Annotated in this window: 44 protein-coding genes and 2 pseudogenes; 23 read left to right on the forward strand and 23 right to left on the reverse strand. The window is 41.1% G+C overall.

Features of this window, described 5'->3' with window-relative positions; genetic code table 11:
* Nucleotides 1-120 precede the first annotated feature (120 nt).
* Complete coding sequence (locus IM507_RS08825) at nucleotides 121-429, reverse strand: DUF4164 family protein (RefSeq protein WP_002760170.1); 309 nt, start codon at nucleotides 427-429, stop codon at nucleotides 121-123.
* Between the two features lie 113 nt (nucleotides 430-542).
* Complete coding sequence (locus IM507_RS08830) at nucleotides 543-818, reverse strand: hypothetical protein (protein WP_002737292.1); 276 nt, start codon at nucleotides 816-818, stop codon at nucleotides 543-545.
* A gap of 346 nt (nucleotides 819-1,164) precedes the next feature.
* On the opposite strand from IM507_RS08830, the gene alr reads away from it, so the two are divergent.
* Both alr and IM507_RS08840 read left to right on the forward strand, forming a co-directional pair.
* A complete protein-coding gene (alr, locus tag IM507_RS08835; protein WP_002736974.1) occupies nucleotides 1,165-2,361 on the forward strand; it encodes an alanine racemase in 1,197 nt (398 codons plus the stop codon).
* A 209-nt stretch (nucleotides 2,362-2,570) separates the two neighbouring features.
* The gene (locus IM507_RS08840; protein ID WP_002736320.1) at nucleotides 2,571-3,875 is read left to right on the forward strand and encodes a cytochrome P450; all 1,305 of its coding nucleotides are present in this window, start codon (nucleotides 2,571-2,573) and stop codon (nucleotides 3,873-3,875) included.
* 122 nt (nucleotides 3,876-3,997) lie between these two features.
* Here IM507_RS08840 and IM507_RS08845 read toward each other — a convergent pair whose 3' ends face one another.
* The gene (locus IM507_RS08845; protein ID WP_024969577.1) at nucleotides 3,998-5,989 is read right to left on the reverse strand and encodes an ABC1 kinase family protein; all 1,992 of its coding nucleotides are present in this window, start codon (nucleotides 5,987-5,989) and stop codon (nucleotides 3,998-4,000) included.
* A gap of 505 nt (nucleotides 5,990-6,494) precedes the next feature.
* Here IM507_RS08845 and IM507_RS08850 point away from each other — a divergent pair.
* Nucleotides 6,495-7,369 (forward strand): annotated as a pseudogene (locus IM507_RS08850) (ISAs1 family transposase); the annotation flags it as partial.
* A 282-nt stretch (nucleotides 7,370-7,651) separates the two neighbouring features.
* Here the strand turns inward: IM507_RS08850 and arsC are convergent.
* The 4 genes from arsC to IM507_RS08870 all read right to left on the reverse strand — a co-directional run bounded on the left by arsC (nucleotide 7,652) and on the right by IM507_RS08870 (nucleotide 10,340).
* Nucleotides 7,652-8,050 (reverse strand): arsenate reductase, glutathione/glutaredoxin type, encoded by a 399-nt coding sequence (gene arsC / locus IM507_RS08855; RefSeq protein ID WP_069475695.1) that lies wholly within the window; start codon nucleotides 8,048-8,050, stop codon nucleotides 7,652-7,654.
* A 23-nt stretch (nucleotides 8,051-8,073) separates the two neighbouring features.
* Nucleotides 8,074-8,721, reverse strand: coding sequence for an arsenical resistance protein ArsH (arsH, locus tag IM507_RS08860; protein WP_069475694.1), 648 nt, complete (start codon nucleotides 8,719-8,721; stop codon nucleotides 8,074-8,076).
* 9 nt (nucleotides 8,722-8,730) lie between these two features.
* Nucleotides 8,731-9,876 (reverse strand): ACR3 family arsenite efflux transporter, encoded by a 1,146-nt coding sequence (gene arsB / locus IM507_RS08865; RefSeq protein WP_002797643.1) that lies wholly within the window; start codon nucleotides 9,874-9,876, stop codon nucleotides 8,731-8,733.
* Nucleotides 9,877-10,001: 125 nt separating this feature from the next.
* Complete coding sequence (locus tag IM507_RS08870) at nucleotides 10,002-10,340, reverse strand: ArsR/SmtB family transcription factor (RefSeq protein WP_123230560.1); 339 nt, start codon at nucleotides 10,338-10,340, stop codon at nucleotides 10,002-10,004.
* 194 nt (nucleotides 10,341-10,534) lie between these two features.
* On the opposite strand from IM507_RS08870, the gene psb30 reads away from it, so the two are divergent.
* The 4 genes from psb30 to IM507_RS08890 all read left to right on the forward strand — a co-directional run bounded on the left by psb30 (nucleotide 10,535) and on the right by IM507_RS08890 (nucleotide 16,920).
* The gene (gene psb30, locus IM507_RS08875; protein WP_002736367.1) at nucleotides 10,535-10,654 is read left to right on the forward strand and encodes a photosystem II reaction center protein Ycf12/Psb30; all 120 of its coding nucleotides are present in this window, start codon (nucleotides 10,535-10,537) and stop codon (nucleotides 10,652-10,654) included.
* Nucleotides 10,655-10,884: 230 nt separating this feature from the next.
* Entirely contained in the window at nucleotides 10,885-13,212 is a 2,328-nt protein-coding gene (locus tag IM507_RS08880) for an NACHT domain-containing protein (protein WP_287729948.1), read from the forward strand.
* A 13-nt stretch (nucleotides 13,213-13,225) separates the two neighbouring features.
* Nucleotides 13,226-14,818, forward strand: coding sequence for a hypothetical protein (locus IM507_RS08885; RefSeq protein WP_287636909.1), 1,593 nt, complete (start codon nucleotides 13,226-13,228; stop codon nucleotides 14,816-14,818).
* A gap of 545 nt (nucleotides 14,819-15,363) precedes the next feature.
* A complete protein-coding gene (locus tag IM507_RS08890) occupies nucleotides 15,364-16,920 on the forward strand; it encodes a M16 family metallopeptidase (protein WP_287636910.1) in 1,557 nt (518 codons plus the stop codon).
* Between the two features lie 270 nt (nucleotides 16,921-17,190).
* Here IM507_RS08890 and IM507_RS08895 read toward each other — a convergent pair whose 3' ends face one another.
* Nucleotides 17,191-17,592, reverse strand: a complete 402-nt coding sequence (locus tag IM507_RS08895) for a sll0565 family protein (protein WP_002735395.1) — start codon at nucleotides 17,590-17,592, stop codon at nucleotides 17,191-17,193.
* 72 nt (nucleotides 17,593-17,664) lie between these two features.
* Here IM507_RS08895 and IM507_RS08900 point away from each other — a divergent pair, with 72 nt between their 5' ends.
* A complete protein-coding gene (locus IM507_RS08900) occupies nucleotides 17,665-17,946 on the forward strand; it encodes a DUF6439 family protein (protein WP_002735085.1) in 282 nt (93 codons plus the stop codon).
* On the opposite strand, the gene IM507_RS08905 is transcribed toward IM507_RS08900, so the two are convergent.
* The 4 genes from IM507_RS08905 to menA form a co-directional block, all read right to left on the reverse strand.
* Nucleotides 17,943-18,344 carry an ATP-binding protein gene (locus IM507_RS08905; protein WP_002735716.1) on the reverse strand — a complete coding sequence of 134 codons (402 nt, stop codon included), beginning with the start codon at nucleotides 18,342-18,344 and terminating at the stop codon, nucleotides 17,943-17,945. The two genes, IM507_RS08900 and IM507_RS08905, sit on opposite strands and share 4 nt — an antisense overlap.
* 344 nt (nucleotides 18,345-18,688) lie before the next feature.
* Nucleotides 18,689-20,053, reverse strand: a complete 1,365-nt coding sequence (gene rlmD / locus IM507_RS08910) for a 23S rRNA (uracil(1939)-C(5))-methyltransferase RlmD (RefSeq protein ID WP_123230556.1) — start codon at nucleotides 20,051-20,053, stop codon at nucleotides 18,689-18,691.
* An 82-nt stretch (nucleotides 20,054-20,135) separates the two neighbouring features.
* Nucleotides 20,136-21,830: a helicase HerA domain-containing protein gene (locus IM507_RS08915; RefSeq protein WP_002737662.1), complete on the reverse strand. Its 1,695-nt coding sequence runs from the start codon at nucleotides 21,828-21,830 to the stop codon at nucleotides 20,136-20,138.
* A gap of 179 nt (nucleotides 21,831-22,009) precedes the next feature.
* Nucleotides 22,010-22,918 carry a 2-carboxy-1,4-naphthoquinone phytyltransferase gene (gene menA / locus IM507_RS08920; protein ID WP_002736788.1) on the reverse strand — a complete coding sequence of 303 codons (909 nt, stop codon included), beginning with the start codon at nucleotides 22,916-22,918 and terminating at the stop codon, nucleotides 22,010-22,012.
* A 229-nt stretch (nucleotides 22,919-23,147) separates the two neighbouring features.
* Here menA and IM507_RS08925 point away from each other — a divergent pair, with 229 nt between their 5' ends.
* Nucleotides 23,148-23,441, forward strand: a complete 294-nt coding sequence (locus IM507_RS08925) for a hypothetical protein (protein WP_002760270.1) — start codon at nucleotides 23,148-23,150, stop codon at nucleotides 23,439-23,441.
* Here IM507_RS08925 and hrcA read toward each other — a convergent pair.
* Nucleotides 23,428-24,504, reverse strand: coding sequence for a heat-inducible transcriptional repressor HrcA (hrcA, locus tag IM507_RS08930; RefSeq protein WP_002738212.1), 1,077 nt, complete (start codon nucleotides 24,502-24,504; stop codon nucleotides 23,428-23,430). The genes IM507_RS08925 and hrcA overlap by 14 nt on opposite strands.
* Nucleotides 24,505-24,661: 157 nt before the next feature.
* Entirely contained in the window at nucleotides 24,662-25,000 is a 339-nt protein-coding gene (locus IM507_RS08935; protein ID WP_002738038.1) for a rhodanese-like domain-containing protein, read from the reverse strand.
* A 347-nt stretch (nucleotides 25,001-25,347) separates the two neighbouring features.
* Between IM507_RS08935 and sbcC the strand changes: the two genes are divergently transcribed.
* The 3 genes from sbcC (at nucleotide 25,348) to recJ (ending at nucleotide 31,211) form a co-directional block, all read left to right on the forward strand.
* A complete protein-coding gene (sbcC, locus tag IM507_RS08940; RefSeq protein WP_002737456.1) occupies nucleotides 25,348-28,371 on the forward strand; it encodes an exonuclease subunit SbcC in 3,024 nt (1,007 codons plus the stop codon).
* 19 nt (nucleotides 28,372-28,390) lie between these two features.
* On the forward strand, nucleotides 28,391-28,645 hold the full coding sequence (locus IM507_RS08945; protein WP_002737297.1) for a MoaD/ThiS family protein: 255 nt from the start codon (nucleotides 28,391-28,393) through the stop codon (nucleotides 28,643-28,645).
* A gap of 283 nt (nucleotides 28,646-28,928) precedes the next feature.
* The gene (gene recJ, locus IM507_RS08950) at nucleotides 28,929-31,211 is read left to right on the forward strand and encodes a single-stranded-DNA-specific exonuclease RecJ (RefSeq protein ID WP_190537700.1); all 2,283 of its coding nucleotides are present in this window, start codon (nucleotides 28,929-28,931) and stop codon (nucleotides 31,209-31,211) included.
* Between the two features lie 44 nt (nucleotides 31,212-31,255).
* Here recJ and IM507_RS08955 read toward each other — a convergent pair whose 3' ends face one another.
* Complete coding sequence (locus IM507_RS08955; RefSeq protein WP_002736180.1) at nucleotides 31,256-32,203, reverse strand: fused MFS/spermidine synthase; 948 nt, start codon at nucleotides 32,201-32,203, stop codon at nucleotides 31,256-31,258.
* Nucleotides 32,204-32,553: 350 nt separating this feature from the next.
* Between IM507_RS08955 and accA the strand changes: the two genes are divergently transcribed.
* The 3 genes from accA to IM507_RS08970 all read left to right on the forward strand — a co-directional run bounded on the left by accA (nucleotide 32,554) and on the right by IM507_RS08970 (nucleotide 34,340).
* Complete coding sequence (accA, locus tag IM507_RS08960) at nucleotides 32,554-33,543, forward strand: acetyl-CoA carboxylase carboxyl transferase subunit alpha (protein ID WP_002737858.1); 990 nt, start codon at nucleotides 32,554-32,556, stop codon at nucleotides 33,541-33,543.
* A gap of 130 nt (nucleotides 33,544-33,673) precedes the next feature.
* A complete protein-coding gene (locus tag IM507_RS08965) occupies nucleotides 33,674-33,964 on the forward strand; it encodes a nucleotidyltransferase family protein (RefSeq protein ID WP_002736589.1) in 291 nt (96 codons plus the stop codon).
* Nucleotides 33,954-34,340: a HepT-like ribonuclease domain-containing protein gene (locus IM507_RS08970; protein WP_002735935.1), complete on the forward strand. Its 387-nt coding sequence runs from the start codon at nucleotides 33,954-33,956 to the stop codon at nucleotides 34,338-34,340. Before IM507_RS08965 ends, IM507_RS08970 begins: the two co-directional genes overlap by 11 nt.
* A gap of 179 nt (nucleotides 34,341-34,519) precedes the next feature.
* On the opposite strand, the gene IM507_RS08975 is transcribed toward IM507_RS08970, so the two are convergent.
* From IM507_RS08975 to rplU, 3 genes are all read right to left on the reverse strand, one after another.
* Nucleotides 34,520-35,452, reverse strand: a complete 933-nt coding sequence (locus IM507_RS08975; RefSeq protein ID WP_002735649.1) for a phytanoyl-CoA dioxygenase family protein — start codon at nucleotides 35,450-35,452, stop codon at nucleotides 34,520-34,522.
* Between the two features lie 147 nt (nucleotides 35,453-35,599).
* Nucleotides 35,600-35,869, reverse strand: coding sequence for a 50S ribosomal protein L27 (rpmA, locus tag IM507_RS08980; RefSeq protein WP_002738127.1), 270 nt, complete (start codon nucleotides 35,867-35,869; stop codon nucleotides 35,600-35,602).
* 34 nt (nucleotides 35,870-35,903) lie between these two features.
* Nucleotides 35,904-36,293 (reverse strand): 50S ribosomal protein L21, encoded by a 390-nt coding sequence (gene rplU / locus IM507_RS08985; protein WP_002750362.1) that lies wholly within the window; start codon nucleotides 36,291-36,293, stop codon nucleotides 35,904-35,906.
* 195 nt (nucleotides 36,294-36,488) lie between these two features.
* Here rplU and murQ point away from each other — a divergent pair, with 195 nt between their 5' ends.
* The 3 genes from murQ to IM507_RS09000 all read left to right on the forward strand — a co-directional run bounded on the left by murQ (nucleotide 36,489) and on the right by IM507_RS09000 (nucleotide 40,610).
* On the forward strand, nucleotides 36,489-37,409 hold the full coding sequence (gene murQ / locus IM507_RS08990; RefSeq protein ID WP_002736540.1) for an N-acetylmuramic acid 6-phosphate etherase: 921 nt from the start codon (nucleotides 36,489-36,491) through the stop codon (nucleotides 37,407-37,409).
* A gap of 27 nt (nucleotides 37,410-37,436) precedes the next feature.
* Nucleotides 37,437-38,927 carry a site-2 protease family protein gene (locus IM507_RS08995; protein WP_002735685.1) on the forward strand — a complete coding sequence of 497 codons (1,491 nt, stop codon included), beginning with the start codon at nucleotides 37,437-37,439 and terminating at the stop codon, nucleotides 38,925-38,927.
* Between the two features lie 324 nt (nucleotides 38,928-39,251).
* Nucleotides 39,252-40,610 carry a protein kinase domain-containing protein gene (locus tag IM507_RS09000; RefSeq protein WP_287636911.1) on the forward strand — a complete coding sequence of 453 codons (1,359 nt, stop codon included), beginning with the start codon at nucleotides 39,252-39,254 and terminating at the stop codon, nucleotides 40,608-40,610.
* 183 nt (nucleotides 40,611-40,793) lie between these two features.
* On the opposite strand, the gene IM507_RS09005 is transcribed toward IM507_RS09000, so the two are convergent.
* The 4 genes from IM507_RS09005 to IM507_RS09020 form a co-directional block, all read right to left on the reverse strand.
* Entirely contained in the window at nucleotides 40,794-41,045 is a 252-nt protein-coding gene (locus IM507_RS09005; RefSeq protein WP_002736627.1) for a ParE family toxin-like protein, read from the reverse strand.
* Entirely contained in the window at nucleotides 41,046-41,246 is a 201-nt protein-coding gene (locus tag IM507_RS09010) for a hypothetical protein (protein ID WP_002736204.1), read from the reverse strand. It abuts the gene before it with no gap.
* 308 nt (nucleotides 41,247-41,554) lie between these two features.
* Entirely contained in the window at nucleotides 41,555-41,809 is a 255-nt protein-coding gene (locus IM507_RS09015) for a ParE family toxin-like protein (RefSeq protein ID WP_069475686.1), read from the reverse strand.
* Entirely contained in the window at nucleotides 41,809-42,006 is a 198-nt protein-coding gene (locus tag IM507_RS09020; protein WP_002736352.1) for a hypothetical protein, read from the reverse strand. Before IM507_RS09020 ends, IM507_RS09015 begins: the two co-directional genes overlap by 1 nt.
* Before the next feature lie 347 nt (nucleotides 42,007-42,353).
* Here IM507_RS09020 and IM507_RS09025 point away from each other — a divergent pair, with 347 nt between their 5' ends.
* From IM507_RS09025 to xth, 5 genes are all read left to right on the forward strand, one after another.
* Entirely contained in the window at nucleotides 42,354-42,932 is a 579-nt protein-coding gene (locus IM507_RS09025; RefSeq protein ID WP_123230554.1) for a lipase family alpha/beta hydrolase, read from the forward strand.
* A gap of 94 nt (nucleotides 42,933-43,026) precedes the next feature.
* A complete protein-coding gene (locus IM507_RS09030; protein WP_103112024.1) occupies nucleotides 43,027-43,386 on the forward strand; it encodes a ssr2422 family thylakoid membrane protein in 360 nt (119 codons plus the stop codon).
* A gap of 69 nt (nucleotides 43,387-43,455) precedes the next feature.
* Entirely contained in the window at nucleotides 43,456-43,914 is a 459-nt protein-coding gene (rplI, locus tag IM507_RS09035; protein WP_002737358.1) for a 50S ribosomal protein L9, read from the forward strand.
* A gap of 99 nt (nucleotides 43,915-44,013) precedes the next feature.
* Nucleotides 44,014-44,598, forward strand: coding sequence for a chromophore lyase CpcT/CpeT (locus tag IM507_RS09040; RefSeq protein WP_002737599.1), 585 nt, complete (start codon nucleotides 44,014-44,016; stop codon nucleotides 44,596-44,598).
* Nucleotides 44,599-44,620: 22 nt separating this feature from the next.
* Nucleotides 44,621-45,409 (forward strand): exodeoxyribonuclease III, encoded by a 789-nt coding sequence (gene xth, locus IM507_RS09045; RefSeq protein WP_002735626.1) that lies wholly within the window; start codon nucleotides 44,621-44,623, stop codon nucleotides 45,407-45,409.
* A gap of 18 nt (nucleotides 45,410-45,427) precedes the next feature.
* On the opposite strand, the pseudogene IM507_RS23485 reads toward xth, so the two are convergent.
* A pseudogene (locus tag IM507_RS23485) lies at nucleotides 45,428-45,640 on the reverse strand (transposase); the annotation flags it as partial.
* Nucleotides 45,641-45,955 lie beyond the last annotated feature (315 nt).

Raw genomic sequence — 45,955 nt, forward strand, 5'->3', positions numbered from 1 at the left:
TTAGACATTGGGTCAACTCCTATACTGCATCTGGTTGGATATAATTTTATCTTAGTCTAGGCTTTAAGAAAATTTTCTTTCAGGAGCGATTAACTGTAGTCTTGTTGAGAATTAGAGAACTCAGATATTACTGGAAAAAAATACTTTCCAAGCAGCCGTAATAATGGCACTTCCCAAAAGGATAATCAATGTCCAGACCTGATTTTTTTGGGTTCCCTCTACCGATATTAGCCGATTGTCGATGCCTTCGATTTTCTCGTCTAACACTTTAATATCCCCTTTGAGATCAGTTACTCCTATTTCTAGTTTGGTTAACCGATCTTCTACCTTGTCAAATCTTTCGTTAACCCGCTTCTCAAGCGAGTCAATCTTCCCCTCAATCCTTGTGAGGACAGCTTCTAGGGAATAAGTAACAGTTTCGTTAGACATTTGGTAAACTCCTATACTGCATCCGGTTGGATATAATTTTATCTTAAGTCTAGGCTTTAAGAAAATTTTCTTTCAGGAGCGGTTAACTGTAGTCTTGTTGAGAATTAGAGAACTCAGATATTACTGGAAAAAAATACTTTCCAAGCGGCAGTAATAATGGCACTTCCCAAAAGGATAATCAATGTCCAGACCTGATTTTTTTGGGTTCCCTCTACCGATATTAGCCGATTGTCCATGCCTTCGATTTTCTCGTCTAACACTTTAATATCTCCTTTGAGATCGGTTAATCCTATTTCTACTTTTGTCAAGCGCTCATCAATCTTATCGATCTTCCCCTCAATCCTTGTGAGGACAGCTTCTAGGGAATAAGTAACAGTTTCGTTAGACATTGGCTAAACTCCTGTACTGCATCTGGTTGGATATAATAATTTTATCTTAGTCTAGGCTTTTTGGCATTCCTTAGCCTATAGTTAACTTCACTTCTGTCCAACCACTGAGATAGTGTTAGGTGAAAACTTCGCTACTTTCTTGTCACTGATTACCCGTTACTGTTCATTCTCTAGGAAAAAACCCTAACTGCCAATTTTTTCGGGAACTTCCTAAGATCCCATTCATCTTAAAGCCTAGATTCCGCCTGGAAAAAGGAGGAAATCCAGAGGAGTTTCCGGCTTTTTTCCTAGCCCTCTCGGTTTTCTTTTGGTATAAATTGGGTTATGCGTGCAAAGGAGTGAGCGAGTGACGTTTAGCATCGAACCAAAAATTATCAATCCGCCCAAAAACCGTCATGATTATCAATTGTCGGAAGTAATTCGCTATCGTGCTTGGGTAGAGATTGATCGATCTGCCCTACAACAAAACGTGCGAAAAGTCAAGGCCTTATTAGCCCCAAAAACGGAATTAATGGCGGTAATTAAAGCCGATGCTTACGGACACGGGGCAGTTAAGGTGGCTAACAGCGTTTTAGAAGCTGGAGCGCAGTCTTTAGCCATCGCGACTATCGGGGAAGGTATCGAACTACGGGAAGCGGGAATCGTTGCCCCAATTATGATTTTAGGGGCAGTGAACACCCCGGAAGAAGTGGCAGCCTTAGCCCATTGGCAATTGCAACCCACCCTGGTGCAAATCGAACAGGTGCAAATTTTTGCCAGCGTGATGAGACGCTTAGAGCAGCGGCTGCCGGTCCATATCAAACTAGATACGGGGATGTCTCGCTTAGGTACACAATGGCACAACGGCACCAAATTCGTCGAACAGGTTTTAGAGGCTCCTAACCTGAAAATTGCCAGTATATACTCCCATTTTGCCACAGCTGACGATCCCAATCCCGAGATCATGCAGTTACAACGGCAAAGATTCCAACAAGCGATCGCCGAGTTAAGATCAAAAGGTTATCATCCCCCCTGTCTGCATTTAGCCAACTCTGCCGCTACCCTAAGCGATCGATCTCTGCACTACGATCGAGTTAGAGTCGGATTAGCTCTCTACGGTCTTTATCCCGCCGATCATCTCACCGATAAAGTCCCTTTGCAACCCGTCCTGCAAGTAAAAGCGCGCATTGCCCAAGTCAAAACCATTGCCGCCGGTTCGGGAGTGAGTTATGGTCATCAGTACATAGCGGCAAAAGACACCCGTATTGCTGTGGTCGGTATCGGTTACGCCGATGGAATTCCCCGCAATCTCTCCAATCGTTTAAAAGTATCCCTGAGAGGACGTTTAGTACCCCAAATCGGCGCGATAACCATGGATCAGTTAATGATTGACGTGAGCGAGATTCCAGAGGTAAAAACAGGGGAAATCGTCACACTTATCGGTAAAGATGGCCCACAGTGCATCACCGCCGACGATTGGGCGCGGGATTTAGGTACGATATCCTGGGAGATTCTCTGCGGTTTTAAGCATCGTTTGCCGCGAATTACTATTAGCAATGGGTGATTATGGCGGTGATCTTAAAAAATGTCAATTGGCGGCAATTCTTACTGTTGACTGGTGAGATGTGTAATTAATTTTGCCTAGGTACTTACCGTTGTTAAGTGCGATCGCTAATTGTCCAGCTATATAAGGGGATGAATTCGCCGGTGCTTTAGGTTAGAATAAACAGGGTTAATCGACGGCAACTGATTAGTTTTACCCTAGAGGCAGCGATGACTACAAGCAACGATTTACCCCTACCCCCCGGCAGTTTCGGATTACCCCTATTAGGAGAAACAATCGCTTTTTTAACCGATGGGGATTTTGCCAGCAAACGTCATAATAAATATGGTCAACTTTTCCGTACTCATATTTTTGGCAGTCCCACGATAATTTTATCCGGTGCCGAAGCTAACCGGTTTCTCCTCAGCAACGAGAATAAATACTTTGCGGCAACTTGGCCTAAAAGTACCAAAACTCTCCTAGGTAGCGCATCTTTAGCAGTGCATACGGGAGATGTTCACGCTTCCCGTCGTCGTTTAATCTATCAAGCTTTTCAACCCCGGTCCCTAGCAAGTTATATCCCTACGGTAGAAACAATTACCGCTCACTATTTAGAGCGTTGGCAAACCGCAAAAACCCTGTCATGGTATCCTGAATTAAGAAACTATACCCTCGATATCGCCTGTAAATTATTTGTCGGTCTTGACCAGGGTTCTGCTACCAAATTAGGAGAAGCTTTTGATACTTTTTCTGCGGGACTATTTACCCTTCCCCTTCCCCTTCCTTGGACAGCTTTCGGCAAAGCATTACGCTGTCGAGAAGAATTACTGCAAGCGCTCGAAACTATCATTTTAGAAAGAAAAAAAAATGATGACTTAGGCCAGGATGCTCTGGCTATCCTTTTACAAGCTAAAGACGAAAACGGTGAAAGTTTATCCCTAGCGGAATTAAAGGATCAAGTGCTATTATTACTCTTTGCTGGTCATGAAACTTTAACCTCCGCTATCGCCACTTTCTGCCTACAAATGGCACTGCATCCCGATATTTTTCAGCTTGTCCTTGAGGAAATAACTAATTTTGATCTATCCACTCCTTTAAGCGTTGATACCCTCAAACAGATGACCTATTTAGATCGCGTTTTAAAGGAAGTTTTACGTTTTACTCCCCCCGTGGGAGGAGGATTCCGTCGGGTAATAGAAGACTGTCAATTTAACGGTTATCATTTGCCGAAAGGATGGATAGTGCAGTATCAAATCAGCAATACCCATAAAGATAATAATATTTATTCCCATCCTGAAACCTTTGATCCCGATCGCTTTTTAGCCGAGGAAAAACCCTACGGATATATCCCCTTTGGTGCGGGATTGCGCGAATGTATCGGCAAGGAATTCGCTCGTTTAGAGATGAAAATTTTAGCCGTCCGTTTAGTACAAAAGTATGATTGGCAATTACTCCCTAATCAAGATCTCACCCTCACCACTATCCCCACTCCCCATCCTCGCGACGGTTTACAAGTCACCTTTAAACCCCGTTAACCAGTTAGGATAAAAAAACTTTAAAAACAGTTTAGCGTTTTTCTCGTAGCCGTGAAATTTATTTCACGGCCTTTATTGTCGGAAATGCTCAGATTTTGAGCAGTCGGTGGAACTGACAGAGGTTAATCGGCAGCGGGTAAAGCTTTCGATAATTCTCCATTTTGCCGATGATTTGGTCTATCGAATTCGAGAACTAAGTAACGAATTAAACGCGCTAGGGATTTTTGTAGTAAACCTTCAGCAATTTTTTGTCCCATCTGTTGGGTTTCCGGTTTAGCGATTAGTTTCGTCATCACTGGCACCATAGCCATGGCATCAAATCCTTTCGTTTCCTGTAAAATACTAAAGATGTTGCGAAGATGCTCAAAACTCTTAGCATCACCCAACAATTCTGGGGGAGTTTCTTGTACCGTTAAACCCACCTGTTGCCGGAAATTAACCGTGAGATTAAACCAAGTGCGACGGCCGAAATTATCGAGGGTATTTACTAACTCATTCACTAATTTTTCGCGGATAAATATACCCCTATCTGACAGAAGAAAATCTAATGCTTGTTCGCTGACTTTCTCGAAGTTAAAATCATTAGAATCTTTAGCATTACGCAAGAGATTTTCTAAACGATTCCAGCGAAAAGTACCGTCTTTAAACAATAAATCCCGCAGGGAATCTCGCAACTCCGTGGAAGGATCGGTCAGCAGACGTTTGGCAATATAAGGATAGGCTTTACTCAGTACCTTAAAATTAGGATCGATGCCAATCGCTATTCCCTCTAAAGTCACCATCGAGCGAATAATCAGGGCATAATAGGCAGGAACTCGAAAGGGAAACTCGTACATCATCGCCGACATTTTATCGGTGATACTTTTAAAGTTTAATTCTGCCACACTCGCCCCCAAAGCATTACCGAAAACTTCCGAAAAAGCGGGAATAATTGGCTCTAAATTGGTAGTTGGTGATAGGAAGTCTAGTTTAACATAATCCTTGGCCAGAGACTCAAAATCCCGGTTGACTAAATGCACCACTGCTTCGATTAAACCGTAGCGTTGATAGGGTTCAATATTGCTCATCATGCCGAAATCAAGATAAGCTAATTTACCATCGGGAGTCGCTAATAAATTACCCGGATGGGGATCCGCATGGAAAAATCCGTGTTCAAGTAATTGACGCAAAGAACACTGCACCCCCACATTAACTAAGTAGGTGGCATCAATACCTTGCGCTTGAATTTCTTTGATATTAGTTAATTTTGTGCCGTCCACCCACTCCATGGTTAAAACCCGTCGCCCGGTATATTTCCAGTAGATTTTGGGGATGTAAATTTCGGCAATGTGACCATAAAGTTGAGCGAATTTTTCGGCGTTTTGTCCTTCGTGCAGATAATTAATTTCTTCAAAAATACGACCAGCTAATTCGTCGGTAATTGCCACTAAATCGGAGCGAAGTCTTTTAACATTAATTTTCGCCCAACTCGCCAAACTACGCATGATATACACATCTAAAGTTATACAGCGAATCAAATCGGGACGCTGTACTTTAACGGCGACTCTCTCTCCGGTTTTTAATTTACCTTTATAAACTTGTCCTAGGGAAGCGGCCGCTATGGGATTGGGGGATAATTCTGCATAAATTTCTTCAGGAGAATAACCTAATTCTTCTTCGATAAAACGATAGGCGATTTCGTTAGGAAAAGAGGGAATTTGATCCTGGAGAGTGGTTAATTCTTCTAAATATAAAGGCGGTACTAAATCAGGACGGGTAGAGAGAGCTTGACCGATTTTAATATAGGTCGGTCCCAATTTGGTCAACATTTCCCGCAATTGTACAGCCCGTCTAATTTCATTTTTCGGCGATTTTCCCCGCAGTTTATCCCACCAGATACCGATGAGAAAAGACAAAACTGGTAGAGTAATTTCGATTAATCTCCCCACAACGTCTAGAGGTCGCCCACGGTAATAGTCGTTAATAACTTGGGGATTGTAGCGCCAACTCTCGGCCACGTTGTCATCCATGGGGCCGATATCTTCCCGATGCTCTTCGGGAATATGGACGGGCTGCACTTCAACAGTAATCGCTTCTTCGGGTTGCGTCTCTGGGGAGATCATCTGTTCGGACATAGTTCGGTGACGGGGCAGGGTGATTTGTAAACTATTGTAACAAGTATCGGCTTTCTGCCCGATCTTGTTTTTGTCTCCCTAGTTCTAGGTTCAGGTTGGCCGTCAACTTTCCCCGGATGGTTATCGGTGTTTTTGACGATTTCGAGGCTGATACTGCCCTGATTATCCTTAATTGTAGGTGTCAAAAAATAGGGCGGTAATTTGGCTGATTTCTAGGACTTTGTTCAATAATTAGAAGGGTAAGTAGTCGTGCAAAATTAATTTCTTGGTTAGGATAGGCACTCATGCAATAGGCAATAGGCAAAAGCTTTAGGCTCTACCGAAACTGTCATGCAAAACTATCAACAACTCATGCTTGTAAAGCTTGTACAATAGGGCTTTGAGTTTTTATTAGATTGATATTTATCAACTTTAGAGCATTGCTGGACAGAGAGGAAGCTTGGGGAATTTTCTACAGTGTAAGTTCGGAAGAACCAAGCTTTATCGAAATGTGTAATTAATTTTGCTTAGGTACTTAATAATGGGAATTAAATGGCAGAGTTTGTTAAAAATGTTTAATGAATGGGTATTAGAAGAATATGGACAAAGATATGATATAAATTGGCTAGACATAGATAGAAAAAGTCTCAAAAACACCCTAAAGAATCCTAACAATGAACAACAAAATTTTATCATGCTTGTCTCATTGTTTAGTCAAGAAAGTGTCACTGACCCTTTACATTGAGCTTGTCAAAATGTGTCGAAATGTGTCGAAGTGTGGATTAGTATTACACTTAAAAAGAGTCGAAAACAAAAAAGGGTCTGAAATCGACGAAGGTTAAGCTATAATTGAGGATTGCTCTTTCCAAAATAAAGTTTTTACTGGGGATGCTTGACACTGTCAGAAAAAAACAATCAGCTTAATAGCCAAGAGTAAAAATGATTATGTTATCACCGTCAAAATAATAGTCATGGACGAAAAATATCAAGAAAAATAGAAGTTTTTAAAGTGAGGAAAAATGAAAGACAAGGGTTTGAAAATCTGCGAAGAATTATTAAAGTAGAAAGAAGGGGTAGTCGCGGGGATAAAACTTATGAAGAAACAGCTTACTATATCAGCGGTCACTGAGCCTGTCGAAGTGTAGCCTAACCGAATCCGCTCAAGTATTTGCTAAAATTATTCGAGGATATTGGAAAATAGAAAATCAGTTACATTGGGTAAAAGATGTAATTTTTGAGGAAGATAAAAGCGAGATCAGTGATTTTCAAGCGGCAAGCAATTGGTCAATTCTCACAACTATAGGATTGAATCTTTTCAGAGGTTTGGGTTTTCTCTCAATCACGGAGGGACAGAAGTGGTTAGCTGAACGTTGGGAAAAATTGATAGTTTTATCGACGTAAGAAGCAGAAAAATTAGCTAAATTAACAGGATGTACTCTCAGACAACTTCAAGAGAGATAGGCTTTTAGTGCCTTGAGAACAAGTTTTATCAATTTATTCATAATAAATATTGGCAGAGGATTAAAGATTAGTTATTGTAACTAACTCTTTTGATTAGAAAAAGATAAACTTGAGAATCTTAAGTCAAATTTATTGACTCAAAATCAGCTGTACTTAATTTAAATGAATCAACCCTACCTTAATCCCCCCTTGATAAGGGGGGTGTCTGACAACTTTTAACAACTACCTACTTAACTGCTCGATTAATCTGATAACTTTAGCCTTAATTTCATCGCGAACTCGGCGAAAAGTTTCCATAGGTTGACCATCGGGATCATCAATTAACCAATCCTCGAAAATTTCCTGTAAAACCCATCCTTCCGGCAGATTGACACCGCAACCACATAGGGAGATAACGGCATCGTAATCTTCAGGATTAAAATCCCTAATTGATTTAGAAGTTTGGTCAGTAATATCGATACCAATTTCCCCCATAACTTCGATTGCTCCGGGGTGAACTTTGGCCGCTTCTAATCCAGAACTGGTGACAGCAATTTTACCCGCACCTAAAGTTTTAGCGAAACCTTCGGCGATTTGGGAACGACAGGAATTTTTTCTACAGGCAAACATGACTTTTTTCATGATTTTAACTCCTAGAAATTGATTTAATTAATAGCTTTATGGGCAATTGTGGCTATTTCTTGGGCGGCTTTTTCCTTTCTTTCACTATAGCGATCGGTCAGATAATCTACCTGATCTCGCAGGAGAATGGTAAACTTATAAAGTTCCTCCATCACATCAATAACTCGATCTCGATAGGGGGAATCTTTCATCGTGCCATCCTCGTGAAACTCTTGATAAGCTTTAGCCACCGAAGACTGATTGGGAATAGTAAACATTCGCATCCAACGACCAAGAATTCGCAGGGTATTAACTGCATTAAAAGATTGGGAACCTCCGCTTACTTGCATGACTGCTAAAGTGCGGCCTTGAGTGGGTCTAACCGCACCAATACTTAAGGGAATCCAATCAATTTGGTTTTTGATAATGCCGCTAATATTGCCGTGAAGTTCGGGAGAAGACCAGACTTGACCCTCAGACCATTGACTTAATTCTCGTAATTCTTGCACCTTGGCATGAGTATCGGAAACACTGCCATAAATCGGCAATTCACGGGGATCAAAAAAGCGCACTTCTGCCCCATATTCAGTGATAATTCTGGCCGCTTCTTCTGCTAATAAACGACTGTAAGAACGTGGCCGCAAAGAGCCATACAGAAAAAGAATTCTTGGTTTGTGAGTCGATTGGATCATGGTGAATAATTATTTGTAAGGACTCAAGCAACGAGGATCGAGAAGGGTGGCTTTTTCTGGATCTCTGGGAAACCAAAAGGCGGTTTTTTTACAGAATTCTACCAACATTAACATCACAGGTACTTCAATCAATACCCCCACTACTGTCGCTAAAGCAGCCCCCGAATTCAATCCGAATAACATCACCGCAGTGGCGATTGCGACCTCAAAATGATTACTAGCACCAATTAAAGCAGCGGGAGCCGCATCTTCGTAAACTAAATTGAGTTTGAGAGCGGCCACATAACTAAGTAAAAAAATCAGATTAGTTTGAATAAAGAGGGGAATAGCAATCAGGAAAATATGCAGGGGATTACTAACAATTAAATCGCCTTTGAAAGCAAAGAGCAGGATTAAGGTTAACAATAAGGCAGTGATTGCCACAGGACTGAGATAGTGAAGAAAACGCGATTCAAACCAGGCGCGTCCTTTATGTTTAAAAATCCAGTGACGGCTATAGATACCAGCAATAAGCGGTAAACCAACGTAGATTAACACAGAAAAAACAATGGTCTGCCAGGGGACTACAAAATTATTAGCTGCCAGTAACCATTTACCTAGAGGAGCGTAGAGAAAAAGCATCGCTAGGGAATTGACTGCTACCATAATTAGGGTATGACCCTGGTTACTGTAGGAAAGATAGCCCCACATCAAGACCATGGCCGTACAGGGAGCAATTCCTAGTAAAATAGCTCCAGCAGTGTAGGAACTAGCTAAACTTACCGTCTGTCCTCGGATAATCTCCGTTTGACTCAACCAAGGCAGAAACAGCCAGCCGAGAAAAAATTGAGCCAGCGCCACCATGGTAAAGGGTTTGATCAGCCAATTAACCACTAAAGTTAAAATAACTGGTTTGGGAGTACGGGCAGCCCGGAGAGCCTGAGAAAAGTCGATCTTAACCATGATCGGATACATCATGAAGAAAAGACAGATGGCGATCGGAATAGAAACGTTATAGATACTCATGGCATCTAAAGTCTGCGCTACGTCCGGAAATAACCGACCGAGGGCAATTCCCGCCAAAATACAGAAAATAACCCAAAGGGTAAGATATTTTTCAAAAACACTAAGGCTACCACCAGCTTTGGCGGCTTTAGGATTGATTTGATTAGTCATCGCACAAAGGTGGAAAGAGAATAATGGGAGATTGGGCAACCCACCTTTATTATTTCAAAAAAAGTTGATATGTCAAGGGGAAAAGCTAGTTATAAAGCTTTAATATTTCTAAAAATCTTGATTGGTTACTTATTTTCCTCGCAGAAACGAGCGGTGACAAGGGAACTAAAACGACGATATTCGGATAGATATTCTTCTAGGAGAAGAAATTGAGATAGATTTAGGCTGTAGTAGATCCAACGACCTTCTTGACGACTGCGGACTAAATTAGCTTCTTTTAGCGTTTTTAGGTGAAAAGATAATTTAGATTGGGCGATATCGAGATGGTCGCGCAATTCACAGACGCATAATTCCTGATGTCGCAACAGTTGCAAAATTTGCAGCCGTAGGGGATCCGAGAGTGCCTGAAAACCAGTGTAAATTTGGGTTAACGAGTCGGGAGATGTGGTCAGAGAGTTGAACATTGAGATGGTCCCTCGGTGGGAAGGAAATAGGAAAGCGGGAAAATTCAGAATTGCAACAAAACTTTATGTATTTTTGTATCGAATCAGGAAAACCAGCGAATCATCCCCTGTATGATAGACAATGGTTTTGACCAGAGACAATGGTTTTGACCAGATTAGCCTTTTAAATCATTGTAAACAGGTTAGGAGACATCATGGAATTATTTGCGGCTCTCAATTTAGAACCCATTTTTCAACTCACCTTCGTGGCGCTAATCATGTTAGCTGGCCCCTTTGTCATTTTCCTACTAGCTTTTCGTGGTGGCGACCTATAAAAATCGCCTCCCACCCATTGTTATTCGTGCTTTTTTTGACTTCTCTCCTCTTTAGGGAGAGATTTTTTGTCTAAAAGTCAGGAGTCGGGAGTCAGTTATCAGTTATCAGTCATCAGTTATCATACTGAATCTGGTTATTAAAAACTGATTATTTATTCCCCCTCGTGCATGAGTGCCTCTCCTTATATGTAGCCTATACTGTATAAATCAGTGTTATATTGGTAGCCAGGATGTGGGAAAAAGGCAAAGAAACGGTACAGACAATGAAGTTTATTCACTGGAAAAAGCAGCAGTTATTGATGATTTTTGTCCTAGCGCTGGCAATTTCAGTCGCGTGGGGGACAATTTTGCCTGTTTTTACTCAAAAGCTTCCTGCACCTAATCCCTGTAACCAACTTAGGGGAGATATTCAAAATCGGGCAAAAAAAGATGCAGAAGCTGACCGTTTGAACTTTTTTAATACTGATAAAAAGAAAAAGACAATTGCTGATATTTTAAATTTGTATAAAGAGGTAAATTCTCAAGCTTCTTGTTTTCCACAGGATGAATTATGGGATATCTATGAACAACAATATGATATTAATAAATATCCTGCCTGGATACCTGTGCTTGTTATTCTTGTTTTGGGTGGTATTTTGGGGACTGTTATTAGTGATACCTTAAAAAAATGGCTCAATCAGTCTTTAGATGCGATTAGTAAATGGATTTATAAAACCTTCGCTGGAACACCCTTATTTGAAAATATTGCTCTTAAAAAGTATCGACAAGCATTAATTGATAAATATCAAAAACTTAATATACCTTTTCGTCCTCATCGTCCCCTAGAAATGCGGGAGATTTATGTTTCTTTAAAAGCTTTTAAAGCGAGCGATCGCTCTTTGATTGAAGCAGAAAATGCGGTGCAAAAATACCGCCGCTTAGTGGTTAAAGGTGCGCCTGGTTCGGGAAAGTCGATGTTATTAAAGTATCTAGCACTTTCCTATTCAGAAGGACGATTCAAAAATTTATCCGATCGTCCCGTGCCAATTTTACTAGAATTGAACCGCCTTAATGAGGCTAATTTGACAGTAGAAAAGTTAGAACAACAGTTAGTAGAAGCTTGCGATCGCCATAATTTTCCCAAAGCTAATCGTTTCATCTCTCAAGGTTTAAAAGACGGACGTTTACTGCTGCTTTTAGATGGGTTAGATGAGGTTAGTAGTGGCGTTCGCTCTTCTGTTGTGCGGTGTCTTAAAGACTTTTTAGGATTACCAGAGTATAAAAAATGTCGGGTAATTATTACCTGTCGGACGGCTGTTTATCATAATGAGTTTGTCGATAACACCGAGGAAACTTTAGAGATTGACGAATTTAGTGACCAACAAATGCGCCGCTTTTTGCAAGCTTGGAAGTCGGAAATGCCGCCAGAGAAATCAGTAGAACAATTGATTCAAAACTTGCGAGCTAAACCGAAAATTATGGCACTGGCGCGGAATCCCCTACTGTTAACAATCATCGCTTATCTTTATACTGATACTCCCTTCGTTTTACCTCATTCGCGAGCCGAATTTTACACTAAAGCTACTGATGTTTTATTAGAATTGCGCGATCAAGAAAGAAATATCCCTAATCAATATAGTGGTGTCAACAAGCGGCGAGTTCTGCAACATTTAGCACTCTATGCTCAGAATAGCGCTAAGCGACAACAGCAAGATCGCCGCAGTCTTCTTGATTCTGAAGTATGGGAACAAGTTAAACAAGTCTTACCTTCATTAAATCTAGAGGCTAAAGATGCTAATTCTATCGTTGATGAAATCGTCAAACGCAGTGGATTATTGCTTCGCATTGATGGCGGACAGCGTTATTATTTTCCTCATCTCACTCTACAAGAATATTTCGTAGCAGCAGCTTTAACAAACAGACAAGATGAATTAATTCAAAAATGGCAAAATGCTCCTAGCGACTGGCTAGAAATTGTCAAGTTATGGTGTGGATTGGCAAACAATAGTACGGATTTAATTACGGCGGTATATCAACAAGATGCACTGACAGCATTTGAATGTCTAGCAGATGCTCAAGAAGTAAAAGCAGAAGTTGCTCAGGAGATTATAGATTATTTTAAGACACAATTGAGAACCGATGAATCAATTTGTAGTGCTTTTGGCTCAGTAGCGGCTGATTTTCGTCCTAGAGGGAAAGCATTATTTGATTTTTTAGTTGCTAGTTTAGATAATTCAGCCAGCCAAAAAGCAGCGGCTCAAGCCTTATCCGCCACTAATTTGCCTCAAGCAGTAGAAAAATTAGTTATTTACTATGATCCCAATCAACCCCATTTTATAGAAGTGCGAGAAGCCTTAATCAGAATGGGAGGTTTAGCAGTTAATCAACTAGAATCTTTAGCTCGAAAAGGCTCTATAGAAGCAATGGATGATCTAGTTAAAATTGCCATACCAGAAGCGGCTGAGGCACTTGAAAGATTGCAGGAAGATCCGAACTTAAGCGGAAAAGTAAGTTTTCGACTTGCAGCACTGTTGAAGGAGTTAGAAGATAGTCAAGCTGAACGCGATCGCACTTTATAATGAAGGAAAACTAATGCTATTCAGATTCATTCGCCGACTAAAAAATCGAGCCGTCAAACAAAAGCGCCAGCCACAAGAGGTAATCGAAACGGACTTAAATTGGATTTGGCAACCTTTTGAAAATTCAAGCACTTTGCAGTTCTCTGCTACTGTCAAGAAAGTTGCTGCTGCAATTATTGAAAGCTCTGCTGATGATATTCCTAAAATCACTTTTGAACTCGATCCTCGGTTAGTCATTCCTTTATGTGCGATTCAGTTACAAAATGAAATTAATCTAACTCAATTAAGTTCTTTTAAAAACAAAATTGAATCACTTTATTTACTTGACTTCAATTTAGCTGCTAAAATAGAGTTTGTTGATCGAGTTTTAAGTGAAATTACTCCAAACCAGCGTTGGTTATATTTATTTAAGAGTCTGACACCTGAATTACAATTTGCCTTACTGTCTCGCTTAATCAACTGCCGCCGCCCCACAAGAAACGACTGGCATAATCTTTTTAAGAAGATAGAATATCAGTTTAAAAAAAGCCGAGAATATCTAATTGTTTTAACTGTTGTCTTCTTGCTCTCTCTTGCATCTGTAATTGAAATATTCGCTATCATGTACAGTCAGCCAAAAAGTTGGGTTAATGGCTTGATGGCAATCACAATTGCTGTTGTGCTGTATTTTTTGATAGTTTTATGGCGAGAAATTATACTCGAAAAAGATACATCAGAGCCAACTTTATTGATGCAATTGGGCTTACTGGGACCCTGGACGTTTTGCCAAGAATGGTATCGACAACTCAGAAAAAACCTACTTTGGGCAGGGGTGACAGAGTATGAGCTTGCGGATGTGAATGCGGCTGTGGCCGTGGTTGTGGCTGTGGTTGGGACTGTTTTTGTGCCTGTGGTTGGGGCTGTGGTTGTGGCTGTGGTTGGGTCTAGAGCTTGGTTTATAGCTGTAGTTGGGGCTGTGGTTGGGGCTATGTATGGGGCTATGTATGGGGCTGCTTTGGTTGGGGCTGGCTCTAAATCTAAATTTGGAATCTGGGGCGCGGCTGTGTCGGTTGGGATTGTGGCTGTGTATTGGGCTGTGGTTGGGTCTATATATGGGGCTGGTTTGGTTGGGTTTATAGATGGGTTTTGGGCGGTGACTGGGGCTTGGTTTGGCGCTGTAGCTGGGTTTTGGGCTGTAGCTGGGTTTATAACTGTGGTTTGGGCTGTAGCTTTGGTTTCGGCTGTAGTTTGGGCTGTGGTTGTGGCGGTGACTGGGGTGGTGGTGGTGGCTGGATCCGTTGGGGCGGCGGCTGTAGCTGTCGCGGTGGCTGGCACGGTGGCTGGAGTTATTGTCTTTGGTTTGGGAATTTGGTATCTGGCTAAAGAAAAAACAGATTTAGGATGGGTGCGATTCTTGTCGATATTGGCTTTTCCCTGGTTTTGTTGGTTTCCCATTGTATTTGGGTTTACCTCTTTTGCTCTGTATCATCGCCTATCTTGGGAATGGCAATCAATATCCCTATTTTGGCTAGTTATCTTCGGATTTTGTACTGTCCTTTGGGTGCGAGGTAAAAAATTAGAAGAAAAAGCCCGCAACCCCCTCAGAGGCATTTTAGATGGGCAGTAATAGTCGCCCAAACAGTAATAAACTTGACGATGTTATAGAAATTCTTCTACTGTTGAGATACAGTGAACAGTAAACAATGAAATGACAACTGATAAGGGACTTGCGCTTTGATAATGTACCTTTTGGGCGAACGCAGTTCGCCCCTACATTGTGGGCAAAATCCGTTACTGTAGGGGCGCAAAGCTTGCGCCCTCCGATCGATTGGGATATTATTCCCACGCAAGTCCCTAAGCTGTTCGTAATTTAAATTGCTTGTTGAGACGAGGCAAAAGGCAAGAGGCAAAAGGCAACAGTAAAGGGATTGGGGGAGGTTCAGCTAATCTAAGAATAAGCGGTTTAAATGCGTCTTAGCTTAACTGTTTACTGTTTACTGTTTACTGAAAAGCCCCCATTGCCACTTCCCCACTTCCCCACTTCCCCACTTCCCAATTCATAATTTATAATTCATAATTCACAATTCCCACTCCCCCTCTCCTAACAATCGACTGCTAAGATCGAACAGAGCGATCGATCTCTCGCTCCCACGATACCTGATAAAACTATCCATGATCATTAAAAATAACCCCTATTATCGGGCTGTAATCGGCTTTTGGGTCGCTTTCCTTGTGTTTTGGGGTTTTGGGAGTTTCTCACCCCTTCTTGCCCAAGCGAAAGAGCAATCAGCCGATGTGCAATCGATTACCCCCTACCTTAAGCAATTTCAACAAAAAATTACCGAATTTCGCCTCGACAACGGACTAAAATTTATTATCCTAGAAAATCGCGATGCCCCGGTTATTTCCTTTGTCACCTACGCGGATGTGGGAGGTGCCGATGAACCGGACGGTAAAACAGGAGTTGCCCACTTTTTGGAACATTTAGCCTTTAAAGGCACAAAAACCATTGGTACTACCGATTATCTTAGCGAGAAAAAAGTCCTCGATCGCCTTGAAGCTATAGACAAAGAACTGCAAGCGGCCAAAAAAGCGGGTAAAAGCGCAGAAGTGGCTAAATTAACGGAAGAATTTCAAAAAACTAAGGCAGAGTCCGAGAAATTCGTCCAACGCAACGAATACGGGCAAATTGTCGAAACTCAGGGGGGAGTCGGTTTAAATGCCACCACTTCCAGCGATGCAACTAGCTATTTTTACAGTTTCCCGTCGAATAAATTGGAATTGTGGATGTCTTTGGAATCGGAACGATTTTTAGAACCGGTGTTCCAACGGGAATTTTACAAAGAAAAAGACGTAATTCTAGAAGAAAGACGGATGCGGACGGATAATAGCCCCTTGGGTCTATTAATCGAAGCTTTTCTCGATCAAGCTTATACTGTCCATCCCTACAAACGTCCCGTTATCGGCTACGATCGAGATATTCGCAATCTGGAACCCTCAGATATCCAAAACTTTTTCGATAAATTTTATCCTGCCAGTAATTTAACCATAGCTATCGCCGGAGATGTGGACCCAGAACAGGTCAAACAGTTAGCTAAGGTTTATTTTGGTCGTTTTCCCGCTAAACCGAAACCCCCACAGGTGAAGGTAGTGGAACCGAACCAAACCAAAACAAAGGAAATTACCCTAAAATTAGCCTCGCAGCCTTGGTATTTAGAAGGATACCATCGTCCCGCCCTCAATCATCCCGATCATGCGGTTTACGAGGTTATCGCCACTTTAATGAGTGAAGGAAGAACTTCGCGACTGTATAAAGCTTTAGTGGAGGACAAACAACTTGCTCTCGCTGCCCAGGGATTTAACGGCTTTCCGGGGGATAAATACCCGAATTTGCTCTTATTCTATGCTCTGAGCGCTCCTAATGTCAGCCTAGAGGAAGTAGCGCAGGGTTTGAATTTGGAGTTGGAAAGATTGAAAAATGAACCGGTTTCGGAACAGGAATTAGAACGGGTTAAAAATCAACTACGGGCAGCCCTATTAAGAGGTCTTGATTCTAACATGGGCATGGCGCGATCCTTGATCGAATACGAGGTAAAAACCGGCGATTGGCGTAATTTATTCGCCCAATTAGATGCTTATAATGCTGTCACGGCAGCTGATATTCAACGGGTGGCTAAAGAGACTTTTACCCCGGAAAATCGCACTATTGGCCGAATTTTACCGAAATAGAGAGATGGGGAGATAGGCGATTTTTCAGTGAGCGGTATTAGGTGAGCATTCCCTGAAAAAAAGCTACCTTCTCTCCTCTTCTAGGTTCTGTGTGATAAGTTTAACTTACTATATGATCGATCGATCTTTGTGTCCTTTGTGTCTTTGTGGTTCGTTCCACCCCCTCGCTAGGAGGAATGTATCTTAGAATACATTTTACCCACCAAATCCAAGAGAACCCCTTCTCTCCTCCCCAGTGCAGTCTTAACAAGTAATTTAGATACCAGTTCATCACCCACTGCAGGATCGCAGAATCCAACCCAGTAAGACTCCAATACCACCAAAGCGGACAATTTGCCAAAAAACTTCCCCCAGCAGTCCGCGACGGATTCCTTCCCAGAATAGGCGCTTTAATTCCCCTTCTTTAAGTAAATTGCTTTCTAAAATTACCTCTAATTCTTGAATCTGTTCGCGAATTTGTACTAATTCCTTTTCTAGTTCAGGTAGGGGATTTTCGCGCCATTGGGGTTCTATTTGGCTAAATTGTGCTTCTAGGTCTTTTTTTTGCTGTTCTGCTTCATTGATCTGTCGATAACGGTCTTTTAGTGATGCGATCGCCGCTTCGACTTCTTCAATCGCTTCGGTAAATTCTGCCGATTCATCGTTAGGGTAGGGGTTTTCTTCTAAGGACATGGACTCGATCCGATTGCCTGCGTCTAAACTATAGTTATAGACGATTTTACGGTTTTACGAAACCTTTTGATTATGATTCCATCCCCTGTCTCTTCCTCCTCTCAGACTGTTGATGATCTATCTACCCTGGAATTGGCGCGGATTTTGGCGGAACGTTTGGCGATCGCACCAATTGACTGGCATCGTCTGAAGGCCAATCGTAATGCTCGGGCTGCTGAACAATTGGGGACGGCTTTGGTGTTTTTATTAGATAATCAGCCAGAAGAAGCACTTCCTCGGCTACAACAGGCTACAGGCTGGCTTGATCGCTCGATTTCTGCTCCTCCCTGTCCTTCTCACGGTCATGGTCATTAATTCAACCAGCGTTCCTGTTTAATTTGTTTAGAAAGTTTCAGTTGGGTTCCTGTTTGATTCCAGTGAACTTGGTCGAAGATTTGATATAACATACACAGTCCTCGGCCATTTTCCGCTTCTTCAGGGGGAAAATTGGGGCAATCGCAACTACAGCCATGATGGTGACAACCTGGCGTAAATCCACCACCTTCGTCGGTAATTACCCAAGAATACTCGTCTTTACTGCTAGAAAATTGAACAACGACGGTTTTGCTGGGATCGAGATGATTACCGTGTTTAGCGGCATTAACTAAAGCTTCTTGCAATCCTAATCTAATTTCTGGTTCTAATTCTTCGGGAATACTAGCGGTCAATAAATCTAAAATCGGACAAAGATACAAGGTGGAAGCGAAACTCATGGTGTTCCAGCTTCGTTTGCTTGTTGGCAGTGAAATAGCAATCACGCGCTTTACCTCTAGCTTTTATTCAATGACTGTTCTCTTACAGAAAGATCAAGGTCTCTTAACCGTCGATCTAGATGATTGCCATACCTAATAAGTCATATTTTGTCCCTTTTCTGTCTCTGAGATGGATTAGATATTTTTATGATTGATCTACAAACCAATCGAAAATCAAGGCAACTTTGAGCGGGTGATTAATTAAAAAAGCGGCTGATTGGAACGGTTCCTAATATGCTATTATCCTTAACCGTTGACTTTTCAGCTATAAACGGCTAAAGGGTCAGGTTTTCCCCCTTGTTTCATCATACCATATTTGTGTTTTTTTGTCTAAGAAAAGCAGCGCATTCGACGTGGGGAGTTTGAGGAAAGAAATCGGCGGTTTGCACTTCTAGCAGTTGATAATCGCCTGTTTGACAGAGATATTGCAAGTCTCTGGCTAAAGTTGCACTTTGACAACTTATATAAACAATGCGTTGACTTTGCAGCTGTAACAAACTATCAAGGACAGAGCGATCGCAACCTTTGCGGGGCGGATCGAGTAGAATAATGTCGGGTTTAACTGTCAGTTGCGGTAAAGTTTTTTCTACTGCCCCTAAAATAAAGGTTGTGTTGGTAATATTATTTAATTGGGCGTTAATCTTGGCTCGATCGAGGGAAAAGCTATAGGATTCTAGTCCAATCACCTCTTTAACCCGTTTAGCGAGGGGTAAAGTAAAAGTACCGATACCACAGTAAGCATCAATAAGAATTTCTTCACCTTTAAGCTCTAATTTCTGGCAAATAAGCGCCAATAAAGCTTCAGCAGCCTCTGTATTAATCTGAAAAAAGGTATCGGCAGCCAATTGATAGGTTAATCCGGCGAACTTTTCGTTAATATAGTCCCTTCCGGCGATAGTTGTGGTCTGAGTGCCAAAAATAGCATTACCTCGATCGGGGTTATAATTCAGGGTTACACCGACTAAATTGCCGTATTTTGCCAGCCATTGCCGCGCTTGGGTCTCAATTCCCTGTAAATTATTATCGGTACTAATCAGGGTTAATAAAATTTCTCCCGTGTGGCGGCCAATTCTTAGGGATAAATGGCGTAATTGTCCTTGATGGGTCTTTTCATCGTAAATTGACCAGCCTTGCTCCTGAATATCCTGTTTTATCTCTGCTAGAAACGGATTTAAAGCCTGATCTTGAATTGGACATTGATTGAGATTAATCAGATGATGGCTGCCGCGACGATAATAACCCGCTTGCACATTGCCGGTGGAGGAAAATCCGAGAGGATAGGTAGCTTTATTGCGATAAGCGAGGGGAGAAGTACCGGTGAGGGGAGGATAAACCAAAGGATCGGTAAAACCGCCAATTCTGGTTAATACCTCTTGTACTTGCTCTTTTTTGACCTGCAGCTGAAATTGATCCTCGATGTGTTGCCATTGACAGCCACCACATTTATCGGCAACGATGCAGCGAGGCCGGATACGATGGGGAGATGCTTGTAGAATAGTTTGTAGTTTGCCGATCGCATGACTTTTTTTGATATAGGTGATGCGAGTTTGAATGCGATCGCCAATAACCGTATCTGGCACAAAAATCACCTGTCCTCGGTATTTTCCCACACCTTCGCCCGTATGGTTGAGGTCGGTAATCTCGATCTCGATTAAATCACCTTGTTGCATAGTTAGGGAAACCAGTTTTCATCCAGGGTTTCTTCTCAGTAAAAATAACCCAACTCTATTCTACAATCAAAAGTTAATTTTTCTAAAATCCTAGATCGGCTTTGGCAATTTTGGCCGCCGCTAAAACTTCCTCATCGGGTAATTCTCGCCAGTCGGTCGCACCTATTTCAGTATAGAATTTTTGATCGTAGGCGCGAGTACGAATTACTACCGGCATAGGGACCGCATGACCTAAAACTAAAGCTTGTTGTTTTGAGTCTAATTTCGCTAAAACTGATCGCAAACTTCCCCCTCCAGAAACCCCAGTAAATATGGCTTCGATGTCCTTTTCATCGTTTAATAAACAGGTGATTCTCGTCCCTACCTGAGACATAACTTCGTTATCAATTCCTGAAGGTCTTTGATCGACAATTAAGAGAGTAACAAAGTATTTTCGCATCTCCCTGGCGATGGTTCCAAAGATAGTTTGATGTACCACAGCAGAATCAAGAAATCGATGAGCTTCTTCAATGGTAATCACTAACTGTTGTGGCCGATCAACGGGGTTTTTAGTTTGTAAAAAATATTCAGCTTTTTTAACATAATTAGCATGAATCCGACGGGTGATCATATTGGTGGCTAACATATAGGAAAGCATATTACTTTGGGAGCCAAATTCAATAACAACGTGCTTACCTGCATCTAAAGCTTGTAAAACCTGATCGATATAATTGTGGGGACAAGAACTTCTTAAATATTTCAAACTATCTAGACGCATTAATTTTCTCTGGAGGGACATAATTGATCCTGCATGGCCCTGTTTTTCTGTACAGAAGATTTTAATATCCTCGTTACTCATATTCAATAACTGAGTAATCCAAGATTCTCCATACTCGTTATAGAGAATATTGGCATTATCTAAACTAGCTTCCGAGATGCCTAATTCCCGACCGATTAAACGAATATCCTCGATTTCAATCTGATTATAACTTAAGAATAATTCCTGCGCCCCTCGTACTCCCCGGCGTTTGGTAGAATCGGGATCGAGGGTATAAATTTCTACCTGTCCGGGAAATAATTGACATAATCCTTTCACCGTAGAAACCTCCTTCCCTTCTTTCATCGCTTCCCAACCGTATTCCGAGTGCATATCAAACATGAGGTTAACCCCTGCTTGTTTGCGAATAATACCCGAAATTAGTAATCTGGTTAAAAAGGATTTTCCCGTCCCGGATTTGCCAAAAACGCCGTTACTACGTTCCACAAAGCGATCAAGATTAATACATATTGGCACGTCCATGTCAAGGGGTTGACCAATAGCAAAATTCTTTCTGGTGGGATCATCTTCCCAACCGAAAACCATGCGAAAATCCTGCTCACAAGCTTCATAAACTTGGCTAAAATGCGCGGGAATAGTTTTAACTGGCAGTAATTCTAAATCGGCGCTAGTTTGGGGTTGAAAAGAGCCTAAGGAAGTGTCGGAAACTGCCGGGGAATTACCTCCAGTCGGTGTAAACATAAGCATAGGCGATAGTTCAATAGTACCATAAGTACCGCTACCCGCTAAAACATCGCGCATAAAACTATCATCGGGATGGGGAGGATTCGCGATAATTCGGGGACTAGAGTTACCCAGGGAGACATCGGTGAGGAGACAGAAAAAACGCGAGCGAGTGCCTTGCACCACTAAAAATTTACCGACGCGCATATCTTCTACCGAAATATCCGGATAAAGACGGATTTCTAAACCTTCACTCAGGGAACCTTGAATAACCGATCCGAGGGGCTGTTCACTCATGCTAACCTTGATTTGTGGCGATGAATTATGAATTATGAATTATGAATGAGGAAGTGTTTTCAGTGATCAGTAAACAGTGATCACTGAACTTAAAACTCAAAACTAATAACTGATAACTGATAACTGATAACTGATAACTGATAACTGATAAAGGGGTTTAAGAAAAAAAATCGGGTTGATCAACGGGAAGCAAGGAAATAGCCAAGGGAGAAGAGAATGCCACTAAAAAAGTGAAGATTAACCGCTATAAACTTGCAGTTACTGACTAGCTGAGGTTGATCGTGATTTTGGTTAACGTGGTGGACTAATTGCCAAGCGAAAGGGAGACTAAGGAAGATTAAGAGGGTGAGAGGGGGATAAACCTGCAGCAGGACAAAAACTACCGTTAAAACGTAAACGAGAACCGTCACTACGGTTAAAACTCTAGAACCTTTTAAAGTACCTAAACGAGCAATAGGTGATTTTTTACCCGCTTTGAGATCATCGGCAACTTGATGGAAATGGGAACAAAAAAGGATGATAGAAGTGGTAATCCCGATAATAATTGAAGCCGCTAGACTAGAGACAGAAAAAGCACCCACTTGGGAATAGTAGGCAGCAGCAATCGCCAAGGGTCCAAAAGTAAAGAAACAGATAATTTCACCTAATCCTTGATAACCGAGACGGAAGGGAGGCCCTTGATAGGTATAGCCCAAAAAACAGCAGAGGGCGATTAATTCTAGGATAGTCCAATCACCTCGCCAATAACTAATAGCAAAAATACCAGCAATACCCACTAATAGAAAAAGATTACTGAGCCAGAAAATTAAAGATTTATTGCCAGTTAAATTAACGATCGAATGAGCTTTATTAACATCGATCCCAGTATCGGCATCAAAAACATCATTACTGAGATTTAACCAAGCGAGAATTAAAATAGCTGAGAGGATAAAAGTGGCAAAAATCGGCAGAGAAAATCCACCTGTTTCCTGATAAGCGATCGCTGTTCCCAGAATAATCGGTATAATCGCCACACTATACATTGGTGGTTTAAGGGCTGCTAACCAGAGTTTTTTGGGTGAGGGAGTGGTGATAGTATCGGTGGTCATAGCTGAATAATAATCAGGAAAACTCGATCGCTCTAGGGATAAAAAACGAGGGTTTAAGGTAGAATTATAGCTTTTTGTGCCTCCACTAGAAAGGCGGCATTTCCTATTTGTGGTGATCAACAGAAGTTATTAAAAATGGCAGGGGTGCAGGGGATGCGCCCAAAATTTAACATAGGGTGTTATTCTCTAGACGGTAAGCTGAAAATTCCTATAACTTTCCTAGCCACCGATGAGAGCGATCGCTAAAGATGATATTCTTTATATTCACCATGAGGATGTGCCAGTTTATAAAAAAGGCGGTTCGGTGGTGAGAAATAGTTATTTTTGGGCGCTAAAATCGATCGCCTGTGGAGCGCGTCGGGGACAGGATTGGGAGTTCGATGCGGAGGTGTGGGTGGCGCTGGTGCGGATGTTGCTCTGTTTTGCCAATTCTGGCTATTTGGGGGATGGTGAGACAATTTTAGAGTTTACTGTCGATTGTCCCATTCCCGAACCTTTGCGGGGGATATCTACTTACTTATAGCCTCGCTGAGATAGTTAGCGGTGGATTCCACTAGGGGAATAGTATTTTCGTATAACATTCGCGTCGGTCCGATAATGCCGACACTACCGACGGGAGTATCTCCCTGTTTATAAAAAGCGGAGATAAGAGTACAAGGGCGCATGGATTCCAGAGGATTTTCGGAACCAATGGTGATTTTGACTTTTTTAGCTGATTTTTCTAGTTCTGGTCTTTGTAAAATCAGGGGTAAAAGGCGATCCTGTTCTGCTTCCAATAGATGCAGTAACATTTGTACTTGTTGCCATTGGGCGAATTCTGGCTGTCGAATGACTTCAGCGACACCATGGACGATAATCTCTGGGATGGCAGTGGATTGGAGACTAGCGCTGATTTCTTGGCTTAATTGTTGGAGAAAATGAGTATAACGGGTAAATTCTCGCTCGATTTGCTGCCAATCGAGGTTAATTAAATCTGCCAAGCAATAACCTTTTAATTTTTCCCCGAGAAAATTAGAGAGGATTTGTAATTCTTCTGCTAATCCATCCTCCTTGTCCGTTGCCATAGACTCAGGAATCTCTATCATAACCGAGCGTGTTTGTAAACTATCTGTAACAATAATTAACATGATCTGCCGGTTCGAGACAGGGATTAATTGCAGATGACGCAGGGTATTAGTGAGGGTGTGGGGAAGGGTAACGATAGCGATATAACCGCTTAAACCGGCTAAAAATTGGGTGGCCCGTTGCAGCAGACTTTCGAGACTCCAAGCGGGAGATTTAGCGTTTTGATGCAGATAATAGCCGATTTTTTCGCCGATACGGTCATCGGGAGTCATTAACTCATCGACGTAGAGACGATAACCCCAATCGGAGGGAATGCGTCCGGAGGAAGTGTGGGGTTGATAGAGTAAACCTTCTTTTTCTAGTTTACCGAGAGCATTGCGAATCGTGGCGGAACTAACAGTAAATTTGTACTCCTCTAGCAGAGTTTTCGAGCCAACCGGTTCGGCTGTGGCGATATAATGTTGGATTGTCGCCTTTAAGATATGTTGATAGCGATCGCTGAGATGGGTTCTAGCGGACATAGGGGGATAATCTTAACAAAAGATTTATAACATTTTTCTAGACAGTATAACGCTTATTCAGTTATCAGTTATCAGTTATCAGTAGTCATTAGTCAGTCCTCCGTGGGGAGAAAGGGGATAGTTTACCCCTCTCTTTTCCCGATGGGGGCTATAAAAATTAGTAACGGGGAATATTAGGATCGACGAGGAGGGAATAAGCATCGATGCCACCGTTAATATTCTTAACATTAGTAAAACCCTGACTTTGTAGCCATTGGCACATTTGCAGGGATCTCATGCCATGGTGACAGATAACGAGGGTTTCCGCTTGGGGGTTGAATTGGGTGGCAATAGTGGGCGACCATTCTTGGTATTGACTCAAGGGTAAAATGGTAAAACTGGCTACAAATGCGATCGCAACTTCCTCCGGTTCGCGCACATCAATAAGTTGTAAATTAGGATCATGATCGGCTAAACGGAGAGCGAGTTCATGGACGCTAATTTCGGGAATGCTCATAGATTTGGTCTTAAGAATCGGTTATCTTTCCTTTAGAGTAGCAAATCGAGGGACCCTGAGCGTTTATCTGTGAACAGTGCCTAGGTTGTGATAATGGTGAGGAGAATTCTGAGGAACAGAAAAAAGCGCATTTGCCCCCGGCTGGATTTCAGTTAAGCTTTGATTAGAGGTTATTGTAGGAGAGAGTTATTGATACCGAATAGATTCACCCAGATGTATTGCGCTGAAGCTATCTTGTCCTCGGTTTTTTGTCCTCTGATTAATTTCTAATCTGTACTGCATTCTCCCCTCTCCTTTCTCCCCATCTCCCCACTTCCCCACTTCCCCACTTCCCCACTTCCCAGCTTATGATTCCCCTACAATTAACCCTAAAAAATTTTCTCAGTTATCGCGAGGCAGTGCTAGATTTTCGCGGATTACATACTGCCTGTATTTGTGGTGCCAATGGTGCGGGAAAATCCTCTTTACTCGAAGCAATTACTTGGGTAATTTGGGGGGAAAGTCGCGTCTCGATTGCTGATGATGTGATTCATGCGGGCAGCGATTATGCGCGGGTAGATTTCGAGTTTAGTTATGGGGGAGAAATCTATAAAATTATCCGTAGTCGTCACCGGGGGGGAAAAGCTTCTAGTTTAGATTTTCAGGTGATTAATGATCAAAGTTTTCGTCCTTTATCGGGTAAAAGTATTAAAGATACCCAAGCACAGATTAATACTTATCTAAAAATAGACCATAAAACTTTCATTAATTCTGCTTATTTACGACAGGGACAAGCGGACGAGTTTATGAAACAGCCTCCTAGTGGTCGTAAACAGATTTTAGCAGAATTATTACAACTCGATCGCTATGAAATTTTAGCGAATAAAGCCAAGGATATATCGAAACAATTTGATGGACAATCCCTCCAGATCGAGCAGCAAGTAGAAACTATCAAACTCCGTCTTCAGGAGAAAAATTCTTATCAGGAACACCTGCAAGAGTTAAGCACCCAAATTAACCAAATTAATCAAGAACAAGAGGTAAATAATCGGCGTTTACAGCAACTACAGGGGGAAGAAAATCAGCGTCAGAATTGGGAAAAACAGCTGCAGTGGCAACGAGAACAGGAGCGAGCTTTATTAGCAGAAATCGAGAGATTAGACCGGGAAAAAGTTAGTCTAGACAATCAATTAAATCAAATAAGGACTATTCTTCATCGCAAAAATGACATTATTACTGCACACGAGCGCCTAATCAATTTAGACCAGAAAGAGGCAAGTTTGTCAAGTCAATTGCAAGCTTGGCAACAGGCCCAGTATGATAAACAACAATTAGAACAGAAATTACAGCAAAAAATTAACGAATTTACTCTTCCCATCCAACAAACGAGCGCTCGTTTAGAAGAATTGCGAAGACAGGAACAAGAAACTCAAAAAATTATCGAGCAAGCGGGGGATATTCAAGCAGGATTAGAGAAATTAAATTATCATCGTCAACGTCTTCAGGAATTGGATAGATTAGCTTTAAAATATGCTCCTTTAAATAGCCGAAAAGCTGATCTAAATATGCAGTTGGAACGGGAAAAAGCCAGGATTAATGCTCGTCGGGAACAACTGCAAAGAAATCGGCAACAATTAGAGACAGAAATCGCTCGTATTCCGCTGCTAAGAGAGGAAGCTCTCAATTTAGCCAAGCGAATTAAGGAACTAGATAAAAAACAAACCTATTGTGAACGAGTGGAAGAAAAAGAAACGGTTAAACAAGTGGATAAAAAAAGTTTATTGGAGCAACAGAAAAGATATGAAGAACAACTTTTAGAGTTAACTGATAAATTGGAAAAATTAAATATTCCTGATTCGGTTTGTCCTCTGTGTGAACAGAATTTAGACAGTCATCACCGTCATCAGGTAATCAGAAAAACCCATCAACATCAAGAACAAATTCAAGAGCAAATTTGGTCCCTACAGGAACAGATGGCAGACTGCGATCGAGATTTAAAACGTTTACGCGAGGAATTAGCCCAAATTAAACAAGAATTGCCAGTAAGATCGAATCTACAACAAAAATATGTGCAGTTGGAAGTCAAGTTAGAAACTATTGAAGAAAAGGAAATAGAACTAGAGAAAACCGAGGAGATACTTGTGGAGTTAGAAGCACTTTTACGCAGTGGCAATTATGCCCTAGAATTACAGCAAGAATTGCAAATTGTCAATCAAGAAATCGCCTTATTAAATTATGATGAACAAAGTCATGCTTTAGTCAGAGGAGAAGAAAAAAGATGGCGTTGGGCAGAAATTCAAGAATCAGAACTTAAGCAAGCAAACCGTCGTTTAGCTAATATCAAGGCTGAGAAACCTAATTTAATTAACCAATTAGCTAGACTAGAACAAGAGAAGCAAGAACTAGGTCAAAATTCCCCACTTAAACAGGAAATTGAACGCTTAGAAAAGCTTATTCAAAACTTAAATTATGATCGCAGTGAACATCAGAATATTCAAAATCTGATCCGACAATTACAGGGGGTAAGATTACAGTATCAAGACTGGCAACAAGCGGAAAAAATTTATCCAGAAATAGCCGCTAAAATCGCTGACATTGAGCAAAGATTACAGCTGCGAAATGAGGATCACCAAAAGATAAATCAGGAGTTAGCAAATATTATTCAAAAGATTGGTACTTTGACCGACTATCGCCAAGAAATAGCCGCATTATCGACTAATATTCAACAGCGGAGACAGATAATTGATGGATTGCTCTCCCAAAAAGGTCGGGTTGAGGAGAAGTTACATCAACTGGAAACTTTAGGTAAACAACTGACAGAAAAAGAGAGCGATTTAGCTAAAGTTAAAAAACAATATAGAGTTCATAAAGAGTTAGCCCTAGCTTTCGGCAAAAATGGTTTACAAACTCTGATGATTGAGAATGTTTTACCAGAGTTAGAAGCACAAACTAATCATATCTTAGCTCGCTTAACTGGTAATCAATTTCATGTGCAGTTTTTAACCCAAAAAAGCGGTAAAGGTACGAAGAAACAGCGAGAAAAGTTAATCGATACTTTAGACATTATTATTGGTGATACCCGGGGATCCCGTCCCTACGAAACCTATTCAGGAGGGGAAGCTTTTCGGATTAATTTCTCGATTCGATTAGCTTTAGCGAGATTATTGGCACAAAGAGCCGGAACAGCTCTACAAATGCTCATTGTTGACGAAGGATTCGGAACTCAGGATGCGGAAGGATGCGATCGCTTAATTGCGGCAATTAACGCTATATCCGCCGATTTTGCCTGTATTTTGACTGTAACTCATATGCCCCAATTTAAAGAAGCTTTTCAACATCGCATCGAAGTCCGCAAAACCGAACAGGGTTCCCAATTGATGTTATTATCCTAGGAAAAATATTGATGTAAATATGGAAAAAATTACGGTAACAGTAAAACTATTTGCTATTTATCAAGAAGTCTATCAAACTTCACAATTAAACCTCGAATTTCCTGCCCACACTTCCCTTACAGAAGTGTTAAACTATATTATAGCCCCCTATCCTCAATTAGAAAGATGGCGCGATGTTACTCGTTTTGGAGTTAATCTTCAGTTTGTTTCGGGAGAGAAAGTCCTCGAAAATGGCGATGAGATAGTTCTAATTCCCCCCGTTAGTGGTGGCTAAATGGGGTTTGCTGAAAAAGTACGGGCGAAGCATTCGGATAGAAAATCTACGGTTTCACCGATAGGTTATTGTCCGAATGCTTCGCCCCTACAGGACGCGGGCTGATGAAGACGCAAGGTTTTGAAGCACGATTCTCTCAAAATCTTGCACCTGTTTCGCGAGAAAAGCCACAAAACCCTTACCTTGCCTACATTTCACATTTGTTCAGCAAGCCCTAAATGGAGATAGGGAAAATCACAAAAACTGCCACCTTTTTCCCTTTTTACTTTTTCCTTGATATCCCGTGTCTAACTGGCAAATTCCCCCATCGGTAACTCTTCCCCAAGAGTTTTTAAAAATAGTCCAAGACTACACCCCAGAGTCGGATGGCAGCGTCGTGGCACAAATATTATGGCATCGCGGTGTCCGGGATGGGGCGACTCTGCGGACGTTTCTGGATGAGAAAGCTTATCAGTCAAAAACTCCCTTTGATTTTGGGCAAGAAATGAACTTTGCCGTCAAAAGACTGGAAAAAGCCCTAAATAAAGGCGAAAAAGTGACTATTTGGGGTGATTTCGATGCCGATGGTGTCACCGCTACCAGTGTCCTCTGGGAAGGATTGGGGCAGTTTTTTCCACCCTATCAACAGTTAGATTATTACATACCCGATCGCCAAAAAGAATCCCACGGCCTCAATTGTCCAGGTATCGAGAAACTAGCGCATCAAGGAACCAGTTTAATCGTCACCTGTGACACGGGAAGCACGAATATCGCTGAAATTGACTATGCAAACGGTTTAGGCATCGATATTATCATCACCGATCATCATACCCTACCCGACGAGCGCCCCGAGGTGATTGCCCTGATTAATCCCCGCTACTTTGTTGAAACCCATCCTTTCTATCATCTTTCTGGGGTTGCTGTTGCTTATAAATTAGTGGAAGCGATGTATTTAACCCTAGCAGATATTCCCAGAAAACCCCTAGAAAATTTACTTGATTTAGTTGCGATTGGTTTAATTGCCGATTTAGTCAAATTGACGGGAGAATGTCGTTATTTAGCCCAAAAAGGTATGCAAAAGCTCCAAAATACTCAGCGTTTAGGAGTTAAAAAATTACTCGATTTATGTAACAAAACCGGAGATAGACCGATGGATATATCCTTCGGTATTGGACCGCGAATTAATGCCGTCAGTCGCATTTATGGCGATGCTAGATTTTGTGTGGAATTACTCACCAGTGAAGATGAAAAGCGTTGTCAAGAATTAGCTGAACAAGCGGAATTAGCCAATATTCGTCGCCAAGAAATCCAACGGGATATTATTAAACAAGTTCAGAAAAAACTAGAGAGAATTGATCTTTCCACCACTAATGTAATTATTTTAGATGATCCCCAATGGCTGGCGGGAATTTTAGGATTAGTTGCGGGACAAATTGCCCAAGAATACCAGCGACCAACAATTTTATTAAGTACCAGTGAACCACCTTTTGCTAAGGGTTCCGCTCGGTCAATTCGCGAGATCGATCTCTATCAATTAGTATCCTCTCAATCCCATCTTTTACATCGTTTTGGTGGTCATCCTTTGGCCGCTGGTTTAAGTTTAACCATAGAAAATTTACCCCTATTTATTGAGGGAATTAATCAACAGTTGCGACGCACAGGAATTGATTTAACTTCCCTTTCTTCTCAGATAGAAGTGGATGCAGTGGTGACGGTTTCCCAATTGGGAAAAAGTCTATTTCGAGAATTAAAATTACTGGAACCCTGCGGGATGGGTAATCCGACACCGAAGCTATTAATTCAAAATTGTTATTTTCACAATCTTTGGCATAAAAATCTTGAGGATTTCAAAGGCAAAAAAATCGCTTATCCCCGGACAACTTTTGATCTCTGGGATAGTTCAATCGAGCAGGGATTCCCCGGTATGTGGTGGGGTCATCAGAGAGACGAAATTGCTGCCGATACCCATTATGATGCCGTAGTTGAATTAGATTTTAATACCTCCAAAAATCGCTATGAAGTGCGATTAATTGCTCTGCAACCCTATCAACAAGAATTCCTAAGCTATGGCAATAAAAAAGATTTTTTAATCGACAATCGTAATCGAGAAATTAATCAAGAAGTTAACCAATTAAATCCCCTTTTTCTCCGGGAATGTCCCCGGGATTGGACAAAACTTTCTAGGGAATATCAACAGGCAATTTTACGCGATAAAAAGTTAGTTCTTGCCTATGCTAGTCCTTTAAAAAAATCCGCTCACACCAGATGGATAAACCTTGTGGGGATTGGGAAATATTTAGCTAGAACTAAAACCAGTATTTCCCGTCAACAATTACAAAACCGCTTAAACCTCAGTTATCATACCCTAGAATTAGGATTAGTTTCCCTAGCAGAAAATGGCTTTAAAGTCAAGAAAAATCAAGAAAATTTATCCTTTGAATTAGTCAATCATGAGGCAAAAATTAATAAGATTGAGCAATTTCTGGAAGCGGTGGCCTTAGAAAACTTTCTCCAGCAATACTTTGCTACTGTTCCTATAGAAATTCTGCAAACAATTCTTAATCATGAAGACTCGATCGATTTCTAATCATAACTCTTATTGACTGATAACTGATAACTGATAACTGATGATTACTGATTACTGATAACTCCTTGACCGAAGAATTTCGGAGGTTTTGCTAGGGTATAAACTTCCGTATTTTGTGCGATTGCTTGACGAATATAGAGAGGAGTTTGTAACATTCCTAGTAAAGTCATGCCATCAATTAAACGTAATCCTCCCGTAGTTGTATCGCTGATTAATTCATCCACCACATCGGGATCGGGACGAGTATTTAAAGGATGATTAGCACAGAGAGTAAAACCCCAAGGGGAACCATAACTAGGGGTGGGAGCGCAATAGGAATGAACGTAGGGAAAAACTGCTTTTAAAGTATTCACCAAACGCGCATGATACATCACCGAAGGAGGAGAAACTGGGCCAGATTGGACAACAACAATGCCATTTTCGGCCAAAACTCTTTGTAGTTTTTCAAAGTATTCTTTCGTGAATAGGGGGAAAGAAGGACCCTCTCCGATGGGATCAACCAGATCAGAAATAATAATATCCCATTGATCGTTAGTAGTGTCTAAAACTTCTAAAGCATCGGCCACAACTAACTCAAAACGAGGATCATCAAAAGTGCCTTGGTGCATTTCGGGAAGATGTTCCTTACAGGCTGCCACCACATCCCCATCGATATCGATCATCATCACTTTTTCGATTGTTTTCCAACGCAATAACTCCCGCGTTGTCGCACCTTCACCACCTCCCAGAATTAAAGCAGTTTTTGGTTCTTGGTGGGCAATCATTGCCGGTTGCACTAATGCTTCATGATAAATAAATTCATCCCCCGTACAAGATTGCCATTTCCCATCCAGTACCAAGGCTTTTCCATAGGCCCCCGACTCTACAATATACATCTCCTGAAAAGCGGTTTTTTTGTAGGCTAAAATCCGCGAAACCCCATGACTATAAATGTCCCAGGGGGTAATATATTCGTTAACCCATAGATCCGCTTTTAGTTCACTTCCTGCCATAACTAATCCTCCTTGGGGTGAAAAAGGCACGATCTATCATTATACAACAATTGACAAAATTCGATCGATAATCTGAAATTATCTCCGGGTAATCCCGAAGCTGCCGATAATCGATCGCTGAAAAACGTTAAGCTAGAAAAGATTAAGTAAGTAGTTATAATTAAATTGAAGATAGATTTTGCCTCTGATCCCCCCTGCCCCCCTTGATAAGGGGGGTGCCGATAGGCGGGGGGATCTCCCTTGATAAGGGGGGTGCCGATCCCCCCTTAATCCCCCATTGATAAGGGGGGTATTTGATAATTTTTAACGCCTACCTACTTAGCGAACAGTAAACTTCTAGCCACTAACCTATGACCAAAAACGAGACTACCGAGAAAAAGATTTTTCTCCTAGATTTTGAAAAACCCCTCTACGAATTAGAATCCCGCATCGAACAGATTAAAGAATTAGCCCAAGAAAATAGCGTAGATGTCTCGGAACAAATTAGTCAACTAGACGAACGAGCTAATCAATTACGTCGTGAAATTTTTAGCAATCTCACCCCTTCCCAACGGCTACAATTAGCCCGTCATCCCCGGCGCCCCAGCACCCTAGACTATATTCAGGCAATCACCGATGAATGGTTCGAGTTGCACGGGGATCGCGGTGGTTACGACGATCCCGCTCTTGTGGGTGGTGTTGCCCGTTTTAACGGTCGTCCCGTGGTGATTATCGGGCATCAAAAAGGCCGGGATACTAAGGATAATGTGGCTAGAAATTTCGGCATGGCTGCCCCCGGTGGTTATCGTAAAGCCATGCGTTTAATGGAACACGCTCATCAGTTTAATCAGCCAATTTTAACCTTTATTGACACCCCCGGCGCCTGGGCGGGGGTAGAAGCGGAAAAATTAGGTCAAGGAGAAGCGATCGCCTATAATCTTCGGGAGATGTTCCGTTTAGATGTGCCGATCATTTGTACTGTTATTGGCGAAGGTGGTTCCGGCGGTGCTTTGGGGATCGGTGTCGGCGATCGCCTATTAATGTTAGAGCATTCTGTCTATACCGTGGCGACTCCCGAAGCTTGTGCCGCCATTCTCTGGAAAGATGCCAAAAAATCCGATAAAGCAGCAGTTGCCCTCAAAATTACCTCAAAAGATTTAAAAGAGTTAAATATTATCGATCAGATCGTTCCTGAACCCTCCAGAGGGGCCCATGCTGATCCGATTAAAGCGGCAGCCAATTTAAAAGCCGCTATTAGTGAAAATTTAGAGACTTTATCTTTGTTGACACCCCAACAACGACGCGAATCTCGTTATCAAAAATTCCGCAATTTAGGCGTATTTTTAGAAGCTACCGCTTAATCAGTGAGCAGTGATCAGATGTGAGTTTTCAGTGATTAGTTTGTTTTGTAGATTTGGAAGATTTCAGCTTCAGTTTAAGGGTTGCACCGACAAAGCTATAATATTGATGGCAGGTTCAAAGACACACCAAATGAAACGGGACGAGGTGCTGGCAATTCTAGAGGCACACCGAGAACAGTTACAAAAACTAGGGGTGAAATCTTTGTCTTTATTTGGTTCAGTGGCCAGGGATGAAGCTGATGCCGATAGTGATGTAGATTTGTTAGTAGAATTCGATCGACAAGGTGGTTTTTTTCAACTTCTGCAAGTACAGTATTATTTAGAAGATATTCTGGGATGCTCTGTGGATTTAGGAACTCAGGATGCCTTAAGAGAACATTTACGGGAACCTGTGCTTGAGGATCTGATCAATGCCTTCTAGAGATTGGCGACTTCGCCTTCAAGACATTTTAGAATCTATCAGTGAAATTGAACAGCGAACAAAGGCAATGACGTTTGAGGAATTTGCCAAGAATCAAACAAATATCAAAGCGGTTCTCTATGATTTTATTATTATCGGAGAAGCAACTAGAAATGTACCGAAGGAAATTCAGTCTCGCTATCCTCTTATTCCTTGGCGTTTAATGGCAGGAATGAGAAATGTTGCAACTCACGAATATTTTCAAGTTAATTTAAGTAGAATTTGGGCAACAATTCGAGAAGATTTGCCGACCTTAGTACCACAAATACAAGAAGTATTGTCAAGGGAAAAAAAACAGAATAGTTGCGGGGCATTTGTCATATTTAGGGTTTGCTGAATGATGGTAAAACCCTTTGAAAATAAGACTTTTGACCTGTTAAAATCCGATGTTATACTAAATCTAGTTATTAAAGACGGATTATCTATTACCCCTATTGCCTCTCCTCATAAGTAGCCTATACTAAACGGATTTAGTATTAGTCCGATTATTTCCGAGTTATTAGTGGTACATTAATCTTACCAATTAAAAGGACCCAAAGCCCGATCGTTGTAATCGCCACCCTCGGCAATAAAATGAATTACCATCGATTTACGGGTTAGCAGGGTATTATTAATCTTCCCACCACCATGAATTAACATTCCGTGCCAGAGAAGAATCTCTCCTTTTTTAGCAGTAAATGATTGACAATCATAATTCTGAGCGCGCCGGTTAACATAATCTTGGTATTGGGGAATTTGAGCGGCAGTAATATTTTTAAGATTGACGGCGGGATAGTCTGGAAAAAATTCAGTTACTTTGATATTTTTATGAGATTTAGGATAAAAAATTAGCGGACCAGCATCGGCGGAAATATCTTCCAAGGCAATCCAAACACCGACTAAATGATTAGCAGGATGAACATAAAAAACTGCCATATCCTCGTGCAGCCCCTGCTCTGTACCGTGCAGGAAGTTGATGGAATATCTCGGTTCGCAGGATTTGCCGATAATTAAATTAACTAAATCTCTCAGATTTTGATTGTCAAAAATTGCTCGAGCAGCGGGGGAAATCTCATGAAAGGCATGGAGTCGCCAAATAGAATTAACTAAGGCTTTTCTTTGCTCCATATCTAGGGCTAAAACTTGCTCGTGACTTAAACTCGCCGGTAGATTTTCTGCTTGAATGCCTTCAATTCTTAATCCAGGGATAGCCGATTCTAGGAAAAATAAATCGGCTAATTCTGCTACTAAATTATTGATCGCAGTTGCGGGAATTAAATCTTTGACAATACAATAACCCAATTCTCGCCAATGGTCAAGGAGTTGATATTCTCGTTCGGAAATTCGCCGTTGTTGACGAGCTTTTTGCAGGGATTTTTCGGCTCGCGAGCGATCTAACCAGGGTAATTCGGCAGTAGAATTGAAAGACCAGGGCAAATTTTTTAAGATATCGGCAATTTTAAAAATCATGGTGAGTCCATCTTTTCCGAGCTACTTTCGGACTATTTTAATCTATGAGCGATCGATCTACCCTGTCAACAGATATAAATTATCTGAAAAAACCCCCTAGGATGAGTTAGGAGGTTACAGGGAAAAAATTAATCAGGGTTGATGGGATTAACTGGCGCTAACTTCAGCAGGATAAACGCTAACTTGACGGCGACTTTTATCCTTGTATTCAAATTTGACCACACCATCAATTAAAGCGAATAAAGTATCATCGCCACCACGACCAACATTTTTACCCGGGTGAACTTTAGTACCCCGTTGACGGATGAGAATACTTCCCGCTTTTACCACTTGACCACCGTAGCGCTTAACGCCTAGTCTCTGGGAACGAGAATCGCGTCCGTTGCGGGTACTACCCGTACCTTTCTTATGAGCCATAATTTCTCTCCAAATGCTTTTTTGATTGTAAAAGTTATTCTTCTTCGTCGCTACTATCTTCCACAACTTCAGCGACGGAGGTGGCAGCAGTGGCAGTTAGGGTTTTACCGTTATAATTGATTGAATCAATCATAAAACGGGTAATTTCTTGACGATGACCGCGTTTTTTACGGGTTTTCTTTTTCGGGCGCATTTTATAGACAATAACTTTTTTGCCCCGACGATGTTGCATGACAGTCCCTTCCACGCTGGCCCCTTCGATAAAGGGCTGACCGATGCTAATATCATCCTCATCATGGATTAATAGCACTTTGTCGATGGTATGGGTACTTTGTTCATCGACGTGAAGAAGTTCGATATCGTAATAGCGACCGGGTTCTACCCGAATCTGTTTGCCACCGGTCTCAATAATTGCGTAACTCATGAATTTTCTGCGCTCGTTTTGCCGTACAGGTAGCTGAAAAAAATTCCAGCTTTTGTGCTAATGTCTTCACCTGATCCGAGCAGGAATTGACACAATTTACTATCATCTAACATTCGGGGGGCAATTGTCAAGCTTTTTACCCACCGATTGGCTATATACTAAAAATAATCTTACAAAAAGCTCAATTAAACCGTTATGGAACAGTGGGAAAGCAGAGGACACCTGTTAACCGAACAAATTAACCCAAACAGCCTAAATTTAGACCAATTAAACCCGCTCGAATTGGTGGATCTCTTCAATCGCGAGGATGCCCAAACCCTAAAAGCGATCGCCATAGCCCGGCAAGAATTGGCCCTAGCAATCTCCCTGACCAGTCAAGCTCTGGCTAAGGGTGGTAGGCTCTTTTACATTGGGGCGGGAACCAGTGGCCGGCTGGGGGTTTTGGACGCGGCCGAATGTCCCCCCACCTTCTGCACTCCCCCGGAATTGGTACAGGGAATTATTGCCGGTGGAGCGGCAGCGCTGGTGCGTAGTTCCGAAGATTTGGAGGATAAAGCGGAAGATGGGGCGGCGATTATTGCCCAGCGAGAAATTCACGAATTAGACGTGGTAGTCGGGATTACCGCCGGGGGGACAACCCCCTACGTTCACGGGGCTTTACAGGCGGCAAAACAGCGAGGTGCGACGACGATTGCCATTAGTTGTGTCCCCGCCGAACAAGTGGAGATCGCCGTGGATGTGGATATCCGCTTATTGACCGGACCAGAACTTTTGGCTGGCTCCACCCGTCTGAAAGCGGGAACGGTGACGAAAATGGCTTTAAATATCCTTTCCACAGGGACAATGGTAATGTTAGGCAAGGTTTACGGCAACCAGATGGTCGATGTGGCTGTTACTAATCATAAACTCCATGACCGCGCCCTACGGATTATCTGCCACCTTAGCGATATTAGTCGTGAGGAAGCGGCAATTTTACTGGAAAAAAGTGGCCGCCGGGTTAAACTGGCTTTGTTAATGCAGAAAACGGGACTTTCGGCGGCGGCAGGACAAGAATTGTTACAAAAGCATCGAGGGCAATTACGGGCTGCCCTGCAAGCTTATAATCAAATTGATTGATAAAAACCTGTTAATTTTGACTTTCCTATGGTTAATATTTCTTCGGAAATTGCTGCGGTCGCTGTTATTTTCCTCGTCGCTGGTGCTATCTTGACTTGGAGTTTTTATCGAGCTAAACCCTACGGCCAACTGGGAATTTTACCTTGGTTACAGTCCTTGGTACTAATTGCTCCTTGGTTGATTTTTTTCGGGCTATTTGCGGCGGGAATTGCTCTCAATCTAGCGGTAATTCTCTTTTTACTGATTGCTTCCACAATTATCTATATTTATTTAGGCAACCGTTTACGCTTACTGAAAACCAATCAGATAATTGAACCGAAAGTTAACCCAGCAGTTAGCCAGTCCGTTACTCCCCTAGAAACCCCGGCAGCGGTGACAGTAATTGTGCCGGATGTGATGCCAATTTCCGAACAGGATATAAAAGTTATTCAGAGTATTTTTGGGATAGATACTTTTTTTGCCACCGAAACTATCTCTTTTCAGGAAGGGGCAATTTTTAAAGGCAATTTACGGGGAGAACCGGATATAGTTCACTCGCGCTTAACCCAGAAATTAAGTAATCATTTTGGTGATAAATATCGTTTATTTCTGGTGGAAGGAACCGAGGAAAAACCGGTGGTAATTATCCTTCCCAAAACTAATGATCCTAGTCCTGCAACTCTTGCTCAAAAAAATCTCTCTTTAGTTTTGTTAGTCGCTACCATTGTCACCAGCTTAGAAGCGGCGGGAATTTTATTAGGTTTTGATTTGTTTAGTAATTGGCAGAGATATCGAGAAGCAATTCCCCTCAGTTTGGGTTTATGGTCGGTATTAATTGCCCACGAAATTGGTCATCTAATTATCGCTAAACGCCATAATGTTCGTCTCAGTTTACCCTATTTTCTTCCCACTTGGCAGATTGGTTCTTTTGGGGCGATTACTCGTTTTGAATCTTTATTACCTAACCGCAGTGTCCTATTTGATATAGCTTTTGCTGGTCCTGCTTTGGGAGGTTTGGTTTCTTTAATCTTGTTAATTGTTGGACTGACTTTATCTAATTCTGCCAGCCTTTTTCAAATCCCTAGTACCTTTTTCCAAAGTTCAATTTTAGTGAGTTTTTTAGCGCGGATAGTTTTAGGTGACGAGTTACAAAATGCCGTTATCTCCGTGCATCCTTTAACTGTTATTGGTTGGTTAGGATTGGTGATTACTGCCCTTAATTTACTGCCCGCCGGACAGTTAGATGGTGGCAGAATTGTTCAGGCTATTTATGGTCGCAAAATTGCCCGCCGTACCACTGTGGCCACTTTGGTTATTTTGGGCATTATTTCCTTAGTTAATTCTAGCAATCCCATTCCTCTCTATTGGACAATTTTAGTCGCTTTTTTACAAAGAGAGTTAGAAAGACCTAGTTTAAATGAGTTAACCGAACCCGATGACACCCGCGCCGGTTGGGGTTTATTACTACTCTTTTTAATGTTAGCGACTCTGATTCCTTTAAGCCCTAGTTTAGCGGGACGGTTAGGCATCGGTGGCTAAATACTTCCCCGAAATTCTTGCCATTGATTGCCGTCAAAAAAAAGCTTGACAAAAACTCAAGTCTTGACTTATAATTTTCTTATAATGGGGGTGCAATCATCTTTTATGAGGGTTAGAGATGTGATACAATTTGTCATCATAATCTCAAAGTTTTTTAACTTAGTGTGATCGCCTATAGATTGGGTTGAGGCACGAAACCCAACATGATCAATTATTGATTTATTGGAAAAAGTTAGGTTTAAAACCGTATTTCGTTCCGCATCACGATGCCGAAAGTCCCATTCATATTTCTACACAACGGAAAAATTAGCAAATTTAAGTATTATGCTAGATCAAATGATGAAGATGCTAGAAGGGCAACAAATAGGCTCTTATCGTCTTAATAAATTTCTCGGTGCGGGTAGTTTTGGGGGTGTGTTTCATGCTAGTGAAATGGTAAGAAATACGTCTGTTCAAGAAGTTGCTATTAAAGTTATTCCCGAAAGTAGCGATGATAAATTAATTGAGTTACAAAATGCCAGAAAGTTAGAACACTCTAATTTAATTAAGGCTTATTCGGTAGGTGAATTTCGTTTTCTCAATACTGAAATGCTTTATTTAGTGATGGAATTGGCACAAGGTAGCCTCGAAAATCACATTGCCAAAGGTAGTTTATCATCGGGTGAGATTAAAAATCTTACGGCTCAAGTGGCACAAGGTTTAAGTTATCTTCATAGTCAAAATAAGGTACATCGAGATTTAAAACCGGGTAATATTCTTAAGATTAATCAACAATATAAGTTAGCAGATTTTGGCTTAATTAGAACTTTAAATAACAAAAGTCATACTCAAACAGTGAATAATGGCGGTACAATTATTTATATGCCTCCTGAAGCGTTTAAGGGTGATATTTCAGCAGGTTGGGATATGTGGTCATTAGGTATTATGTTGATTGAAATGACGACTAATCAATTTCCCTATAAATTCGATAATGATATTAATCAATTAATGGCTAGGGTGATGAATTGTGATTTACAAATCCCTACTTTACCGAGGGAGTTTAAGCCAATTATTGAAGGTTGTTTGCAAAAAGATAGAAGACAAAGATGGACTGCACAACAAGTTTTAAATGCTTTACAACCACAAGCACAACCAACAGGCAAGATGCCTGTTTCACAAATACCACTTAAAACTGCTAAGGCTGATTTTACCCAATTAGATCGATATTTAAAAAATGGACAATGGCGAGAAGCAGATGAAGAAACTGCTAAGGTAATGTATGAAATTATGGGGCTAAGAACAAGAAAAGTTATGGGGACAGAACTAAGAGAATGTTTGTTAAAAGAAGATAATTGTAAAAATTTTTCTCGTGAAGAATTAAAAATTATTGACCAGCTTTGGGTAAAATATAGTGACGGTAAATTTGGCTTTTCCGTGCAAAAAAAAATCTGGTTAGAATGCGGCGGCGAAATCGGTATTTTTGATTGGGATATTTTCTGTAAGTTTGGCGATAAAATAGGCTGGCGTAAAGGCTGGTGGCTAGACAAAGAATGGTTATATTTCAGTTCACTGACTTTCTCCAGTGCTACTGCACCACGAGGACATCTTCCTGCTCTTGAGTTTGGTATACGATGGTGGTATGGGAGTGGAAAGGCAGATGCAAAGGAGAGGGCGTGTAATATCTTTCTTTTCTCTAGACTATAACATACAAAATATTTAAACAATCTAAAAATATTTGTCTGAAAAAGTGCGATCTTCTTTTTGTAGTAATGGCTTTAGCCATGATTAGCCCTCTCCGTGCTTACTACGAACTAAAAGTTCGATCGAACTTGTTGTAAGAGAGTTTTGAGGGTGCGATCTTTTTTTTAGAGGCGAGGGCGATCAGTTTTATTTCAATAATCTTTCATATTCTTCATGGCTTCCTATCCATACCCAAATATAATCTTCTCCATCTTTAAAAGCTAAAGCACGGTAATTAATACCAACTCTAACTGACCAAAATTTCCCTACTTTTTTAAAAGATAAAGAAGGATGATTTAAGTTATTTTTTAAGAGTTCAAAATTCTTTTTTGCTAAAATTTGAATTGGTTGAGGTAACTGATTAAAACATCTCCAAAATCTAGCATTAGTTCGATGCACTTATAACTCCTGCAATTGATTTTTACTCTTTTCTAATAAGGCTTCCTTAATTAGAAAGTCAAGTTTTCCCTCATTAGAATCTTCCTCAATTTCCTTATCCCATTTTTGCTCATCTAACTCATTAATCCAGTTTTTTAAATAGGTAAAGTCATCGGGGGTAAGAGTTTCTATTTCTGCCTGAATTGATTCTAATTTGCTCATACTATCTATTCTTAAGCACAATAGTTTTTGATATTCAGGTTTTATTTTAACATTTTTTAGCTAGAATGCGATCAGCTTTTCTTGTAGTTGTGATCGCTTTTTGGAGAGTTTAAGGGTGCGGGCAGCGTAGCTGTGCCTTCGGCATCGTCTTTTCTTGTAGCGGTAACTTTAGCCATAATTTAACCCTAAAGGGTTTACTACGAACTCAAGTGCGATCGAACTTGTTGTAAGAGAGTTTTGAGGGTGCGATCGCTGTTTTCAGGGAGTTGGTGGTGCGATCTTTTTTTTAGAAGCGGGGGCGATCGCTTTTATTTACTAATTAATCTATCATATTCATCATGAGTACCAATCCAAAACCATAAAATCCCATTTTTAACTTCAATTCCTAACGCACGATAAGCTTTTCCGACTCTAACAGACCAATATTTATTAACTTTCTTAAAATGTAATGAGAGATGATTAGGATTAGTTTTTAATAATTCATAAGCAATATCTGCTATCTGTTGTATATCTTCGGGTAGCTGATTATAAAACAACCAAAATTTACGGTTAGTATAGTGCATTAAATTTTGTCATAATCTCCCGCTTCAAATTCAGCCAGTGCTTCTTGAGCTAAAGCATCTAATTTTCCTTCCTTAATATCTTGTTCTAATTGTTTATCCCACTGCAAATAATCTAAGTCTAATAACCAATTTCTTAACTTAGCAAAATCAGTTTTAGAAAGATTTAAAATTGCATTCTCAATTTGTTCAATAGTCATAATTATTTTAAAATTTAAGGTTTTTGATAAATCAGCTTAATTGGATTATAGCATCCTATCAATTTTTTGCAAGAGAGTGTGAAGTACGATCGAACTTTGTGGGGAGTTTGAGGTGCGAGCGGAGTTGAGAATTGCGATCAAACTTGTTTTAAGAGAGGTTTGGGGTGCGATTGCGAAAAATGTCTTTTCCATTGTTGAGGATTACGTTTGACATGAAAACAAGCCAAAACGAAAATTAAATCATCTTGAATTAGTGCGATCGCCCTTTTATTTCTAAAAAATTTTTTCGATAATTACCCGTATCATCCGTTAGAATAGATCTGAAATTAAAGGATAAACCCTCATCTATGAATCCTGTCGTTTTAGTGCATGGTTTTCTGGACACTACTGCTGTTTTTAAACCGATGAGTGAGTATTTAACCCATCATGGTTGGCAGGTGCATAGTTTTAATCTAATTCCCAATCATGGTTACGAAAAGTTAGAAGTTTTAGCCGGCCAGGTGGACAATTATATCGAGAAAAACTTTGCTAAAGAGCAGAAAGTAGATCTGATTGGGTTTAGTATGGGAGGATTAATTACCCGCTACTACCTGCAAAGATTAGGAGGGGTGGCAAGAGTGCAACGTTACCTAAATATTTCTGCCCCGAATCGAGGCACTTTAACCGCATATAGTTTACCCTTAGATGGGATTAGACAAATGCAGCCGGGGAGTCAATTTCTAGAGGATTTAAATAAAGATTGTCAACAAATTTTAAATAAAATTAAAACCACAATTATCTGGACTCCCTACGATTTAATGATATTTCCTGCCCATAGTTCCCGTTTATCGGTGGGCAAAGAAATTTCCATTCCCGTATTGCTTCATGCTTGGATGGTCAAAGATAGCCAAGTTTTAACAACAATTAAAGAGACCTTATTAGAATAGAAATACTGGTTGTCTCCAACACTGGAACAAGGTCAAAATATTACCAATAAAAACGTTAATTATCATCAAAAAAGCTTGACTTAGGGTTATAATTGTGCTAGGCGATCAAATTCCCCAAGGTGTCACCATGTCCACTCAAGAACCCACCCTAACCGATGTTCTCAACGAACTGAAAAGCTTCCAAACAGCAGTAAATCAACGTTTTGAGGCGATAGATCTACGTTTTGAGGAAATAGACCAACGTTTTGATGCTATGGGACAACGCTTTCAGGAAATAGACCAAAGATTAGACAAGCTCGACTATAAATTTGACACCTACGAAAAAGCCTCCGAGAAAGTGCTGAGATTGGCCACGACAATTATTATCGCAGCCGCCACCGTAGCGGTTTTACCCTCGGCCTTTCAGGCAATCGGTCCCCTATTAACCCAAATAATCGCCGCCGGCAATAACTAACTTGTGATCGAGACTTGACGATTGCATGGTATGATAAAGGTTTTGGAACTATTGTTTTAGGTCAAGATCATGGCGAAACGAATGCAGGTTATCCTCAATCAAAAAGTCAGCAAATTAGGTGAAAATGGCGATGTGGTGGAAGTGGCACCCGGTTATGCCCGCAATTACCTTATTCCCCAAGGTGTGGCCGTTTTAGCCACCAAAGGCGCGATTAAACAGGCAGAATTTAGGAAAGAAAAAGAGCGTCAACGTCTCCTCGCCGAAAAACAAGAAGCGGAAACCAGAAAAACTGCGATCGAAAAACTCAGTCCCTACACCATCCCTAAACAGGTGGGTGAAAACGAGGCGATTTTCGGTACTGTCACCAGTCAAGATGTGGCTACGGTTATTCTAGAAAATGCTAAATTAGAAATCGATCGCCGTGGTATTACCGTTCCCGATATCGGTCAATTGGGAGTCTATAAAGTACAAGTCAAACTCCATCCCGAAGTTAGTGCCGATATCGAAATTAAAGTAATTGCACAATAAAAATTGTCGGGGCATAGTTATCAGTAATCAGTGAAAATTTATCAGAGCGATTAACTAGCTGATCGCTGATAGCTAATAGCCATTAAAATATCAAAAATTATGACTCATTCTACGGATATAAAAACCCTAGCACGCTGGATGGCGGCCGATTTTAGTAATCAAGAACAAGCTTTTGCTAATCCGCCTTTTTTTGCCCATATTCGCGTGTGTATGCGTCCTTTACCCGATGAATTACTGAAGGGAACCAGTTTATTTTTAGAGCAGGCCTACGATTTTATGCTCAATACTCCCTATCGTTTACGAGTATTTAAATTATCGGTAGTCGATGACCATATTGAACTAGAAAACTTTAAAGTTAAAGAGGAAGCTAACTTTTTTGGTGCTTCTAGAGAACCCCAGCGTCTCAAAAATCTCAGCTTAGAGTTATTAGAACCGATGCCGGGTTGTGATATGAATGTAACTTGGACAGGTAACAGTTTTAAAGGGGTGGTGAAACCGGGGAAACAATGTTTAGTCTTTCGCAAAGATAAAATGACTTATTTGGATAATAGTTTTGAAATTAGTGAACAGGGATTAATTAGCGTTGATCGCGGTTTAGATCCCGAAACCGATCAATTAGTCTGGGGTTCGATCGCCGGTCCCTTTGAGTTTGTGCGTCGCAGTAGTTTTGCTGAGGAAGTATGAGAAAAATTCTCGGTTTTTAGCTATGAAAATCGCCACATGGAATGTCAACTCGATTCGCAGCCGACAAGATCAGGTAATTAATTGGTTACAACTCAATCCCGTTGAGGTTTTATGCTTGCAAGAAACCAAGGTAATCGATCGAGATTTTCCCAGAGAAGCTTTTGAATCTTTGGGTTATCATCTCTATATTTCTGGACAAAAATCCTATAATGGTGTGGCGATTTTTAGCCAGAAACCCCTGGACGATATCACTGTGGGATTCAGTCCAATTATCGGCGAAAATTTAACAGGAGAACTGGACGAACAGAAACGGCTAATTACTGGAGTAATCGGCGATATTCGGATTATTAATCTCTACGTTCCTAATGGTTCTTCCCTAGATAGTGATAAATATATTTATAAGCTTAAATGGTTAGAAACTCTTAGGAAATATCTAGATAAAATTATTAATTCTCAACCCCAGGAATTATGTATCTGCGGTGATTTTAATATTGCCTTAGAAGATAAAGATATTTATGATCCCAAAGGCAAAGAAAATCATATTATGTCTTCAGCTAAAGAAAGAGAAGCTTTAGAAAAGGTCTTAGAAATTGGTTTACAAGATGCCTTTAGAAAATTCACCTCAGCAGCAGGACATTATAGTTGGTGGGATTATCGCAGCGGTGGTTTTGCTCGTAACCGAGGTTGGCGAATCGATCATCTTTATTTAACTCCTCAGCTATACGAAAAAGCCGTTAATTGTCTGATCGATCGAGAGCCCAGAAAACAAGAAAAACCTAGCGATCATACCCCCGTTATTCTCGAAATATAAGGCAAAAATAGCTAACTTCAAGGAGGGTTTTTTCGGCTGGTGACAGTAAGCAATCAAACCACAGAGAAGATTAACGCAAAAATTAACAGGACTGCGGTGGTGGGAATGTTCAATCCCAGAGATGTTCTTGAGTTGGTCAATAATAGTCTCGACAATAGAACGCTTACGGGATAAAAGCTGGTCATGAAGGCGGATTAAGCGATTTTTCAGGTTCCGTTTGGGTTTAGCAAAAAACTCAATATCCGTCGTCGACAGGACAGAAAAGAGCTTCTCGACTAGACATAGATGGGTTGGGGGTGCTGAGTTTATATATTTTTCAGCTTACTAGCCCCCGCCTTTTCTTTCCACCCTTATCCCGAACTGACGTTAATATAAATTGGGGGCTCTTCTAGGTTCTGTGTGAGCATGGTATAATAGTAACACAGAACAGGAGGTGGGTTATGTGGATAAATTTTGATCAACTCCTCGATTTACCAAATGTAACAGTGGTCAATTATCAAAAAATTGCTCAGACAATTTTCCTAAAGCTCGCTCTTTTAAATGAAA

The sequence above is a fragment of the Microcystis sp. M20BS1 genome (assembly GCF_020245305.1).
In the GTDB taxonomy this organism is placed as follows: Bacteria; Cyanobacteriota; Cyanobacteriia; order Cyanobacteriales; family Microcystaceae; genus Microcystis; species Microcystis ichthyoblabe_A.

Coding starts and splice junctions, on each gene's coding strand:
- IM507_RS08825 (WP_002760170.1), bottom strand. CDS start 429: ATGTCTAACGAAACTGTTACTTATTCCCTAGAAGCTGTCCTCACAAGG.
- IM507_RS08830 (WP_002737292.1), bottom strand. CDS start 818: ATGTCTAACGAAACTGTTACTTATTCCCTAGAAGCTGTCCTCACAAGG.
- IM507_RS08840 (WP_002736320.1), top strand. CDS start 2,571: ATGACTACAAGCAACGATTTACCCCTACCCCCCGGCAGTTTCGGATTA.
- IM507_RS08845 (WP_024969577.1), bottom strand. CDS start 5,989: ATGTCCGAACAGATGATCTCCCCAGAGACGCAACCCGAAGAAGCGATT.
- arsC (WP_069475695.1), bottom strand. CDS start 8,050: ATGAAAAAAGTCATGTTTGCCTGTAGAAAAAATTCCTGTCGTTCCCAA.
- arsH (WP_069475694.1), bottom strand. CDS start 8,721: ATGATCCAATCGACTCACAAACCAAGAATTCTTTTTCTGTATGGCTCT.
- arsB (WP_002797643.1), bottom strand. CDS start 9,876: ATGACTAATCAAATCAATCCTAAAGCCGCCAAAGCTGGTGGTAGCCTT.
- IM507_RS08870 (WP_123230560.1), bottom strand. CDS start 10,340: ATGTTCAACTCTCTGACCACATCTCCCGACTCGTTAACCCAAATTTAC.
- psb30 (WP_002736367.1), top strand. CDS start 10,535: ATGGAATTATTTGCGGCTCTCAATTTAGAACCCATTTTTCAACTCACC.
- IM507_RS08880 (WP_287729948.1), top strand. CDS start 10,885: ATGTGGGAAAAAGGCAAAGAAACGGTACAGACAATGAAGTTTATTCAC.
- IM507_RS08885 (WP_287636909.1), top strand. CDS start 13,226: ATGCTATTCAGATTCATTCGCCGACTAAAAAATCGAGCCGTCAAACAA.
- IM507_RS08890 (WP_287636910.1), top strand. CDS start 15,364: ATGATCATTAAAAATAACCCCTATTATCGGGCTGTAATCGGCTTTTGG.
- IM507_RS08895 (WP_002735395.1), bottom strand. CDS start 17,592: ATGTCCTTAGAAGAAAACCCCTACCCTAACGATGAATCGGCAGAATTT.
- IM507_RS08900 (WP_002735085.1), top strand. CDS start 17,665: ATGATTCCATCCCCTGTCTCTTCCTCCTCTCAGACTGTTGATGATCTA.
- IM507_RS08905 (WP_002735716.1), bottom strand. CDS start 18,344: ATGAGTTTCGCTTCCACCTTGTATCTTTGTCCGATTTTAGATTTATTG.
- rlmD (WP_123230556.1), bottom strand. CDS start 20,053: ATGCAACAAGGTGATTTAATCGAGATCGAGATTACCGACCTCAACCAT.
- IM507_RS08915 (WP_002737662.1), bottom strand. CDS start 21,830: ATGAGTGAACAGCCCCTCGGATCGGTTATTCAAGGTTCCCTGAGTGAA.
- menA (WP_002736788.1), bottom strand. CDS start 22,918: ATGACCACCGATACTATCACCACTCCCTCACCCAAAAAACTCTGGTTA.
- IM507_RS08925 (WP_002760270.1), top strand. CDS start 23,148: ATGAGAGCGATCGCTAAAGATGATATTCTTTATATTCACCATGAGGAT.
- hrcA (WP_002738212.1), bottom strand. CDS start 24,504: ATGTCCGCTAGAACCCATCTCAGCGATCGCTATCAACATATCTTAAAG.
- IM507_RS08935 (WP_002738038.1), bottom strand. CDS start 25,000: ATGAGCATTCCCGAAATTAGCGTCCATGAACTCGCTCTCCGTTTAGCC.
- sbcC (WP_002737456.1), top strand. CDS start 25,348: ATGATTCCCCTACAATTAACCCTAAAAAATTTTCTCAGTTATCGCGAG.
- IM507_RS08945 (WP_002737297.1), top strand. CDS start 28,391: ATGGAAAAAATTACGGTAACAGTAAAACTATTTGCTATTTATCAAGAA.
- IM507_RS08955 (WP_002736180.1), bottom strand. CDS start 32,203: ATGGCAGGAAGTGAACTAAAAGCGGATCTATGGGTTAACGAATATATT.
- accA (WP_002737858.1), top strand. CDS start 32,554: ATGACCAAAAACGAGACTACCGAGAAAAAGATTTTTCTCCTAGATTTT.
- IM507_RS08965 (WP_002736589.1), top strand. CDS start 33,674: ATGAAACGGGACGAGGTGCTGGCAATTCTAGAGGCACACCGAGAACAG.
- IM507_RS08970 (WP_002735935.1), top strand. CDS start 33,954: ATGCCTTCTAGAGATTGGCGACTTCGCCTTCAAGACATTTTAGAATCT.
- IM507_RS08975 (WP_002735649.1), bottom strand. CDS start 35,452: ATGATTTTTAAAATTGCCGATATCTTAAAAAATTTGCCCTGGTCTTTC.
- rpmA (WP_002738127.1), bottom strand. CDS start 35,869: ATGGCTCATAAGAAAGGTACGGGTAGTACCCGCAACGGACGCGATTCT.
- rplU (WP_002750362.1), bottom strand. CDS start 36,293: ATGAGTTACGCAATTATTGAGACCGGTGGCAAACAGATTCGGGTAGAA.
- murQ (WP_002736540.1), top strand. CDS start 36,489: ATGGAACAGTGGGAAAGCAGAGGACACCTGTTAACCGAACAAATTAAC.
- IM507_RS08995 (WP_002735685.1), top strand. CDS start 37,437: ATGGTTAATATTTCTTCGGAAATTGCTGCGGTCGCTGTTATTTTCCTC.
- IM507_RS09000 (WP_287636911.1), top strand. CDS start 39,252: ATGCTAGATCAAATGATGAAGATGCTAGAAGGGCAACAAATAGGCTCT.
- IM507_RS09010 (WP_002736204.1), bottom strand. CDS start 41,246: ATGAGCAAATTAGAATCAATTCAGGCAGAAATAGAAACTCTTACCCCC.
- IM507_RS09015 (WP_069475686.1), bottom strand. CDS start 41,809: ATGCACTATACTAACCGTAAATTTTGGTTGTTTTATAATCAGCTACCC.
- IM507_RS09020 (WP_002736352.1), bottom strand. CDS start 42,006: ATGACTATTGAACAAATTGAGAATGCAATTTTAAATCTTTCTAAAACT.
- IM507_RS09025 (WP_123230554.1), top strand. CDS start 42,354: ATGAATCCTGTCGTTTTAGTGCATGGTTTTCTGGACACTACTGCTGTT.
- rplI (WP_002737358.1), top strand. CDS start 43,456: ATGGCGAAACGAATGCAGGTTATCCTCAATCAAAAAGTCAGCAAATTA.
- IM507_RS09040 (WP_002737599.1), top strand. CDS start 44,014: ATGACTCATTCTACGGATATAAAAACCCTAGCACGCTGGATGGCGGCC.
- xth (WP_002735626.1), top strand. CDS start 44,621: ATGAAAATCGCCACATGGAATGTCAACTCGATTCGCAGCCGACAAGAT.